Origin of the sequence: Micromonospora sp. WMMA1947 (assembly GCF_027497355.1) — a bacterium.
Classification (GTDB): Bacteria; Actinomycetota; Actinomycetes; order Mycobacteriales; family Micromonosporaceae; genus Micromonospora.
The window spans coordinates 1140583-1198253 of record NZ_CP114909.1; the positions used below are offsets into that span (position 1 = coordinate 1140583).

50 protein-coding genes and 1 pseudogene (1 of these 51 running past the window's edge) are annotated in these 57671 nt (G+C 73.0%); 21 read left to right on the forward strand and 30 right to left on the reverse strand.

The window, feature by feature from the left end; genetic code table 11:
• A protein-coding gene (locus O7604_RS05415) for an NAD(P)H-quinone dehydrogenase (protein ID WP_269702251.1) crosses the window boundary here: on the reverse strand, positions 1-524 show its start. The gene continues 880 nt to the left of window position 1, outside the view; the window shows 524 of its 1404 coding nt (coding positions 1-524); its start codon is at positions 522-524; its stop codon lies beyond the left edge, outside the window.
• A gap of 174 nt (positions 525-698) precedes the next feature.
• On the opposite strand from O7604_RS05415, the gene O7604_RS05420 reads away from it, so the two are divergent.
• Positions 699-1154, forward strand: coding sequence for a gamma-glutamylcyclotransferase (locus O7604_RS05420; RefSeq protein WP_194798618.1), 456 nt, complete (start codon positions 699-701; stop codon positions 1152-1154).
• 75 nt (positions 1155-1229) lie between these two features.
• Here the strand turns inward: O7604_RS05420 and O7604_RS05425 are convergent, their stop codons facing one another.
• The 4 genes from O7604_RS05425 to O7604_RS05440 are packed head-to-tail and all read right to left on the reverse strand — an operon-like array spanning position 1230 to position 4577.
• Entirely contained in the window at positions 1230-2192 is a 963-nt protein-coding gene (locus O7604_RS05425; protein WP_281579034.1) for a GNAT family N-acetyltransferase, read from the reverse strand.
• Between the two features lie 42 nt (positions 2193-2234).
• Entirely contained in the window at positions 2235-2975 is a 741-nt protein-coding gene (locus O7604_RS05430; protein WP_194798620.1) for a hypothetical protein, read from the reverse strand.
• Positions 2976-3018: 43 nt separating this feature from the next.
• Positions 3019-3945 carry a hypothetical protein gene (locus tag O7604_RS05435; RefSeq protein WP_269702254.1) on the reverse strand — a complete coding sequence of 309 codons (927 nt, stop codon included), beginning with the start codon at positions 3943-3945 and terminating at the stop codon, positions 3019-3021.
• 2 nt (positions 3946-3947) lie between these two features.
• Positions 3948-4577 carry an MBL fold metallo-hydrolase gene (locus tag O7604_RS05440; protein WP_281579035.1) on the reverse strand — a complete coding sequence of 210 codons (630 nt, stop codon included), beginning with the start codon at positions 4575-4577 and terminating at the stop codon, positions 3948-3950.
• A 124-nt stretch (positions 4578-4701) separates the two neighbouring features.
• On the opposite strand from O7604_RS05440, the gene O7604_RS05445 reads away from it, so the two are divergent.
• Positions 4702-5682 (forward strand): DUF4349 domain-containing protein, encoded by a 981-nt coding sequence (locus O7604_RS05445; RefSeq protein WP_281579036.1) that lies wholly within the window; start codon positions 4702-4704, stop codon positions 5680-5682.
• On the opposite strand, the gene O7604_RS05450 is transcribed toward O7604_RS05445, so the two are convergent.
• The gene (locus O7604_RS05450; protein WP_269702258.1) at positions 5639-6898 is read right to left on the reverse strand and encodes an amidohydrolase; all 1260 of its coding nucleotides are present in this window, start codon (positions 6896-6898) and stop codon (positions 5639-5641) included. The genes O7604_RS05445 and O7604_RS05450 overlap by 44 nt on opposite strands.
• Positions 6899-7369: 471 nt before the next feature.
• Complete coding sequence (locus tag O7604_RS05455) at positions 7370-8953, reverse strand: methylmalonyl-CoA mutase family protein (RefSeq protein WP_269702259.1); 1584 nt, start codon at positions 8951-8953, stop codon at positions 7370-7372.
• A 203-nt stretch (positions 8954-9156) separates the two neighbouring features.
• On the opposite strand from O7604_RS05455, the gene O7604_RS05460 reads away from it, so the two are divergent.
• Together O7604_RS05460 and O7604_RS05465 are read left to right on the forward strand one after the other, a co-directional pair.
• Entirely contained in the window at positions 9157-11172 is a 2016-nt protein-coding gene (locus O7604_RS05460; RefSeq protein WP_269702260.1) for a serine/threonine-protein kinase, read from the forward strand.
• Positions 11173-11221: 49 nt separating this feature from the next.
• Positions 11222-12886 (forward strand): phospho-sugar mutase, encoded by a 1665-nt coding sequence (locus O7604_RS05465; protein ID WP_269702261.1) that lies wholly within the window; start codon positions 11222-11224, stop codon positions 12884-12886.
• 88 nt (positions 12887-12974) lie between these two features.
• On the opposite strand, the gene O7604_RS05470 is transcribed toward O7604_RS05465, so the two are convergent.
• Together O7604_RS05470 and upp are read right to left on the reverse strand one after the other, a co-directional pair.
• Positions 12975-13649: a GPP34 family phosphoprotein gene (locus tag O7604_RS05470; RefSeq protein ID WP_269702262.1), complete on the reverse strand. Its 675-nt coding sequence runs from the start codon at positions 13647-13649 to the stop codon at positions 12975-12977.
• Positions 13650-13747: 98 nt separating this feature from the next.
• Positions 13748-14380 carry a uracil phosphoribosyltransferase gene (gene upp / locus O7604_RS05475; RefSeq protein ID WP_120571672.1) on the reverse strand — a complete coding sequence of 211 codons (633 nt, stop codon included), beginning with the start codon at positions 14378-14380 and terminating at the stop codon, positions 13748-13750.
• 136 nt (positions 14381-14516) lie between these two features.
• Here upp and deoC point away from each other — a divergent pair, with 136 nt between their 5' ends.
• The 10 genes and pseudogenes from deoC to O7604_RS05525 all read left to right on the forward strand — a co-directional run bounded on the left by deoC (position 14517) and on the right by O7604_RS05525 (position 25674).
• Positions 14517-15476, forward strand: a complete 960-nt coding sequence (deoC, locus tag O7604_RS05480; protein WP_269702263.1) for a deoxyribose-phosphate aldolase — start codon at positions 14517-14519, stop codon at positions 15474-15476.
• 5 nt (positions 15477-15481) lie between these two features.
• A complete protein-coding gene (locus O7604_RS05485) occupies positions 15482-16912 on the forward strand; it encodes an aldehyde dehydrogenase family protein (protein ID WP_269702264.1) in 1431 nt (476 codons plus the stop codon).
• Positions 16905-17729, forward strand: a complete 825-nt coding sequence (locus O7604_RS05490; protein WP_269702266.1) for an aldehyde dehydrogenase family protein — start codon at positions 16905-16907, stop codon at positions 17727-17729. Before O7604_RS05485 ends, O7604_RS05490 begins: the two co-directional genes overlap by 8 nt.
• A gap of 55 nt (positions 17730-17784) precedes the next feature.
• Positions 17785-18231 (forward strand): BlaI/MecI/CopY family transcriptional regulator, encoded by a 447-nt coding sequence (locus tag O7604_RS05495; RefSeq protein WP_269702267.1) that lies wholly within the window; start codon positions 17785-17787, stop codon positions 18229-18231.
• Between the two features lie 10 nt (positions 18232-18241).
• On the forward strand, positions 18242-19147 hold the full coding sequence (locus O7604_RS05500) for a M56 family metallopeptidase (protein WP_269702269.1): 906 nt from the start codon (positions 18242-18244) through the stop codon (positions 19145-19147).
• Between the two features lie 103 nt (positions 19148-19250).
• Complete coding sequence (locus tag O7604_RS05505) at positions 19251-20498, forward strand: cytochrome ubiquinol oxidase subunit I (RefSeq protein ID WP_332367329.1); 1248 nt, start codon at positions 19251-19253, stop codon at positions 20496-20498.
• Positions 20499-20509: 11 nt separating this feature from the next.
• Entirely contained in the window at positions 20510-21517 is a 1008-nt protein-coding gene (locus O7604_RS05510; RefSeq protein ID WP_269702273.1) for a cytochrome d ubiquinol oxidase subunit II, read from the forward strand.
• Positions 21514-23193, forward strand: coding sequence for a thiol reductant ABC exporter subunit CydD (gene cydD / locus O7604_RS05515; protein ID WP_281579037.1), 1680 nt, complete (start codon positions 21514-21516; stop codon positions 23191-23193). The genes O7604_RS05510 and cydD overlap by 4 nt, the downstream gene beginning before the upstream one ends.
• A gap of 20 nt (positions 23194-23213) precedes the next feature.
• Positions 23214-24929, forward strand: a pseudogene (gene cydC, locus O7604_RS05520) (thiol reductant ABC exporter subunit CydC); the annotation flags it as partial.
• 61 nt (positions 24930-24990) lie between these two features.
• The gene (locus tag O7604_RS05525; protein WP_281579038.1) at positions 24991-25674 is read left to right on the forward strand and encodes a permease prefix domain 1-containing protein; all 684 of its coding nucleotides are present in this window, start codon (positions 24991-24993) and stop codon (positions 25672-25674) included.
• Between the two features lie 14 nt (positions 25675-25688).
• Here the strand turns inward: O7604_RS05525 and O7604_RS05530 are convergent, their stop codons facing one another.
• Positions 25689-26030 carry a helix-turn-helix transcriptional regulator gene (locus O7604_RS05530; RefSeq protein WP_013473973.1) on the reverse strand — a complete coding sequence of 114 codons (342 nt, stop codon included), beginning with the start codon at positions 26028-26030 and terminating at the stop codon, positions 25689-25691.
• A gap of 145 nt (positions 26031-26175) precedes the next feature.
• On the opposite strand from O7604_RS05530, the gene O7604_RS05535 reads away from it, so the two are divergent.
• From O7604_RS05535 to O7604_RS05545, 3 genes are all read left to right on the forward strand, one after another.
• The gene (locus O7604_RS05535) at positions 26176-27120 is read left to right on the forward strand and encodes a DNA primase (RefSeq protein WP_281579039.1); all 945 of its coding nucleotides are present in this window, start codon (positions 26176-26178) and stop codon (positions 27118-27120) included.
• Between the two features lie 40 nt (positions 27121-27160).
• Positions 27161-29578, forward strand: a complete 2418-nt coding sequence (locus O7604_RS05540) for a transposase (protein WP_269702280.1) — start codon at positions 27161-27163, stop codon at positions 29576-29578.
• Positions 29579-29700: 122 nt separating this feature from the next.
• The gene (locus O7604_RS05545) at positions 29701-30921 is read left to right on the forward strand and encodes an ABC transporter substrate-binding protein (RefSeq protein ID WP_269702282.1); all 1221 of its coding nucleotides are present in this window, start codon (positions 29701-29703) and stop codon (positions 30919-30921) included.
• A 124-nt stretch (positions 30922-31045) separates the two neighbouring features.
• On the opposite strand, the gene O7604_RS05550 is transcribed toward O7604_RS05545, so the two are convergent.
• The 4 genes from O7604_RS05550 to O7604_RS05565 form a co-directional block, all read right to left on the reverse strand.
• Positions 31046-31639 (reverse strand): ATP/GTP-binding protein, encoded by a 594-nt coding sequence (locus O7604_RS05550; RefSeq protein ID WP_269702284.1) that lies wholly within the window; start codon positions 31637-31639, stop codon positions 31046-31048.
• Position 31640: 1 nt separating this feature from the next.
• Complete coding sequence (locus tag O7604_RS05555; RefSeq protein ID WP_091416218.1) at positions 31641-32018, reverse strand: DUF742 domain-containing protein; 378 nt, start codon at positions 32016-32018, stop codon at positions 31641-31643.
• A gap of 100 nt (positions 32019-32118) precedes the next feature.
• A complete protein-coding gene (locus O7604_RS05560) occupies positions 32119-32523 on the reverse strand; it encodes a roadblock/LC7 domain-containing protein (protein WP_013283992.1) in 405 nt (134 codons plus the stop codon).
• Entirely contained in the window at positions 32520-36173 is a 3654-nt protein-coding gene (locus O7604_RS05565; protein WP_281579040.1) for a nitrate- and nitrite sensing domain-containing protein, read from the reverse strand. The genes O7604_RS05560 and O7604_RS05565 overlap by 4 nt, the downstream gene beginning before the upstream one ends.
• A 502-nt stretch (positions 36174-36675) precedes the next feature.
• Here O7604_RS05565 and O7604_RS05570 point away from each other — a divergent pair.
• Entirely contained in the window at positions 36676-36972 is a 297-nt protein-coding gene (locus O7604_RS05570) for a hypothetical protein (RefSeq protein ID WP_269702288.1), read from the forward strand.
• On the opposite strand, the gene O7604_RS05575 is transcribed toward O7604_RS05570, so the two are convergent.
• Genes O7604_RS05575 through O7604_RS05590 form a run of 4 tightly spaced genes read right to left on the reverse strand, consistent with a single transcriptional unit; the run spans position 36973 to position 39703 of the window.
• Complete coding sequence (locus tag O7604_RS05575) at positions 36973-38049, reverse strand: adenosine deaminase (RefSeq protein ID WP_252453230.1); 1077 nt, start codon at positions 38047-38049, stop codon at positions 36973-36975.
• Between the two features lie 51 nt (positions 38050-38100).
• Complete coding sequence (locus tag O7604_RS05580) at positions 38101-38523, reverse strand: PPOX class F420-dependent oxidoreductase (RefSeq protein ID WP_281579041.1); 423 nt, start codon at positions 38521-38523, stop codon at positions 38101-38103.
• Positions 38520-39095, reverse strand: coding sequence for an NAD(P)H-dependent oxidoreductase (locus tag O7604_RS05585; RefSeq protein WP_269702294.1), 576 nt, complete (start codon positions 39093-39095; stop codon positions 38520-38522). Before O7604_RS05585 ends, O7604_RS05580 begins: the two co-directional genes overlap by 4 nt.
• Positions 39083-39703: a hypothetical protein gene (locus tag O7604_RS05590; RefSeq protein WP_281579042.1), complete on the reverse strand. Its 621-nt coding sequence runs from the start codon at positions 39701-39703 to the stop codon at positions 39083-39085. Before O7604_RS05590 ends, O7604_RS05585 begins: the two co-directional genes overlap by 13 nt.
• A 57-nt stretch (positions 39704-39760) precedes the next feature.
• Between O7604_RS05590 and O7604_RS05595 the strand changes: the two genes are divergently transcribed.
• On the forward strand, positions 39761-40234 hold the full coding sequence (locus O7604_RS05595) for a MarR family transcriptional regulator (protein WP_269702299.1): 474 nt from the start codon (positions 39761-39763) through the stop codon (positions 40232-40234).
• A gap of 3 nt (positions 40235-40237) precedes the next feature.
• The gene (locus tag O7604_RS05600; protein ID WP_281579043.1) at positions 40238-41089 is read left to right on the forward strand and encodes a putative RNA methyltransferase; all 852 of its coding nucleotides are present in this window, start codon (positions 40238-40240) and stop codon (positions 41087-41089) included.
• Between the two features lie 6 nt (positions 41090-41095).
• Here O7604_RS05600 and O7604_RS05605 read toward each other — a convergent pair whose 3' ends face one another.
• The 12 genes from O7604_RS05605 to O7604_RS05660 form a co-directional block, all read right to left on the reverse strand.
• Positions 41096-41776 carry a DUF4272 domain-containing protein gene (locus O7604_RS05605; protein WP_269706920.1) on the reverse strand — a complete coding sequence of 227 codons (681 nt, stop codon included), beginning with the start codon at positions 41774-41776 and terminating at the stop codon, positions 41096-41098.
• Positions 41777-41877: 101 nt separating this feature from the next.
• On the reverse strand, positions 41878-43158 hold the full coding sequence (locus O7604_RS05610; RefSeq protein WP_281579044.1) for a thymidine phosphorylase: 1281 nt from the start codon (positions 43156-43158) through the stop codon (positions 41878-41880).
• A 153-nt stretch (positions 43159-43311) separates the two neighbouring features.
• Positions 43312-44013: a cytidine deaminase gene (locus O7604_RS05615; protein ID WP_013283981.1), complete on the reverse strand. Its 702-nt coding sequence runs from the start codon at positions 44011-44013 to the stop codon at positions 43312-43314.
• Between the two features lie 104 nt (positions 44014-44117).
• Positions 44118-45398 (reverse strand): ABC transporter permease, encoded by a 1281-nt coding sequence (locus O7604_RS05620; RefSeq protein WP_269702302.1) that lies wholly within the window; start codon positions 45396-45398, stop codon positions 44118-44120.
• 2 nt (positions 45399-45400) lie between these two features.
• Positions 45401-46765 carry an ABC transporter permease gene (locus tag O7604_RS05625; protein WP_269702304.1) on the reverse strand — a complete coding sequence of 455 codons (1365 nt, stop codon included), beginning with the start codon at positions 46763-46765 and terminating at the stop codon, positions 45401-45403.
• A complete protein-coding gene (locus O7604_RS05630) occupies positions 46762-48330 on the reverse strand; it encodes an ABC transporter ATP-binding protein (protein WP_281579921.1) in 1569 nt (522 codons plus the stop codon). Before O7604_RS05630 ends, O7604_RS05625 begins: the two co-directional genes overlap by 4 nt.
• Before the next feature lie 207 nt (positions 48331-48537).
• The gene (locus tag O7604_RS05635; protein WP_269706923.1) at positions 48538-49608 is read right to left on the reverse strand and encodes a BMP family ABC transporter substrate-binding protein; all 1071 of its coding nucleotides are present in this window, start codon (positions 49606-49608) and stop codon (positions 48538-48540) included.
• A gap of 277 nt (positions 49609-49885) precedes the next feature.
• Positions 49886-50227, reverse strand: a complete 342-nt coding sequence (locus O7604_RS05640; protein ID WP_269702305.1) for a hypothetical protein — start codon at positions 50225-50227, stop codon at positions 49886-49888.
• A gap of 167 nt (positions 50228-50394) precedes the next feature.
• Entirely contained in the window at positions 50395-52206 is a 1812-nt protein-coding gene (locus O7604_RS05645) for a glycoside hydrolase family 13 protein (RefSeq protein ID WP_269702306.1), read from the reverse strand.
• Between the two features lie 142 nt (positions 52207-52348).
• Positions 52349-53254, reverse strand: coding sequence for a sugar ABC transporter permease (locus tag O7604_RS05650; protein WP_269702308.1), 906 nt, complete (start codon positions 53252-53254; stop codon positions 52349-52351).
• Positions 53251-54894: an ABC transporter permease subunit gene (locus O7604_RS05655; RefSeq protein ID WP_281579045.1), complete on the reverse strand. Its 1644-nt coding sequence runs from the start codon at positions 54892-54894 to the stop codon at positions 53251-53253. Before O7604_RS05655 ends, O7604_RS05650 begins: the two co-directional genes overlap by 4 nt.
• A complete protein-coding gene (locus O7604_RS05660) occupies positions 54894-56144 on the reverse strand; it encodes a maltose ABC transporter substrate-binding protein (RefSeq protein WP_281579046.1) in 1251 nt (416 codons plus the stop codon). The genes O7604_RS05655 and O7604_RS05660 overlap by 1 nt, the downstream gene beginning before the upstream one ends.
• 199 nt (positions 56145-56343) lie before the next feature.
• Between O7604_RS05660 and O7604_RS05665 the strand changes: the two genes are divergently transcribed.
• On the forward strand, positions 56344-57420 hold the full coding sequence (locus tag O7604_RS05665) for a LacI family DNA-binding transcriptional regulator (protein ID WP_281579047.1): 1077 nt from the start codon (positions 56344-56346) through the stop codon (positions 57418-57420).
• Positions 57421-57671 lie beyond the last annotated feature (251 nt).

A 57671-nucleotide genomic window follows, 5' to 3' on the forward strand; every position in this document is an offset into this window, starting at 1 on the left:
AGGTCGTACACCTGGCGCCAGGTCAGGATGCGCTCGCCGTCCGGTACGGCGGTGGGCAACTGGCGGGGGGTCGCGCCGGTCGCGACGAGCACCGTCGAGGCGGCGATGGAGTATTCGGCGCCGCCGCCGGCCGGGGTGACGATCACCCGGTGCGTGTGGCCGAGCGTGTCCTCACCGAGCCGGGCGGTGCCGGCGACGAACTCGACACCGGCCTTTACGAGCTTGGTGTGGATGTCGGCGGACTGGGCCAGCGCGAGCCGCTTGACCCGCTCGTGCACCGCGCGGGCGTCGACGGTGACCGCCTCCAGGCCGTCGGAGTGCACGCCGAACTCCTCGGTGTCCCGGTAACCGGTGACCACCTCGGAGCTGGCGATGAACGTCTTGGAGGGCACGCAGTCGGAGAGCACGCAGGCGCCACCGGCCCCCTCCGCCTCGACGACGGTGACCTCGGCGTCCAACTGCGCGGCGACCAGAGCCGCCTCGTACCCGGCCGGTCCGCCGCCGATGATCACGATCTGGCTCACCGAGCCATCCCTTCGTTCGCGACTGCGGGGCTCCGCTCCGCTGCACTCCTCGCGCTCACGGAGCCATCCCTTCGTCGAAGCTCACAGTGCTCACAGTGACTTTCTTCTCCCCGTCCCGTCCGACACGCACTGTCGTATTCTCCCCCACCCGCCCGCCGGGCTATCGTCGTCGCCGTGGGTCTCTACGCTGCTTACGGCTCGAACCTGGATCCCGCCCGCATGCGCGCCTACTGCCCGCATTCGCCGATGGTGGGCACCGGCTGGCTCGAGGGCTGGCGGCTCACCTTCGCCGGCGAGGACGTCATCGGCTGGGAGGGCTCGGTCAGCACCGTGGTCGAGTCCCCGGGTGACCGGGTGTTCGTGGCGCTCTACGACATCCACCCGTACGACGCGGCGCAGCTCGACGAGATCGAGGGCGTGACCGCCGGGACGTACCGCAAGCTGACCGTCCGCGTCTCGACGCTCGACGGTGACGTGACCGCGTGGGTCTACGTGTTCGACGGGTACGAGGGCGGGCTGCCCACCGCGTGGTACCTCTCGGAGCTCGCGAACGCCGCGGAGAAGGCGGGCGCGCCGGACGACTACGTCACCGAGCTGCGGTCCCGCCCCACCGGCACCGCGTCCGCGTAGCGCGTCTCCCACACCGAACAGTGTGCTCCGGACAGCGTTCCGGCCGCTCGGCGACCCCGGTAGGCGGGTGCCGGGTCACACCCGCGAGGCGGGCACGCTCCGCTCGTACATGTCGGTCCAGCGCTCCTCCACCAGCCCGACGGAGCGGTAGAGCGTGACCGGCGCGGTCGGGTTGGCCAGGTCGACGCCGAGCCCGGCGCCGGTCCGGCCCTTCGCCGCGTAGATCGCGAAGGCCCGGCGCAGCAGCGCCGCACCCACCCCGCGGCGCCGGTACGCGGGCAGCACCGACAGCGTCCGCACCCACCCCAGGTCCTGGTCGAGCGCCTGGTCGGAGGACTGGAGCGCACCGGCCGGCTCGCCGTCGACCTCGGCCAGCAGCCACTCGTCCCAGACCTTGCCGTACGACGGCAGCAGGTCCCGCCACCGCTCGAAGTCGAGCGGGTCGTGATCGGGGGTGTCCCGGAACGCGGTGTCGTAGATCCGGTGGAACAGCCGCAGGTCGTTCTCGTCGTCGGCGCGCAGCGGCCGCACCGTCACCCCGGGCGGGGGCGCCGGCTCGGCGGGCAGGTCGGCGAACGTGCGGCTCATCCGGATGTAGCGCTTGATCCGGGTGAACCCGGCCTCGGCCAGCTCACCGGCCCAGCGGGTCTCCGGCGCGTACACCCCGGTGCGCGCGGTCAGCGCGGGCAGGCCGCGCTCGGCGGCCCGCTCGGCGACCCGTTCCAGCAGCCGCGCCAGCAGCGGCGCACGCAGGTCGGCGCCGCGGTCGGGGTCGACGAGGACGTCCACCCACTCCCGGCCGACGCCGCTCGGGTTGGCCAGGATCGACCACGCCACCGCCGTCCCGTCCGGGTCGGTGACCAGCCACGAGTCCCGGGCCGGGTCGACGAACGGCGCGGTCAGCGCGGACCGCACGTCCTCGTCGTCGAAGTCGGGGTAGCCCACGGCGAACGTGTCGGAGGCGTGCACCACCGCCAGGATCGCGGGTATGTCGTCGAGGGTCGGGCGGCGGGCCGACCAGCCGGCGGGGAGCGTCACGGGCCAGATCGTGGCAGCCGGACCGGCCGGATCGCCTCCCATTTATCCGCCGCGGGCGCGCTGTCGCGCGGCGCCGAGCAGACCCAGCAGCTCGGCGCCCTCGGCCGCGCTCAACGCGCGGAACGCCGCCGACGCCAGCCGGTCGGTCACCGCCTCGGCCCACAGCCGGCGCCGTACCAGCGGCCCGACCGGCGGGTACGGGGGCACCCAGCCGCACGCCGCGGCGCCCGCCTCGCCCTCCGGACCGGCCAGCACCGCCTCCAGCGGCGTCAGCCCGGCGGCGCGCACCGCCAGCAGGTACGCCCCGGCGAAGTGCTCGCGCAGCAGCAGCATGCCGACAGCCGCCCGCGCACCGGGCGAGGGATCGGGTACCGGCATGGCCCGCCAGGCGGCGAACAGCGGCATGCCGCTGCCGTCCGCCGCGTCGACAGCGCGGCCCAGCAGCGCGGCGAGCCGGGACGACTCGGCGCCGTCGCCCAGCCGGGCGGTGCCCCACCGGCAGCACTCGGCCAGGTTGGCGGCGGCCACCTCCAGCGGCGGGACGGTCCGAGCGGCGGCGTCCCAGCCGTCCGTGACCGCCTCGGGTGCGATGAAGCCGAGCGCGGCGGCGACCGTCTCGGCGCGGACGTCACCGAGCGCACCGGCCCGCCCGGTGATGTAGAAGGCCCACCCGGAGATGCCCAGCAGCCGCGCCCGGCGCAGCGTCGACGGGCAGCGGGCGAACGCCTCCCCGAGTTCGAGCACCAGCGGTTTGCAGGCGGCGGCGAGTTGTTCCGGGGTCATCGGCCGCCCGTCGCCGTGACTCCACCGTAGCCATTCATCACGCTCAGTCTGCCGGGTGGTCACCGGTGTCGGCATCCCCCTCTTCGGCGTCGAGCGCCTCCAACACGGCCTCGACCTCACCGGCCCGGCGCCGGGCGGCGGTGACCGCCCGTTCCGCGCCCCGGCGGGCCAGCCGGGCCCGGCTCAGTTCCTGCTCGGCCACGGCCCGGCGGCGCTCCAACTCGGCCAGTTCGGTCTCGATCCGGTCCAGCGTCGCGGCGCCGTCCCGCTCGGCCGCGTCGGCCGTCGCCAGCTCCTTCTCCGCCCGGTCCAGGTCCGCGCGGGCCCGGGTCAGCTCCCGGGTCGCGGTCCGCCGTCGCCCGGCCCGTTCGGCCCGCGCCGCCCGCTCGTCGCGGGCCCGGCGCGCGTCGGCCCGCTCGGCCGCCCGATCCGGTACGACGGGCGGCTCCTCGCCCCCTGTCACGAGCCGCAGCTGGGGGCGGGGCACCTCGCCGAACCCGGCGTAGTGGCTGGCCCGCAGCAGGCGTCCGGCGCGCACCTGTTCGGCCACCTCGGTGTCGGACAGCGCGGCGTTGAGTGTGGCCTCCACCTCGCCCAGCGGCAGCTTCCCGGCCGGGGGCGCGGCGGGTTCGGCGGCGGCGAGCCGGCGTACCTCAGCCACCAGCGCGCCCACGACGGCGCGCCGCTGCGCGGAGAGTTCCCGCAGCGTGCCGCCGCGCAGGTCGCGTTGCGCGGCACGCAGCGACTCGGCGAGCTGAGTGAGGTCGGCGACCAGCTCGGGCCGGCGGATCGCCAGCAGGTTGACCAGCCAGGCCGCCACCGTGGGCCGGCGCAGCCTGCCGATCTCCCGGGCGGTACGCGGGTCGCCGGACTGCCGCGCCTGCGCGACGGCGGCGTCCCGGGCCGCGACGAACCGGTCCGGCGGCGTGGCGTAGAGCTGCCGGATCACCTCCGCGGGCACCTCGGCCATGCTCAGGCGTCGATCCGGGTGCCCGGCTCCAGACGGCGGTAGTCGGTGTTGGACATCGCCGTGTACTGCCGGTCCAGCACGCCGAAGCCGTTGTCGTTGAGCAGCCCGTCGTGCAGCGCGTACGCCCGGCGCGGCGCGACCGCCCGGATGAAGTCGAGCACCTCGGAGAACTTCGACCAGGGCGCGTGAATCGGGGCGAACAGAGTGTCCACCTGCACGTCGTCGGGCACGAACAACGCGTCGCCCGGGTGGTAGACCACGTCGGCGAACAGGTAGCCGATGTTCTGGATCACCGGGATGTCCGGGTGGATGACCGCGTGCTGCCCGCCGTACGCCCGCACCGGCACCCCGGCGACGGTGAACGACTGTCCGGGCTCGACCGTCACCAGCGCCTCGGCGGCGTCGCCGAGCACGCCGGCCAGCGAGGCGGGGCCGTGCACGGGCACCGGCCGCCGTTCCAGCGCCCGGGTCAGCGTGGCGACGTCCACATGGTCCGGATGTTCGTGGGTGATCAGCACCGCGTCCGCCCCGTCCAGCGCCGCCGGATCGCTGAAGACACCGGGGTCGACGACGAGCACCGCACCGTCGTGCTCCAGCCGGAGGCAGGAGTGCGCGTACTTGGTCACCTGCATCGTGACTCCTCGAATACCGAATCGTGATGTCCTGAGCGCAGTCTGCCGGAACCGGCGCGACCACGCGTCACGTCCGAGGTATCGGTCCCGGCTGGCGGGGCCGCCGACGATCGGAGTACGGGGCATGGGTGGACGACGACTCCGGGGCGTGGCCCTGGTGGCTGTGGGTCTGATAGTTGCACTGGGTGTGGGCGCGTGCAGCGCGGGCGGTGACAGTGGCAGCGACTCGGCCGCGCCGGCCGCCGACGGAGGCGCGGGGCGCGAGCAGGCCGCCGAGGGCGGCGCGGACAGCGACCAGGCGGCCCCGGGCGGCACCGGCGGCGCGGACCTGCGGGTCGACCAGCGGTCCATCATCTACACCGGCACCATGCAGGTCCGGGTGGACGATGTGGAGGCCGCCGCGCGGGAGGCGACCACCGCGGTGACGGCGGCCGGCGGATTCGTCGGCGCCGACCGGCGATCGAGCCGGGCCGCCGAGGCGCGGGCGGCGCTGACGCTGCGCGTGCCGGCGGACCGGTTCTCCGCGGTGATCGACCGGCTCGCCGGTCTCGGCCGTCAGGAGCGCCGGGAGATCCGCACCGAGGACGTCACCGAGCAGGTGGTCGACCTGGACGCCCGGATCGCCACCCAGCGGGCGCGGGTGGAGAGTTCGCGCAAGCTGCTCGCCCGCGCCACGTCGGTGGACGAGCTGGTGCGGCTGGAGAACGAGGTGGGCACCCGCCAGGCCGACCTGGCCGCGCTGGAGGCCCGCAAGCGCCGGCTCGCGGACCTGACCGCGCTCTCCACCATCACCGTGACGTTCCTCGGTCAGGACGCCAGCACCGCCGAGGAGGAGGCCGACCTCGGCTTCCTGGCCGGGCTGGGCGGCGGCTGGACGGCATTCCTGGCCTCGGCACGGGTCCTGCTCACCGTGCTCGGCGCGGTGCTGCCCTTCGCGGTCGTGATCGGCGTACCGCTGTGGTTGCTGCTCCTGTGGCGGCGCCGGGTGCGGGCCCGGCGGACGCCGCCGCCCGGCCCGGGCGCGATGCCGCCGGGCCCGGCCGGGCCGGCCGACGGTCCGGTCAGCGCGCCGCCGCCAGTGCCCGCAGCGCGGTCTGGACCATGAGGCGTACGCCGACCTCGATGGCGCGCTCGTCCACGTCGAACGAGGCCCGGTGCAGGTCCACGTTGGGCCCGCTGCGGCCGACGCCGAGACGGGCGAGCGCGCCCGGCACGTGCTCCAGGTACCAGGAGAAGTCCTCGCCGCCCATGCTCTGCGGCGTCTCGGCGATGCCGTCGGGGCCGAGCGCCGCGGCGGTGGCCGCGGTGAGCACGCCGATCGCGCCGGCGTCGTTCGTCACCGGGGGCCGGCCGCGCAGGTATTCCAGGTCGACTGTGGCGCCGGTGGGGGCGAGCACGTCCCGCACCACCTGAGCCACGATCTCGGGGGCCTGGTCCCAGGTGTCGCGGTCCATCACCCGCAGCGTGCCGGCCGCGCACGCCTCGGACGGGATGACGTTGTAACGGGTGCCGGCCGAGGCGTGGCCGAACACCAGCAGCAGCCCGCTGTTGGCCGGCACCCGGCGGCTGATCAGCGTGGGCACCTCGGTCACCAGCCGGCCGAGCGCGTCCACCAGGTCGACGGTCAGGTGGGGGCGGGCGGTGTGCCCGCCCGGCCCGGTGAGCCGGACCGTGACGTTGTCGGCGGCGGCGGTGATCGGGCCGACCCGCAGGCCGACCTTGCCCACCGGCAGGTTCGGGTCGCAGTGCAGCGCGAAGATCTGCACCACGTCCTCCAGGCCGCCGGCCTCGATGACCTCGAGCGAGCCGCAGGGCAGGATCTCCTCGGCCGGCTGGAAGATCAGCCGGACCCGGCCGTCGAGCCGGCCGGTGTCGGCGAGCTGGGCCAGCAGCATGCCGACGCCGAGCATCACCGACGTGTGCACGTCGTGGCCGCAGGCGTGGCAGACGCCCTCGACTGTCGAGCGGTACGACACGTCCTTCGGGTCGCTCAGCGGCAGCGCGTCGATGTCGGCGCGGAGCGCGATCACCGGCCCGTCCGGGCGCCCGTTGATGTCGCAGATGACGCCGTTGCCCTTCGGCAGCAGACGCGGCTTCAGCCCGGCCAGGGACAGCTCGCGGTGCACCAGGGCGGCCGTCTCGAACTCCTCGCCGGACAACTCCGGGTGGGAGTGGATGTGACGGCGCGTTTCGATGAGGCCGGGTACGCGCAGCGCGAGCAGATGGTCGAGCTCGAAGGGCAGGGGCTGGTAATCGGTCGGCGTCTCGGACCGGGACGACGCCAGCAGGCCGCCGGAAGGCAGCGTCAACGCACTCGTCACGTCGAATTCTCGATCACTAGAAGTGGATGGATCTTCGGGTCGGACAGCAGACAGCCTAGACCTCCGGCGGTGACGCTGCGCAACATCTTTCGCGTAGCGGTCGGACCGCGCAGCGTCACGAATGCCCTGGTGGGAGGGCTCGAATATCTGCGGGACAGCAGGTAGATCGCGGTCGAACGCCGTCATCCGCCTCCCACCTCCTACAACGCGTAACCGTTTCATCGGTCACAAATAACGACCCGTCGTTCCGAATTGTCGCATTAGTCGCGGCAATTAACTGCCGCTCCGACAATTGCACGACAACTGTCGGCTGCCGGAAGACTCCCGACGGTGACACGAGCGTCCGACCGCCGACCGCACAGGCTGTCCGTCCCGTTCACCCGATCCGGTTACCCGGAACGGCGAATCGCACACGCGAAAGCGGCCCGCGCCGCGCACTCAGGGTGCGCGGCGGGGCCGCCTCCGGACGACTCAGAACCGGTCGCTGGGCCGGTAGATCCCCCACACCTCGCGCAGCGTCCCGCAGACCTCGCCGACGGTGGCGCGGGCGCGCAGCGCCTCCTTCATCGGGTAGAGCACGTTGGCGTCCCCCTCGGCGGCGGCACGCAGCTCGGCCAGGGCCCGCTCGACCGCTCCCGAGTCCCGCTCGGCGCGCAGCCGGGCCAGCCGCTCCCCCTGCGCCGCCTCGATCGCCGGGTCGACCCGCAGCGGCTCGTACGGCTCCTCCTCGTCGATCCGGAACCGGTTGAGCCCGACCACCACCCGCTCGCCCGAGTCGATCTCCTGGGCGATCCGGTACGCGGACTGCTCGATCTCCCGCTTCTGGAAACCGGCCTCGATCGCGTCCACCGCCGAGCCGTGGTCGAAGACCCGGTCCATCAGCTCGGTGGCCGCCGCCTCCACCTCGGCGGTCATCGCCTCCACCACGTACGACCCGGCGAACGGGTCGACGGTGGCGGTCAGGTCCGTCTCGTACGCCAGCACCTGCTGGGTGCGCAGCGCCAGCCGGGCCGCCTTCTCGGTGGGCAGCGCGATGGCCTCGTCGAAGCTGTTCGTGTGCAGCGACTGGGTGCCGCCGAGCACGGCGCCGAGGCCCTGCACCGCCACCCGGACCAGGTTCACCTCCGGCTGCTGCGCGGTGAGCTGCACGCCGGCGGTCTGGGTGTGGAACCGCAGCATCATCGACTTCGGGTTCTTCGCGCCGAACTCGTCGCGCATCAGCCGGGCCCAGATGCGCCGGGCCGCGCGGAACTTCGCGACCTCCTCGAGCAGCGTGGTGCGGGCCACGAAGAAGAACGACAGGCGGGGCGCGAAGTCGTCGACGGCCAGCCCGGCGGCGAGCGCCGCGCGGACGTACTCCACGCCGTTGGCGAGGGTGAACGCGACCTCCTGCGCGGGCGACGCGCCGGCCTCGGCCATGTGGTAGCCGGAGATGGAGATGGTGTTCCACTTCGGCACCTCGGCCCGGCAGTAGGCGAAGGTGTCGGCGACCAGCCGCAGCGAGGGCTTCGGCGGGAAGATGTACGTCCCCCGGGCGATGTACTCCTTGAGGATGTCGTTCTGGATCGTGCCGTTGAGCGCCGCCCCCGGCACGCCGTTCTCCTCGGCCACGAGCTGGTAGAGCAGCAACAGCACCGAGCCGGGCGCGTTGATGGTCATCGACGTGGAGACCTTGTCCAGCGGGATGCCGCCGAACAGCGTGCGCATGTCCTCGATGGAGTCGATGGCCACGCCGACCTTGCCCACCTCGCCGTGCGCGATCGGGTCGTCCGAGTCGTACCCCATCTGGGTGGGCAGGTCGAAGGCGACCGACAGGCCCATGGTGCCGGCGCGCAGCAGCTGGTGGTAGCGCGCGTTGCTCTCGGTCGCGGTGCCGAACCCGGCGTACTGTCGCATGGTCCAGGGCCGGGACGTGTACATCGTCGGGTAGACCCCGCGGGTGTACGGGAACTCGCCCGGCTCACCCAGCCGGGCGTCCAGGTCCGCCGGAAGGTCTGCCGCCGTGTAGACGCCCTGGATCGGGAAACCCGACTCGCTTGACCGCGCATCGCTCATTACCGGATGGTAGGACGCGCAGACCGCCTGGTGGGTGAGGGATACCGCACACCTCCCGGTGGCGGCGCACCGGAGGTGAACAACCGACCACATACCGTCGAGTAGGTAAACGCCCGCCGCGTCGGGTTTCGCATCGGGCGTCGGAACCAGCAAGATAGAGGGGTTGTGTCCCAGCCCCCTCGATATCCCCCGGTGGCTTTTCTGTGACTCAGATTCCGACGTGGAGCGGCGGACCGGCCAGTCCCCCCACTGGACGCGCGGCGCCCGGCACCACCATCGGTGGTCGCTACTCGCTGCGCTCCCCGGTGGGCAACGGAGGCATGGGCACGGTCTGGCGGGCCACAGACACGTTGCTGCGCCGTGATGTGGCGGTCAAGGAGGTCGTCCTCCCGCCGGGGCTCGCCCCGAGCGACCGCGACGCGCTCTACGAACGGACGCTGCGGGAGGCCCGCGCCGCCGCCGCGATCCAGCACCCGGCAGTGGTGCAGGTCTACGACGTGGTCACCGAGGGTGGCCGTCCGTGGATCGTGATGGAGCTGCTGGACGCCCGCAGCCTGGCCGACATGGTGATCGAGGACGGGCCGGTCGCGCCGCGCGCCGTCGCCAAGATCGGCATCGCGCTGCTCGGCGCGCTGGAGGTGGCGCACGCGATCGGCGTGCTGCACCGCGACGTCAAGCCGGCGAACGTGCTGATCTGCACCGACGGCCGCTGCGTGCTCACCGACTTCGGCGTGGCCCGGATGCCCACCGACGTGCAGCTCACCACGCCCGGGATGGTGCTCGGCTCGCCGCACTTCATCTCCCCCGAGCGGGCCATGGGCCAGGAGTTCGGGCCGCCGAGCGACCTGTTCTCGCTCGGCGTGACGCTCTACACGGCGGTCGAGGGCCGGCCCCCGTTCGACAAGGGCGACCCGATCGAGACCATGCACGCAGTGGTCGAGGACCCGCCCGCCACGCCGCAGCGCAGCGGCCCGCTCACCGGCGTGCTGATGGGGCTGCTGGAGAAGGACCCGGCCCGCCGGATGGACGTGCACCGTGCCCGGGCCAACCTGCGTGAGCTGCTCGCCGGGCCGCTGACCAGCACCGCCACCGCCGTCAACTCGGTCACCGACCCGTACGCGGTGGTGCCGGTGCCGCGCCCGACCACGCCGCCGGCGATCGCCGCGGAGCCGAAGCCGAGCGGGCAGATCGGCGGCCGGGCGATGATCGGCCCGGACGAGTCGCTCACCGACCGCCTCGCGGCCCTGCGCCGCGGCGAGCGGCCCCAGGCCGAGAAGGCCGCGGCGGGTGCCGCCGCGCTCGACGAGACCAGCGCCGACGCGCTGGCCGGCCCGCTGCACACCCCGACCGGCGCGATGTCCGGGCCGGGCACGCCGGAGGCCACCCAGCGCATCTCGCCGGACGCCACGGTCCGGCTCGGGGCGGGCGCCGGTGCGGACGCGACCCAGGCGGTACCCGCCACCTACGGCCGCACCGTCGACGCCACCCAGCCGGTGTACGGCGGCGGCAACCAGTGGTCGGTGCCCGGCACCGGCCAGGCGTGGACCACCCCGGCGACCGCGCCGGCCGCCGGTGGTGCCGGCACGCTCGGCACCGCCAAGGGCCTGCTCGGCCGGGTGAAGGCGTGGCCGCGCAAGGTCCAGCTCGCCGCCGCCGGTGGCCTCGCCGTGGTGCTGCTGGTGAGCGTGATCGCGCTGACCAGCGGCGGCGACGACGCGCCGCCGCCGATCGTGGGCACGCTGCCCACCACCTCGGCGGCGGCCGCGCCGGAGATGCAGGAGCGGACCGTCAAGGGCGTCACCATCCAGGTCCCGAAGGGCTGGCAGCAGCAGACCGGCGGCCTCTACGTCGACTACGTCGACCCGGAGGACGAGGGCCGCAAGGTGCGGGTCATCGCCGAGAAGTGGGGCGGCACCTCGATCAGCTGGGCCGAGTTCGCCTCGCGGAACCTGAAGAGCAAGACCGCGAACAGCAAGACCTGCCCGGCCCCCTACACCGAGTTGTCCGTCTCCGAGCAGCCACTCGCCGGCCAGACCGCGGGCCAGCTCGAATACACCTGCGGCGAGGGCGAGACCATGCGGCACGGCATCTGGCGGGGCCTGGTCAAGGACGGCAAGGTCTACTCGTTCTACCTCTCCACGACCGACGCGCGATTCGCCGAGAGCAAGCCGATCTTCGACGCGATGGTCGACTCGTTCCAGCTCACGGCGGCCAACTGAGTCGAGGCCAACGGTCGGTGGTGATCCGCCGCCGTGCTTTCATGAGGCAATGGCGGCGGAAACCACTGACCTTGACGACCTTCGCGTACGAGCCGAGCGCTGGCTCGCCGACGACCCCGACCCGGCCGGCCGCGCCGAGCTGCGCGCCGTCCTCGACGGGCTGCCCGGCACGGCGGCCGACCTGGCCGACCGGTTCGCCGGTCCGCTGACCTTCGGCACCGCCGGGCTGCGCGGCCCGCTGCGCGCCGGGCCCAACGGCATGAACCTCGCCGTGGTCACCCAGGCCGCCGCCGGGCTCGTCGGCTGGCTCGCCGCCCAGGGCGGCGAGGGCCCCCTGGTGATCGGGTACGACGCCCGGCACGGCTCGCTGGCCTTCGCCGAGCGCACCGCACAGGTGGCCACCGGTGCGGGCCGGCCGGCGCTGCTGCTGCCCCGGCCGCTGCCCACGCCCGTGCTGGCGTTCGCGGTCCGGCAGCTCGGCGCGGTCGCCGGCGTGATGGTCACCGCCAGCCACAACCCGCCGCAGGACAACGGCTACAAGGTCTACCTGGGCGCGCAACTCGGCGGTGACCTGGGCGCCGGAGCGCAGATCGTGCCGCCCGCCGACGCCGGTATCGAGGCGGCCATCCGGGCGGTCGGCCCGCTCGCGGCGGTCCCGCTCGGCCCGGCCGGGCAGGTGCTCGGCGACGACCTGGTGGCCGCGTACGTCGAGCGGGCCGCCGCCGTGGTGGACCCGGCCGGACCCCGCGACCTGAAGGTGGCGTACACGCCGCTGCACGGGGTGGGCGCCGCCGTGCTGACCGCCGCGTTCGCGCGCGCCGGATTCGGCGTGCCCGGCGTGGTGCCCGAGCAGGCCGAACCGGACCCGGCGTTCCCGACCGTCAGCTTCCCCAACCCGGAGGAGCCGGGCGCGGTGGACCTGCTCGTCGCGCTCGCCGACCGCACCGCAGCGGACCTCGCCATCGCCAACGACCCGGATGCGGACCGCTGCGCGGTGGCCGTCCGCGACGCCGGGTCCTGGCGGATGCTGCGTGGCGACGAGGTGGGCGCCCTGCTCGCGGACCACCTGATGCGGCGCGGTGTGACCGGCCTGTACGCCACCACGATCGTGTCGTCGGCGCTGCTGCGGGCCATGGCGGCGGCCCGGGGTCTGCCCTACGACGAGACGCTCACCGGGTTCAAGTGGATCGTCCGGGCCGGCGGCGGCCGGGAGCCGCTCGTGTACGGCTACGAGGAGGCGCTCGGCTACTGCGTCGCGCCGGGTCACGTACGCGACAAGGACGGCATCACCGCCGCGCTGACGGTCGCCGAGCTGGCCGCCGGTCTCAAGGCCGAGGGCCGTACCCTCCTCGACCGGCTGGACGAACTCGCCGCCGAGTTCGGCGTGCACCACACCGAGCAGCTCTCGGTCCGGGTCGAGGACCTGCGGGTGATCGCGGACTCGATGGCCCGGATCCGGGCGGCCACCCCGACCACGCTGCTCGGACAGCCGGTGACCGAGGCGTCCGACCTGCTCCCCGACGCGGACGTGGTGATCCTGCGTACCGACGCCGCCCGGGTGGTGATCCGGCCGTCCGGCACCGAGCCGAAGCTCAAGGCGTACCTGGAGGTGGTGGAGCCGGTGGCCGGCGGCGACGTGCCGGCGGCCCGGCAGCGCGCGCGGGCCGCGGTGACGGAGCTGCGCAACGAGATCGCCGCCGCCCTCGGCCTCTAGTCCCGGATGTAAGGAAGGGCCCCTTGTTAACGCCTGGCGTTAACAAGGGGCCCTTCCTCTACCGGAGGCGTTAAAAGGGGGCCCTTCCTTACCGCTTGCCCAGGGCGGCGTCGACGGCCTGGCCCAGCGCGGCGATGACCAGGCTGATCGACGGGCGCACCACGCTGTCGTCCAGGCTCACCGTGCCGGAGAACCCGGCGCCCGCCGCGATCTCCTCCAGGCGCCGGCCGGCGTCCTCGGCAGCCGGGCCGGTCAGCCCGAGCGCCGGTTCCATCCGCAGCACCGCGACGAGCGTGGCGAGCGCGGCGGTCCGCTCGTCCGGGAGCTGCCCGCTGGTCAGCGCCTCGGCCAGCCGCTGCCGGATGTCCGCCTCGACAGTCGGGTCCGCCATGGGGTAGCGGTGCACGTGGATGAAGCCCAGCTCGGTCTCCTCCACGTCCCGGACCACGCCCCGGCCGCAGAGGTCGGTGAGGATCCGGTCGCGCAGCCCGTGCCGCAGCCGCTGCACCCACGACGACGGCGTGTGCGGTGTCTCTGCGGCGATCTTGGCGAGTACGGCGTCCGCGATCGGCTCGCCGGTCGGGGCCGGGTCGACCACCGCCAGGTTCCCGTCCGCGTACGCGATCCGTCCGGCCAGGGCCAGCTCGACCAGCACCGCGGCGGCCATGCCCAGGTCGAGGCTGATCCGCGGCATGGTGGCCTTGCCGGTTTCGTCGTCATACGCGAGGAGCAGCAACTCCTCGGCGAGCGCAACACCAGTCATGGCCCGGAACGCTAGCGCCTCCCCGCACCCCCGCGCATCGACTCGCCGGGTGGGTCCGGTTCACGGTGCGGAGGGCGGCCCTCCGCACCGGACCGGTCTCAGAAGCGGGGCATGCCGCCGAACTGGCGGTCACCGGCGTCACCCAGGCCGGGAACGATGAACTTCGAGTCGTTCAGTCCCTCGTCGATCGAGGCGGTGACCAGGCGCAGCGGCAGGCCGGAGCGCTCCAGCCGCTCGATGCCGACCGGCGCGGCCAGCACGCAGAGCACTGTGATGTCGGTGCAGCCGCGGTCGGCGAGCAGCCGGCAGCAGTGCTCCAGCGAGCCGCCGGTGGCGAGCATCGGGTCGAGCACCAGCACCGGCAGGCCGGCGAGGTCGCGCGGCAGGGACTCCATGTACGCGCGGGGCTCGTACGTCTCCTCGTCGCGGGCCAGGCCGACGAAGCCCATCGACGACTCGGGCAGCAGGCCGAGCGCGGCGTCGGCCATGCCGAGACCGGCCCGCAGCACCGGCACCAGCAGCGGCGGGTTCGCCAGCCGGCTGCCTTCGGTGGCGGTGACCGGGGTCTGGATCGAGTACTTCTCGACCGGGAAGGAGCGCGCGGCCTCGTACACCAGCATGGTGGTGAGTTCGCGCAGCGCCGCCCGGAACGACGAGGAGTCGGTCCGGGCGTCCCGCATGGCGGTCAGCCGCGTCTGGGCGAGCGGATGGTCAATGACTGTTACGTCCACGATCGCTCAACCTACCGTTTGCCGGCCCGGCACAGGGCGGGTGCGGTACGACCAGCGACACCGCTCACGTATGACGCTCACGACCGCTCGTTCGTGAGCAAGATCACTCGACTCGCGGGTGCGTACTATTCGGGGCATGACGGCGACAACGACGTCGGCCCGGTCGGACCTCACCGAGCTGGGACGATCCGAGACCGCTCTGCGGACCTTCCTGCACGGCCTGCCCGGCGTGGACCAGGTCGGCGCGGAGCAGCGGGCGGCACAACTCGGCACCCGCTCCATCAAGACCACCGCGAAGGCCGAGGCGATCGACCTGGCGATCCGGATGGTCGACCTGACCACCCTCGAAGGGGCGGACACCCCGGGCAAGGTGCGGGCGCTGGCCGCCAAGGCGCTGCGTCCCGACCCGGCCGACCCGAGCTGCCCGCACGTCGGCGCCGTCTGCGTCTACCCGTCGATGGTTCCGTACGTGGCCGAGGTGCTGCGCGGCAGCGGCGTGCACCTGGCCAGCGTGGCCACAGCGTTCCCGTCCGGTCAGGCCCCGCTGGAGATCAAGCTCGCCGACGTGCGGGCGGCGGTCGAGGCGGGCGCGGACGAGATCGACATGGTGATCAACCGGGGCGCGTTCCTGGCCGGGCGCTACCAGGAGGTCTACGACGAGATCGTGGCCACCAAGGACGCCTGCGGGGACGCCCACCTCAAGGTCATCCTGGAGACCGGTGAGCTGGCCACGTACGACAACGTGCGCCGGGCGTCATGGCTCGCCATGCTCGCGGGCGGCGACTTCATCAAGACCTCCACCGGCAAGGTCCCGGTCGCGGCGACCCTGCCGGTGACGCTGGTGATGCTGGAGGCGGTCCGCGACTTCCGCGCCGCCACCGGGCGTCAGGTCGGCGTCAAGCCGGCCGGTGGCATCAAGACCACCAAGGACGCGATCAAGTACCTGGTCATGGTCAACGAGACCGTCGGCGCCGACTGGCTGAGCCCGGACTGGTTCCGGTTCGGCGCGTCGAGCCTGCTCAACGACCTGCTCATGCAGCGCACCAAGCTGACGACCGGTGTCTACGCCGGCCCCGACTACTTCACCCTGGACTGAACGCGATGTTCGAATACGCACCCGCCCCCGAGTCCCGCTCGGTGGTGGACATCAAGCCCTCGTACGGGCTCTTCGTCGACGGCGCGTTCGTCGACCCGGCCTCCGGCGGCAGCTTCAAGTCGGTGAACCCGGCCTCCGAGGAGGTGCTCGCCGAGATCGCCGAGGCCGGCGCCGAGGACGTGGACCGCGCGGTCCGAGCCGCCCGCAGCGCGTACGAGAAGGTCTGGGGTCCGATGCCGGGCCGGGACCGGGCCAAGTACCTGTTCCGGATCGCCCGGATCATCCAGGAGCGCTCGCGTGAGCTGGCGGTGCTGGAGTCGCTGGACAACGGCAAGCCGATCAAGGAGTCCCGCGACGTCGACCTGCCGCTGGTCGCCGCGCACTTCTTCTACTACGCGGGCTGGGCGGACAAGCTCCCCCACGCGGGTTTCGGGCCGGACCCGAAGCCGCTCGGCGTGGCGGCGCAGGTCATCCCGTGGAACTTCCCGCTGCTCATGCTGGCGTGGAAGATCGCCCCGGCGCTGGCCGCCGGCAACACGGTGGTGCTCAAGCCGGCCGAGACCACCCCGCTGACCGCGCTGCTGTTCGCCGAGATCTGCCAGCAGGCCGACCTGCCCGCCGGTGTGGTGAACATCGTCACCGGCGCCGGCGACACCGGCCGGGCGCTGGTCGAGCACCCGGGCGTGGACAAGGTCGCGTTCACCGGCTCCACCGAGGTGGGCCGGGCCATCGCCCGCTCGGTCGCGGGCACCCGCAAGAAGCTCACGCTGGAGCTGGGCGGCAAGGCCGCGAACATCGTCTTCGACGACGCCCCGATCGACCAGGCCGTCGAGGGCATCGTCAACGGCATCTTCTTCAACCAGGGGCACGTCTGCTGCGCCGGTTCCCGGCTGCTGGTCCAGGAGTCGGTGGCCGACCGGGTGCTGGAGTCGCTGAAGCGCCGGATGGCCCAGCTGCGGGTCGGCGACCCGCTGGACAAGAACACCGACATCGGCGCGATCAACTCGGCCGAGCAGCTGGCCCGCATCCGGGAGCTGTCCGACGCCGGGTCCGCCGAGGGCGCGGAGCGCTGGTCGCCGCCGTGCGAGCTGCCCGAGCGCGGCTTCTGGTTCGCGCCGACCATATTCACCGGCGTCACCCAGGCCCACCGGATCGCCCGCGAGGAGATCTTCGGCCCGGTGCTGTCCGTGCTGACGTTCCGCACCCCGGCGGAGGCCGTCGAGAAGGCCAACAACACGCCGTACGGGCTGTCGGCCGGGATCTGGACCGACAAGGGTTCCCGGATCCTGTGGCTGGCCGACCGGCTGCGCGCGGGCGTGGTGTGGGCCAACACGTTCAACAAGTTCGACCCGACGTCGCCGTTCGGCGGCTACAAGGAGTCGGGCTACGGTCGCGAGGGCGGCCGGCACGGGCTGGAGGGGTACCTCAATGTCTGAGCGGGTCGCGGTACGCAAGACGTACAAGCTCTTCATCGGCGGGAAGTTTCCGCGCAGCGAGTCGGGACGGTCGTATCTCGTGCAATCGGCGAACGTGTCTCTTGCCTCCCGGAAGGACGCGCGGGACGCGGTCGTGGCCGCCCGCGCCGCGGTGAAGGGCTGGGCCGGGGCGACCGCGTACAACAGGGGTCAGATCCTCTACCGGGTCGCCGAGATGCTGGAGGGCCGGCGCGACCAGTTCGTCGCCCTGGGCGTCCCGGCCGACGAGGTGGACGCGGCGATCGACCGCTGGGTCTGGTACGCGGGCTGGTCCGACAAGGTCGCCCAGGTGTACGGCGGCGCGAACCCGGTGGCCGGCCCGTACTTCAACCTGTCCGCGCCGGAGCCCACGGGCGTGGTCGCGGTCGTGGCCCCCGAGGAGCCCGCGCTGCTCGGCCTGGTGAGCGTGATCGCCCCGGCGATCGTCACCGGCAACACGGTGGTGGTGGCCGCGTCCCCGGCGGCGCCGCTGGCGGCGGTGACGCTGGCCGAGGTGCTCGCCACCTCCGACCTGCCCGGCGGGGTGGTGAACATCCTCACCGGCCGGCTGACCGAGACCGTGCCGACGCTCGCCGCGCACATGGACGTCAACGCGATCGACCTGACCGGCGTCGCCGACGCCGAGCTGGCGGCCGACCTGGAGGTCAAGGCGGCGGAGAACCTCAAGCGGGTGCTGCGGCCGGCCCCGGCCGACCACGACTGGTACGCCGATCCCGGCATCACCCGGATGACCACGCTGCTGGAGACCAAAACGGTCTGGCACCCGAAGGGCGTCTGACCCGGGCGGTCCCCGGGGGTCGAAGGGGATCTACTACCGGGGGTAGGATTGACGGGTGACTCGGCTGGGGGACCTTGAGCGTGCGGTGATGGACGTGCTGTGGGACGCGGCGCCCGCCTCGTCGGGCGGCGTGACGGTGCGCGAGGTCGCCGACGCCCTGGACGGCCGGGAACTCGCGTACACGACGGTGATGACCGTGCTCGACCGGCTCGCCGGCAAGGGCATGGTGCAGCGCGAGCGGGAGGGCCGCGCCTGGCGTTACCGCCCGGCCGCCACCCGCGAGGCGCACATCGCCCAGCTCATGCTCGAAGCCCTCGATCTCGGCGGCAGCCGGGACGCCGCGCTCGTGCGCTTCGCCCGCTCGGTGACCGGCACGGAGGCGGACGTGCTCCGCGCCGCGCTCGGCGCCGAGGCGGGGGCGACAGTCGAGGACGGGCCGACCGGCCGGGTCGAGGACCCGCGGGCCGGGCGGCCGGCGCTCGACGAGGCGACGGACCGGTAGGGCGGCTGCCGTGGCGTACGCCCTGCACTTCGCCGCGATCATCCTGGCCTGCTGGCTGACCGCGCAGGTCCTCGCCGCCGCGCGCTGGACCTGGCGGGCGCCCCGCGTGGCGATCATCTGCTGGCAGGCGGTCGGGCTGGCGCTCGGCCTGTCCGCCATGGGGCTGCCGATGGCGCTGGGGCTCGACGCGTACGACCGGGCGACCGGGTACGCGCTGCTGGCCCTGGCCGACGACCTGGCCCACGGCGCGCTGCCCGCCGGGGTGGGCGCGGTGCACCTCAGCCTGGTCGGCGTCGGTCTCGGCATCGGCGCGGTGCTGCTCACCACGACGGTACGCAGCCTGCACGGCGCGGTCCGCGCCCAGCGCCGGCACCGGGAGCTGCTGCACCTGGTGGCCCGGCGGGACCCGACGGTGCCCGGCGCGCTGGTGCTCGACCACCCGAGCGCCGCGGCGTACTGCCTGCCCGGGGTGCGTCCCCGGGTGGTGGTGAGCGCGGGCACGCTCGACCTGCTCGACCCGGCCGAACTGGCGGCGGTGCTCACCCACGAGCGGGCGCACGCCCAGGAGCGGCACGATCTGGTGCTGCTGCCGTTCACCGCGCTGTGCCGGGCGCTGCCCTGGTTCCGGTGGGTGCGGGACGCGCACGCGCGGGTGGCGCTGCTGGTCGAGATGCGCGCCGACGACAAGGCCCGCGAGTTGCACGCGGACGCGCCGCTGGCCGGTGCGCTGCGCCGGTTCGCCGCCGCCGAGCACCGGGTGCAGCCGGCCGGCACGCTCGGACTCGGCGACCGCGATCTCGACGTACGCGTGCAGCGGCTGCTCGTCGCGGGCCGCCCGCCGCGGGTGCGGAGCGCGATGGCGCTGGCGGTCGCCGGCACGCTCGTCTCGCTGCCGTTCGCCCTGTTCCTGAGCTGATCCGCCGCCCCCTAAGGGACTTCTCCGGGTTCGCGCACCAGTATAGGTAGCGAGGCTACGTGTAGGTTGGCTACGACAAGCGAGCCAACCCATGGGGGACACAGTGGACCCGCTGCTCCTCGCCCGCCTCCAGTTCGCCACCACCACCTCGATCCACTTCTTGTTCGTGGCGGTCACGCTCGGCCTGGTCACGCTCCTGGTCGGCCTGCAGACGGCCGGCTACCTGACCGGCAAGCCGGTGTACGAGCGGCTGACCCGGTTCTGGGGCCAGCTCTACGTGATCAATTACGTGCTCGGCATCGCCACCGGCATCGTGATGGAGTTCCAGTTCGGCCTGAACTGGAGCGGGCTGTCGCGCTACGTCGGGAACGTGTTCGGCGCGCCGCTGGCCATCGAGACGCTGGTGGCGTTCTTCCTGGAGTCCACGTTCCTCGGCATGTGGATCTTCGGATGGCACCGGCTGCGGCGCGGCGTGCACCTGGCGCTGCTCTGGGGCGTGGCGATCACCGCGTACGCCTCGGCGTTCTGGATCATGGTGGCGAACGCCTGGCTGCAGAACCCGGTCGGGTACGAGGTCCGCGACGGCGTCGCCCACCTCACCGACTTCGGCGCGCTGCTCACCAATCCCACGTTCGGCATGGCGTTCGGCCACGTGATCTCGGCGAGCCTGGTCACCGGCGGCCTGCTGATGGCCGCGGTGAGCGCCTGGCACCTGCTGCGGCGTACGCCCGACTACGCGCTGTTCCGCACCTCGCTGCGGCTCGGCCTGGTCACCGCGGCGCTCTCGGTCACCCTGCTCCAGGGCTTCGGCTTCGCCCAGTTCGGGCCGGTCGCGCAGGTCCAGCCGACCAAGTTCGGCGGCGGGCCGGACCGGGACGCGCTCGTCGCCGACTGGACCGCACGGTTCGGCCCCGGCGACTGGGATCCGCCGGTGCTCTCCAACGTCGGTCTCGGCTTCATGATCCTGATCGGCTTCGCGCTGGGCACCCTCTGGCTCCTGCTGCCGCTGCTCTGGCGCGACTGGATCATTCGGCTGAAGGTCCCCCTCTGGCTGATCCTGCTCGGCCTGCCGCTGCCCTTCGTGGCGATGCTGCTCGGCTGGATCGCCCGCGAGGTCGGCCGCCAGCCCTGGGCCGCGTACGGGCTGCTGCCCACCGCGCAGGCCGTCTCGCCGGTCTCGCCCGGGCTGATGCTCGCCTCGCTGATCGGGTTCAGCCTCCTGCTCGGCGCGCTCGCGGTGACCAACTGGACGCTCATGGCCCGGCACGCCGCACGCGGCGCGCACGACCCCGCCCTCGGCCGCCCGCCCGCGCCCGACACCGACGCCCCCCACCAGCCCGTGCTCGTCTGAGGGAGCCCGCCGTGGAACTCGCCTGGTACGCCCTGCTCGGCCTCTTCTTCGCCACCTACCTCGTGCTCGGTGGCTACGACTACGGCGTCGGCCTGCTGCTGGCCCGGCGCGGCCCGAGACCGGGAAGCCGCGCCACGCTCACCGCGCTCGGGCCGTTCTTCCTCGGCAACGAGGTCTGGCTGGTCGCCGCCGTCGGCATCCTGTTCGGCGCGTTCCCCCGGCTGGAGGGCGAACTGCTCTCCGGCTTCTACCCGGCGGTGCTCGCCGCGCTGGCCGGTGTGGTCCTGGTGACCGCCGGGGTGCAGTTGCGCAGCCGCCCGGCCTCCGCCACCGCTCGCGCCGGTTGGGACCGGGTGGTGGTGGCCGGCGGCATGCTCGCCGCGCTGGGCTGGGGCGCGGTGCTCGGCGGGCTGCTCCAGGGCGTGCCCTTGAGCGCGGACGGGCACGTGGTCGGTGTCGGCCATCTCGCCACCCCGTTCGTCGCCGCCGCCGCGCTGGCCCTGCTCGCGCTGGTCGCGGTGCACGGTGCGACGTTCCTCACGCTCCGGCTGCCGGCCGCCGACGCCCCGGCACTCGCCCGGCTGGCGAGCGGCCTGGTGCCCGCCGCACTGGTCGCGGTCGGCTCGGCCACCGTCCTGGGCCTGCTCTCCGATCGGGTACGCGCCGCCGTGGCGCGACCGGCTGTGGCCGTACTCCTGCCGTTGGCGCTCGTGGCGGCGCTGCTGGCGGCCCGCGCGGCGCTGCGGCGGGGCCGGGCCGGGGTGGCCTTCGTGGCGACCGCGACCGCGCTGGCGCTGCCCGCGCCGCTGATCGGGGCCGCGCTCTGGCCCCGGATCCTGGTCTCCACCGCCGACCCGGCGGCGTCGCTGACGGTGGCCGAGGCGGCCGCGAGCCGTCCGACGCTGGCCCTGTTGGGATGGCTCGCGCTACCGCTCCTGCCGGCCCTACTAGGCTTTCAGGCAATGTGCTGGTGGGTGTTCCGGGGACGGATCGACGGCAGGGCACCGGTGTACTGGTGAACCGCCGCCCGTTCGACCCGCGTCTGCTGCGTCGGGTCCCCGCGGCCCGGCGCGACCTCGCCGTGCTCGCGGTGCTGGGCGGGCTCACCGCGCTGCTGGTGATCGCGCAGGCCACCGCGCTGGCGACGCTGCTCGCCACGGCGTTCGACGGCCGGCTGCACCGGCCGGCACTGGCCGGGTTCGTGGCGGCGGTGGCCGGGCGGGCGCTGGTGAGCTGGGCGCAGGGCACCGTGGCGGCGCGGGCCGCCGCGACGGTCAAGGCGGCGTTGCGCGCCGACCTGCTCGGCGCGGTCGGCCGGCACGGCCCCACCTGGGTCGCCGGGCAGCGGGCCGGGCAGCTCGCCACGCTGGCCGGGCGCGGCCTGGACGCGCTCGACCCCTACTTCACCGGCTACCTGCCGCAGCTCGTGCTCAGCGTCACGGTGCCGGTGGCGGTGCTCGCCCGGATCGTGTTCGCCGACTGGAGCTCGGCGCTGATCATCGCGCTGACCATCCCGCTCATCCCGATCTTCGGCGCGCTGCTCGGCTGGCAGGCGCAGGCCGCCACCGAGCGGCAGTGGCGACGGCTGTCGCTGCTCGGCGGGCACTTCCTCGACATGGTGGCCGGGCTGCCCACGCTGCGCGCGTTCGGTCGGTCCCGGGGGCAGGTCGACGTGGTACGCCGGATGGCCGACGGCCACCGCCAGGCCACCATGAAGACGCTGCGGATCGCGTTCCTGTCCGCGCTGGTGCTGGAACTGGTCGCCACGCTCTCCGTCGCGCTGGTCGCGGTGCCGATCGGCATCCGGCTGCTCGGCGGCGGCATCACGCTCTCCACCGCGCTGCTGGTGCTGCTGCTCACCCCGGAGGCGTACCTGCCGCTGCGGGCCGCGGGCAGCCGGTTCCACGCCAGCATGGAAGGCCTAACCGCGCTGGACGAGGCGCTCACGCTGTCGGCGGCCGACGCGCCCGCCACCACCGAGCCGCGCCATCCGGCGCCGGGCGGCCGCAGCGAGATCCGCTTCGAGGGCGTCACAGTCGCGTACGACCGGACCACGGCGCTGCGCGACGTCACGCTGACCGTCCGGCCCGGCGACCGGGTGGCGATCATCGGGCCCAGCGGCGCGGGCAAGAGCACACTGCTCAACCTGCTGCTCGGCTTCGTCGCCCCGACATCCGGCCGGATCACCGTCGACGGGGTGGACCTGGCCGGGGTCGACCCCGACGCCTGGCGGCGCGAACTGGCCTGGGTTCCGCAGCGGGCGCACCTGTTCGCCGGGTCGCTCGCCGACAACATCTGCCTCGGCGCACCGGACACCCCGGATGCCACGCTCGCCGCCGCGGTCACCGGCGCCGCGCTGGACGAGGTGGTGGGCGCCCTGCCCGACGGGCTGGACACCCGCCTCGGCGAGCGCGGCAACGGCCTGTCCAGCGGGCAGCGGCAACGCGTCGCGCTGGCTCGCGCGTTCCTGCGGGACGCGCCGATCGTGCTGCTCGACGAGCCGACCGCGCGGCTGGACAGCGCCAGCGAGGCAGTGGTGCTGGATGCGACGCGGCGGCTGGTCGCCGGGCGTACCGCGCTGCTCGTCGCGCACCGGCCCGCGCTGCTCGCCGACGCCGACCGGATCCTGCGCGTCGAGGACGGCCGCGTCACCGAACTGCACCCGACCGCCGCCGGCCCGGCGGTGCCCCGATGATCCCCGGCGCGGAACGCGCGGTACTGCGCCTGGCCCGGCCCTACCTGAACCGGCTGCTCGGCGCCGGGCTGCTCGCCGCCGCTACCGAGTTCGCCGGCCTGGCGCTGATGGCCACCGCCACCTGGCTGCTGATGAGCGCCGCCGGCCGGCCGCCGCTGGACCGGCTGACGGTGGCCATCGTCGCCGTCCGGGCGCTGGCCGTCAGCCGGGGCGTGTTCCGGTACACCGAACGGCTCGCCGGGCACGACGCCGTCCTGCGCATGATCACCGACGTACGGGCCCGCGTCTTCGCCACGCTCGCCGCCCGGCGCGAGACCGGCCGCCGTACCGGGGACGCGCTGAGCCGGCTGGTCTCCGACGTGGAGGCGGCCCAGGACCTGCTCCTGCGCGTCCTGGTGCCGGGAGCGGCGTCGGCACTGGTCAGCGTGCTCGCCGTCGGCGTCGCCGCGCTGATCTCGCCGCCGGCCGCCGGCGTGCTCGCGATCGGCCTGCTCGTGGCAGGCGTGGCGCTGCCCACGCTCGCCTCCCGGATCACCCGCCGCGCCGCCGACGAGGTGGCCCCGCTGCGCGGCGCGCTCGCCGTGGACGCTGTCGACCTCACCCACGGCGCCGCCGACCTGGCCGCGTTCGGGGCCACCGGCGCCGCGCTCGCCGCCGCCGACGAGCGGGCCGGACGGCTGGCCCGGCTGGAACGCCGGCTCGCCGCGACCGGCTTCGCGGTGGACGCGCTCGGCGTCCTCGTGGCCGGCCTCACCGCCGCCGCCGTCGTGGCCGTCGCGCTGCGCGCCGACGTCGGCGGCGTGCTCGTCGGCGTCCTCGCGGTCGGCTCGCTCGCCGCCGTGGAGGTGGCCCTCGCGCTGGTCGCGGCGGCCCGTCAGCGCACCCAGTTGCGGGCCGGGCTGGCCCGGGTCGCGGACCTGCTCACCGAGCCCGCCACGGCGACGCCGCGGACCGCGCCGGAGCCCGCGCTCGACGGCCACGACGTGCGGTTCACCGACGTGACGGTCCGCTACCGGGCCGGCGCCGCCCCCGCCCTGACCGGGTTCGACCTCGACCTGCCGGCCGGCCGCCGGGTGGCGGTGGTCGGGCCGAGCGGCGCCGGCAAGAGCACCCTCGCCGCCGTGCTCACCGGCGCGGTACGCCCCGACACCGGCCAGGTCACCGTCGGCGGCGTGCCGGTGTCCGAGATCCCGGCCGAGCATCTGCCCCGGGTGGTCGGCGGCCTGCTCGCCGAGGCATACGTCTTCCACGCCACAGTCAAGGAGAACCTGCTCCTCGGCCGGCCGGACGCCACCGAGGCGGCTCTGGTCGCCGCGACCCGGGCGGCCGGCCTGCTCGACTGGGTACGCGAGCAGCCCGACGGCTGGGACACGGTGGTCGGCGAGCAGGGCGGGCAGCTCTCCGGCGGGCAACGGCAGCGGCTCGCGCTGGCCCGGGCGCTGCTGGCCGCCCCGCCGGTGCTGGTGCTCGACGAGCCGACCGAAGGGCTCGACCCGGCGGCCGCCGACGCGGTGCTGGACTCCACGCTCGCCGCCACCCCGGCCGGGCACTCGGTGCTGCTGATCAGCCACCGGCTCAGCGGCCTGGCCGGACTGGACGAGATCGTGGTGCTCGAGGACGGCCGGATCGCGCAGCGCGGCCGGCACGACGAGCTGGTGGCACGACCCGGCTGGTACCGGGAGCAGTGGCTGCGCCAGGAGGCGGCCGAGCGCGGCTACCTGGCGATCACGCCCTGACACCCGGCCGATCGGGGTTTTCCCTGACGCGGCCGTCGCCCTCCGGTGGCAGGCTGGGCGCATGCGGGTGCATGAGGAGGCAGTGGTCGACCAGCGGCTGCACGAGTTGTCCACGCGGCTGCACGGGCCGAACCGGCTCAAGACCGACCTGCTGACCGAGGCGCGGCACGCGCTGGAGGACGCCGTCGAGGCGTACCGGGAAGGGGGCCTGCCGCGCGCGGAGGCGGAGCGGCGGGCGGTCGCCGAGTTCGGCAGTGACCGGCAGCTCGTGCCGGAATTCCAGGCCGAGCTGGCCACCGGGGCGCTGCGCGGGCTGGCGCTGCGCACGCTCCTGATCTCGGTGCCGCTGATCGCCGCCGGTGACCTGACCTGGCAGGGGTCGAGCTGGAGCGGCGGTCCCCCGCCGCCGCAGAGCTACCTGCTGCTCTCCGCCGGGCTGGACGTCATCTGGGCCGTGATCGCCACGCTGGCGCTGGCCGCGCTGCTGGTCGGCCCGCTCGCCGCCCGGTGGGGGTCGCGCCGGCTCGCCCGCTCGGCCCGGCTGATCGGTTTCGGTCTGACCGGCAGCCTGCTGCTCGGCGCGGTCGCCGGCGGCGCGCTGTTCGGCTGGTCGATCGGGCTGTGGGACGCCGCCCTCACCTGGCCTCCGATGATCATCGGCATGGTGGTGGTCTCCGCGGCCTGGTTCGCGCTGGCCCGGGCGGCCCGCTGCTGGGTGCTCGCCGAGCGGCGGCTGGCCGCCTGAGCGGCCGGGCACCGTCAGGCCGGGGCGGTGGGCGGTTCGTCCGCCCCGAGGAACCTGCCGACCGTGGCGCTGAACTCGCGCCAGCCGGCCCGCTCCCCCGCCAGCGCCCGGCCACCGGCGTCGGTCAGCTCGTAGGTCCGGCGCTCCCGGCCGTTCACCGTGCTCCACGTGCTCGCCACCAGCCCGGCCCGCTCCAGCCGGCGCAGCGCCGGATAGATGGTGCCGGTGGGCAGATCCAGCGTGCCGCCGCTGCGGGCACGCAACGCCTCGATGATCGCGTAGCCGTGCAGCGCGCCCCGTTCCAGCACGGCGAGCAGGAGCGCGTCCAGGTGTCCGTGCAGCGCCTGCGCCTTCATAGGTAGCAACGCTACTTGTCGTGCCGCCGCGACGCCATGGGGTGCGACTCCCGGTCGGAACGGTCGCCCACTAGGGTATGTGCGCAGAGTCACTCGGCAGCGCGACGCCGCCGGGTGGGCAACCCGAACGCACACGGAGGTCAGCGTGGCCCGCCAGTCGCCCCAACGGCCCGACGCCGACGAGCCCGAGCTCGACGACACCGACGCCGCCGCCGCGGCCGACGAGGTCGAGGAGGACCGCCCGCCGGCCGACCGCGCGCTCTGGGAAGAGGTGCGGATCGACCCGGTGGAGATCGCCCTGCCCGCCGGCACCGGCTTCACGCTGCGGGCCTACCGGTCGGCGCGCGAGCTGACCCCGACCGACGTCGCCGAGCGCGACCAGGACGACCCGTTCCTGGCCCGCCGCCAGGTCGTCGAGACCGAGGAGGACGAGGAGGTGGTGATCCTCGACGAGGAGTTCGCCGCCCTCTCCGCCGAGGAGGACGACGAGGACGAGGAGAAGGACGCCAAGTCCCGCCGCAAGGACAAGGCCGACGCCTCGGACGACGACAAGGCCGAGGACGACGAAGCCGAGGACGACGAGGACGAGGACGAGGCGGGCGACGAGGAGGTACCTGTCTTCCTCACCCACAAGGGCCGGCTCCTGCTGTTCAAGACCCCTGAGTCATTGGTCACTTTCATCCGTTCCGGTGCGCCCAACGACCTGTCCCAGCTGGACAGTTGGAACGAACTGTCCGAACGGCTGGAACCGGCCGACATCGCCCCGCTGGACGAGGACACGTACGAGCTCGACCTGGTGGTGGAGAACCTGCGTGGCGGCCACGACGCGTGGGATCACCAGCTGCTCATCGAAGCCGGTGAGATCGCCCGTGACCTGGCGTACGCCCTGCGGCTACCCGCCGTGCTGGACATGCTCTCGGCCGGCTCCAGCCTGGACGACCTGGACGAGGCGCTGCGGGCTTCCGTCAACGGGGGTGTCGGTGGTTTCCTGGGCCGTCGCCGCCTGAAGAAAATCGGGGCACAAACCGCAAGTCTCGGTTGGCGCACCATTGTCGGCAAGATCTCTGCGGTTGTGGACTGGCGCGACTGACCCGGAGCGGGGAGCATCAGTCTCTGGCAGTGCAAGACCTGTGTCCCGGGAGGAGGACGACGCCGTGGCGCTCGTGCGCGTGTACTGCGGTCTGGCCTCGGCAGATCCGGCCGACCGAACGGCTTCGGCCGGAACGACGCTGACGTCCGCTGTGGTCGACGACGCAGGCCGTCTGCTGCACGTCTGCGAGATCGGTGACGATCCCGCCGGTTACGCCCGGCTGGTCGCGCTGCTGGTGGAACGGTCCGGCGGTCCGAGCGGCGCGGCCATCGCCGCCGACAGCGACGACCACATCGTCACCTCTCTGCTGAGCGCCGCCGGCCGGCCGCTGGCGATCGCTGACGACGACTCGGTCGACGACTTCGCCGAGCGCTTCGCCGACGACGACTCCCTGGAGGAGATGCAGTCCCCGCCCGCCGAGCGCCGGGCGGTCGGGCTGGCCCGTGCGCTCCAGGCCGGCGCGCTCTCCGCGGTGACCCTCCCGGCGCCGCGTGAACTCGCCGGATACACGCAGGTCCTGGCCGCGCACGCGGCGCTGGCGAGCGGCCGGCACTCCGCCGCGGTGACGCTGCGCGAGGTGCTCCGCGAGCTCTACCCGGCCGCGCTGCGCGCGTACCCGGACCCCGCCGACCGGGTCGCCCTGGCGGTGCTCGACGCGCTGCCCGAGCCGGGCATGCTCACCGGTCCCGCGGGCCGTGGCGGCCGGGACGGCGCACTGGCCGCCGACGCCGTGGTCGCGCAGCTGTCCGGCGAGGGGGTGGCCGACGCCGACGCCGTCTCCGACGCGGTGACCGCGCTCCGGGTCGCCATCTCCGAGACGCCCCGGCGGGCCACCGTCAACCGCACGCTCACCGCAGCCGTCGCCGAGACCGTCCGGCAGGCCGTCGCCTCGGTGCGGACCTGTGACGCCGGCTGTGACGCGCTCGTCGGCGCGCTCGCCGAGCGCACCTCTCCCGCCCCCGCGACCGGCCGCCGGGCCGCCGCGCGGCGGGGCGAGCAGGTCGACGAGCTGGCCTCGACGCCCGCGGCCGACCTGCGTCCGGTGCGGTCGATCCCGCCGGAGCCGTACCGCGGCCGTCCCGAACCGGCCGGCGCACCCGAACCAGCCGGCGCACCCGAGCCGGCCGGCCGTCGCGGCCTTCCCGAGCCGGTCCCCGGTGGACGACGCAGCCGTCCGGAGCCGGTGTCCGGTCCGGCCGCCACGACGACGCCCCGGCCGCTCGGCCCGCCTCCTGTCGCGCCCGCGCCCGTCACGCCGCCGCCGGTCGCCCCGGCCCCGGTCACGCCCGCCGCTCCGGCGGCAGCACTGGGCCGCCCGGGATCGGTTCCCCCGGCCCGGCCCGAACCGACCGGCGCACCGCTGCCGTCGCGGGTGGACGGCCCCACCAACCGGCCGATCTCCGCGCCGCCACCGCCGCCACCCGGGATCACGCCGATCGCCCCGTCCCCGCGCGGCGCCGTGCCGCCGGCCGAGGCCGGCGAGCCGTTCCGCCCGACGCTCACCACCGCGGCGATCAACAAGGCGCGGGCCGAGCGGCAGCGCACCGTCATCCCGCCCCGCCCGAAGACCAACCAGAACCCGCACCAGGAAGCGCCCACCGGTGGATTCAGCGCCACCGACCTGAGCATCCCGGTGCCGGCCCCGCGCCCGCCCGCGCCGGAGGCGCCGCCGGGCTCCCGCGCGAACTGGCCGCTGGTGAACAACGAGGACGACAGCGCGCGGGAGCGGGAGGGCACCACCTACTCGTACGGGCGGGGCGTGGACGCGCCGAGCGACCCCGGCCGCGTCACCCCGCCGTGGCTCGCCGACGACCTGCCGCAGGAGCCGCCGATGCTGCGGCTCGTGGAGCCGCCGCCGCTCGCCGACCGGGCACTGCGCGACGAGATGAGCCGACCGGCCGACCCCGGCCTGGAGACGCCCCCGCTGCGCCTGGTCGACCAGGGCGACCCGGGTCGCGTCCCGCTTCCCGCCGCACCCGAGCGGCGGCCCGCCCCGAAGGAGCACCGTCCGCCGCCCGTCTCCGACGAGGGTGACGGCGACCTGCTGATCTTCGCGCAGGCGAAGTCCGCCTGGTTCGTCGGGCACGGCGACGAGGCCGACCTGGAGTGGTCGAGCACCGCCGACACCGGCTGGCAGGCGGCCGAGCAGGCGGCCCGCCCGTCCGTGGGCGCGGAGACCAAGGCCGGCCTGCCGAAGCGCGTGCCGCAGGCCAACCTGGTGCCGGGCTCCCCGCTGCGCGAGGAGCGGCCACTGCGGATCGTCCGGAACGCGGCGAGCCTCGCCGAGAACACCACCGGCTACTTCCGCGGCTGGCGGCGCGGCCAGGAGATCGGCGGCTTCGCCGTGGGTGGCCGCCCGGGCCGCGAGGCGGCCGGCGGCTGGGACTTCACCCGCGACACCGGCGACCGCGACGACGACCGGGAGTACGAGTACCGCTCGGCGGGCTACCGCTCCTGACCGGGGCTCGACGGGGTGTTTCATCCCACACCGGGGCGATTTGACGCTGGGCTGGACCGGCCGGGAACATACCCGGCGGACCAGCGGCGGCGCCTGTTCGCCGGGGTGGGAAGGCGATTCCATTGGCGACACCGGCGTTCGACTCCACTGTGCTCACCCGGCGGGGCGTCCTCGCTGCCGCTGCCGGTAGCCTGCTGCTCGCCGGGTGCGCGCCGCAGGGCCAGCGGCCCGACGACGGCCCGTCCAGCAGCGCGCCGAGCGACCAGGACCTGACCGTCGGCGCGAGCCTCGAGCTGACCGGTGCCGGGGCGCTGCTCGGCGTCGCCCAGCGACGTGCCCTGGAACTCACCGCCGACTCGCTCAACCGCACCGGCGTACCGGTCGGGAACCTGGTCCGGTCCGTCCGGCTCCAGATCCTGGACAACGGCAGCAATCCCGAGGTCGCCGCCCGCCATGCCGCCGATCTCACCCGGGCCGGCGCGCAGGCCCTCATCGGCGGTGTGCTCAGCGAGACCTCGGTGGCCCTCGCCGCTGCCGCCCAGCGGGTCAAGACGCCCTTCCTGTCCCTCGGCTACGGTGACCGCATCGTGGCGCCGCTGGACGAGCGCACGTTCACCTACAAGCTCACCCCCGACGCCGTGGACATGGCGCGTCGCCTCGTGGAGCTGTTCGAGTCGAAGCGGATCCGCCGGGTGTCCGTGCTGGCGGCCACCGGGCTGCACGGCGACTCGGGCGTACGGGCGATGCGGGAGGCGCTCACCGAGAGCAGCGTCGACCTGGCCCGCACGGTACGCCTGCCGGCGACCGGCCGGCGCTTCCGTGCCGCCGCCGAGCGGGTCGCGGGCGGCGAGCGGGACGGCGTGGTGGTCTGGGGTACCGCACCCGACTCCGGTGCCGCGGCGCGGGAGTTGCGCGCGGCGGGCCACCGCGGCCCGATCTTCTTCGACGCGGGCGCGGTCGCCGACGACACCGTGCAGGGGGCGAACGCCGACGCCGTGGAAGGCGCGTACGCGGTTCATCCGGCCTGTCTGGACGTCTCCGGGGCCACCGCCACCACGACGGCGCAGCTGGCCCGCCGTGACTTCGTCAACCGCTACACGCAGCGGCACGGCGTCAGCCCGGACTTCGCCCCGTACGCCTCGGACGCGCTCCAGCACCTCGCCACGTCGGCGCGGATGGCGACGAGCCTGGACCGGGGCCGGCTGCGGGCCCTCCTGCAGGCGCAGACAGTCGAGGGCATCGCCGGCGGGTACGCGTTCCGCGCCGACCGGCACGGCGGCATGGAGCCCGACTCGCTCGCCGTCTACCAGGTGTTCCGGGGCACCTGGACCCGGTACGCCTGACCTCGAGCGCCGTCCGGTGACCGTCCCACGTGGAGGGTCACCGGACGATCGCGCAACGTGTCCGACCCCGGACGGCAGGAAGCGCCCGGTGGCCCTGAGGCCGCCGGGCGCTTCCGCGCGTCGGTCAGGCGGGCGCGACGGCCCGCGAGCGCCGCATGGTGAGCACGTACTCGACAAGCGAGATCAGCACGTGCTTCGTGGACTCCCGGTTACGGGCGTCGCACGGCACCACCGGCACGTCGCGGGAGATCGCCAGCGCGTCCCGGACGTCCTGCGGATCGTGGTACTGCATGCCGTCGAAGCAGTTGATGGCCACCAGGTACGGCAGCCGCCGGTGCTCGAAGAAGTCGATGGCGGCGAAGCAGTCGGCGAGCCGCCGCGTGTCGACCAGCACCACAGCGCCGATCGCACCCCGGACCAACTCGTCCCACATGAACCAGAACCGCGTCTGACCCGGCGTACCGAACAGGTACAGGATCAGATCCCGGTCGATCGAGATACGACCGAAGTCCATCGCCACCGTGGTCGTCGTCTTGCCCGGCACCTGCCGGGTGTCGTCGACGCCGACACCGGCGGAGGTCATGATCGCCTCGGTGGTCAGCGGCGTGATCTCCGAGACCGAACCGACCAGCGTCGTCTTGCCGACGCCGAACCCACCGGCGATAACGATCTTCGCCGACGTCACGCGGCCGCTCTGGGCCGGCGGCCGGTGCGACATGTCAGAGCCTGCGAAGTCCACTCAGCACCCTCTCCAGCAGTTCAGTGCCCACCGCGTCGTCGGAGTCGTCCAAAATGGTCGGCTCGTGGACCGCGACCAGGCCGTCCGTCGCCATGTCGGCGATGAGCACCCGGGCCACGCCGAGCGGAAGCTGCATCCGCGCCGCGATTTCGGCGAGCGACTGCACACGTCCGTCACACAACGCGGCGATGTACTGGTGTTCACGACCTTGGCCACCATTGCCAGTGGCAACCGCTCGGCCGCGCACCGTCGTCTCGACGAGTGCCTCCAGGGCGATGTCGAGCCGGGGACGGGTACGACCGCGGGTAACGGCGTACGGCCGGACCAACGCTCCGGTCGGCTCGTCACGATCCGCCATTTCGCCGCTCACCTCCCTCGCACCCGGCACCGGCTCGCCCCGGTGACATTCGTCGCTGTCGTTGTTGTTCCCGCACCTGACCCACCGGCCAGCGCGTCATTCAGCCCATCATCCCCACAGCCGTGCGCGGCTGCGGCGTCAGGGCATCGCCCACCCGGTCCACGAGCAGGGCCATCTCGTACCCGACCTGGCCCACGTCGCAGCTCCGCGCCGCCAGCACGGCGAACGACGAACCGTCGGAGATGGACATCAGGAACAGGAAGCCGTTGTCCATCTCGACGACTGTCTGCAACACCGCCCCGCCCTCGAAGCAGCGGGCCGCGCCCTGGGTGAGGCTGACCAGACCGGACGCGATCGCGGCGAGCTGGTCGGCGCGGTCCCGCGGAAGGTCACGGGACGAGGCGAGAAGCAGGCCGTCGGCCGAGACCGCGACCGCGTGCGCCACACCGGGCACCCGGTCGGCGAAGTTGGCGAGCAGCCATCCGAGATCCTGCGTAGTAGTCATCCTTGTTGCTCCTTCTGCCCGCTCCCGGCCACCGGGCCTGAGCCAGACTGCGAGGACTGCTGCCCGCCCGGAGTGCCCTCCGGGCCGGTCGTGTTGCTGTCGGTGTTACGCCCGCGCTGCACGCCCCGATGGTAGGCCGAGAGCAGGCCCCGGACCCCCTCCGGCGTCCGGCGCTGCACCGAGGCAGAAGGCTTGTCGATGCTGCCCGGCACGAGCTGCGCCATCGGCTTCCGCTTCGGCAGGCCCTTCTGGGTGGTCTCCGCAACCGGGACCTCGGTGGCCGCCGAGGCGGCACGCCAGCCGTCGTCGGCCGCCGTCTGCCACGGGGAGGAGGGCTGCGGCGGCGCGGCCGGCTGCCGGGTGGGCAGCCCGCCGGTGTACGCGGGACGCGTGTTCCCGTTCGCCGCGCCGTTGTCACGCGGTGCTCCGCCGGCCGTCGGAGTGTGTGCCATCGGCGTGTTACCTGTCGTTGCGGGTGTCGGCTGCGGCACGGGCCGGCCGGCGGTGTCCACCTTGGCGAACTGCTGGGTGGCGTCGCCACCGTTCGCCGTCGGGGCCGGGGCCGCCGACTCCTCGTTGGGCCCGGGCCGGCGGGTGCGGAACCACGCCGACTCCAGCTCCCGGAAGATCGGCAGCTCCATCGTCTCGTCCGCGTACCGCTGGCGGTTGCCCGGCTGCTGCGGCACGGCCGGTCGTGACGCCGGAGCCGCCGGGGTGGCGGGCCGGGCCTCGGACGGCCGGTCCGCGGGCGGGGCGGCGGCGGGACGGCCGGTCGCCTGCTGCGGGGTGGCCGGCATCTCCGTGCGCGGCACCCGGGGCAGCTCGGTGGTCATGTCCATGCCGCTGGTGGGCCGTTCCGGCGCCACCGGCGCCGGGGTCGGCGCGACCGGGGGCCAGACCGGCGGGGCGCTGACACCCGGTGCGGGCACCGGACGCGCGGGCAGCTGGTTCGCCGGCGGCGCGGAGGCCGGGTGACCGGCGGTGGGCTGACCGGAGACCGGTGCGGCCGACGCGGGGTGCCCGGAGACCGGAGCGGCCGAGACCGGACGGTACGGCAGCGGGTCGCCGGAGACCGGCGCCGCGGAGACCGGGCGGCCCGAGAACGGGTCGCCGGAGACCGGGGCGGCCGAGACCGGGCGGTACGGCAGCGGGTTGCCGGAGACCGGCGCGCCGGAGACCGGGGGCAGCGGCGGCGCCGACACCGGCGGGACCGGCGGCGCGGAGACCGGCGGCGGGCTGTAGGGCCGCGCCTCCGGGCTGCTCGGCAGCTGGCGCGGGATGGCCGGCTGCTGACCGCTGGTGCCCGGGTCGCCCTCGCCCGGGTTGCGCCGCTGCGGCAGCGAGTCCATCGACTGGCCGTTGGAGGGCCGGCCGCCGAAACCGCCGTCCCCACCGGACGGGTTGGCACCGGTCAGGTCGGACCAGGCCGGCATGGCACGGCCGCCACCGGCGTTCGCCGGGGTGCCCGAGCCGTTGCGCGGCGCCGGGTCGAAGGCGCGTCCGCCGAGCGTGACCTGGTTGCCCGAGGAGCCCGGGTGCGGCGCCGGCGGCAGGCTCGGCGGGTTGTTGTTGCCGAAGGCGGCGAGGGCGCCGAACGCGGGCGCCGGACCACCCTGCTGCGGGCCGGCGGCCGGCAGCGCCGGTGCGCCCGGACCACGACCGGCCAGGGCACGCGGCACCAGGACCGAGGTCGGCAGCGTCACGTCGGCGACGGTGCCCCGGTCGGCTCCGGGTCGCAGCTCGACCCGGACGCCGTGCCGGGCGGCCAGCCGCGCGACCACGACCAGGCCCATCATCCGGGAGACCGCGACATCCACCTGCGGCGGCGTGGCCAGCCGCTCGTTGAGGTCACGGAGCTGCTCCGGGCTGATGCCGATGCCCCGGTCCTCCACGTACAGGGAGGCGCGGTCACCGACCCGCCGGGCCTCCACCATGACCTGCGAGTCCGGCGGGGAGAAGGCGGTGGCGTTGTCGAACAGCTCGGCGACGAGGTGCACCAGGTCGTTCACCGCGTGGGCGGCGACCTCGATGTCCCTGTCGATCACGCCGAACTCGATCCGGGTGTAGTGCTCGACCTCGGACTGGGCGGCGCGGAGCACGTCGATCAGGGCGGCGGGCTCGCGCTGCACACGGGTGGAGTCCGCGCCGGCGAGGACCAGCAGGTTCTCGTCGTTGCGGCGCATCCGGGTGGCCAGGTGGTCGAGCTGGAACAGCTCGGCCAGGCGGTCCGGGTCCTCCTCGCCGCGCTCCAGCCGGTCGAGGTGGCCGATCAGCCGGTCGACCAGGATCTGCGAGCGGCGGGCCAGGTTGACGAACATGGTCGCGACCGACGCCCGCAGGGCAGCCTGCTCGGCGGCGGTGCGGACGGCCTCCAGGTGGACCGCGTTGAACGCCTCGGTCACCTGGCCGAACTCGTCCTTGCTGCGCACCGGCAGCGGTTCGGCGATCTGGTTCGCCAGCTGGACCGGGGAGAGCTGGCCGGTCACCTGCGGGTCACGCAGCCGGGCGACCGCCTGCGGCAGCCCGTACTGGGCCACCGCCAGGGCGCCCTGGCGCAGGTCGCGCAGCGAGCGGGCCATCGAGCGGGCCACCAGGTACGCGAACAGGATGGCCAGCAGCAGCATGGTGAGCAGCAGGCCGGTCTCCAGGAACACCTGGCGCTGGGTGTCCGAACGCAGCGCGTCGGCCTGCCGGACCACGTTGCCGTCGAGCCGGGACTCCACGGTACGGATCAGCTTGGCGTTGGCGACCATGGTCTGGTCCCACTGGTCCGCCCCGAACGGGGCGTTCTCCATGGAGCCGTTGTTGTTGCCCGAGACGAAACTGGTGAAGCGGTCGGCCTTGCGCAGGTCGGGCCCGGAGACGGTCTGCTCGTAGAACAGCTTGTCGGGCTCGGTGGCGACCGCCTGGAACGTCGCCAGCGACTGCGACTGGCCGGTGCCGCTGGCGATGAACTGCTCGCGCAGCGCGGCGGTGTACTGGTTCTGGGTGAGCGCCTGGTGGACGACCACCCGGCGCTGGGTCAGGTATTCCTTCTGCCGGGCCACGGCGGCCGAAGCGCGCATCCGGTCGCTCAGGTCGTTGTTGCCGGCGAGCTGGGTGGCCGAGTCGCGGATCGCGAGCAGGTCCTCGATCAGCTGCCGGTACGCCTGGTCGGCGTCATTGATCTTGAGCTTGCCGTTCAGCACCTGGCTCCGGGTCGCCGGAAGGTCCTTCAGCTGGGTGTCGATCGTGTCCAGCAGCCCGACGAAGTTGCGGGGCAGGTCGTCGATCTCGCCACGCTGCCGCAGGTAGGGCGACTTCGCCTGGTCCACCCGCTGGTTGGCCCGGTTGTAGCCCTCCTGGTACTGCGCCCGGGTCTGGAACTCCTTCGCGCCGAGGAAGAGCACGGCGCCGACCCGCTCGTCCTGCACGGTGTCGACCAGGTCACCCGAGTAGCCGATCAGGTTGGCCAGATCCCCCGCCCGGTTGGCATTGTTGAGCGTCTCCAGGTGGTCGACCAGACCACTGGTGCCCACCACGACCGTGGCGATGGTCGGCACGATCATGATCAGACCGAGCTTGGACCAGATCGGCATGTCGCGCAGCCGACTCATCGGCCGGCGCAGCCGCGACAGGAAGGAGCCCGCCGTCGTTGGCCGTTTGCTCACGTCACCGCCCTCGCATTACCGCGCCCCGCGCCACCCTGAGGGCAACGCCGAGCGACCGACCCGGCGGGTCGGACCTCCGAGATTCCATCACGCCGCTCCGCAAAGAGAAAGACCAGGTTGTCCCTCACCAGAGGTGTGATGAGATGTTGATGCAATTTGATAGCAATCCGTCTGGCCGGAGTCACTGAAGGTAATGGAACACCCGCACCGCGTCGTCCTGCTCGCCGGCCCCTCCGGGTCGGGAAAGTCATACATAGCCCAGCGAACCGGACTTCCGGTGCTCTGCCTGGACGACTTCTACAAGGACGGCGATGACCCTACGTGTCCGCGTCGAAACGGACAGGTGGATTGGGAGTCCCCCTTGTCCTGGGATGCGGACATGGCGGTGCAAACAATCGCCCGACTGGCCCGGGAGGGCAAGGCCGAAGTGCCGGTTTATGCGATCGGCGCGGACCGTCGGGTAGCCACCCGGCCATTCGATGTCGACGGATCGCCAATCTTCGTGGCCGAGGGGATCTTCGCGGCCGAGATCGTGGCCGAGTGCCGGCGACTCGGGCTGCTCGCCGGGGCGTACGCGCTGCGCCGCCCGCGCGGCGCGACGTTCCTGCGCCGCCTCGCCCGGGATCTCACCGAGCAGCGCAAGGCGCCCCGGGTGCTGCTCCGGCGCGGAGTCGCGCTGCTGCGCGCCGAGCCGGCCGTGCTGCGCCGGCAGACCGGGCTGGGCGCCGAGGCGGCCCGGGCCGGGCAGGTGCTGCGCGGGGTGGCCGCACTGCTCTCCGGCCACCCCCGCCGGTCGTGATCAGCCGATCATCTCGGCGTACGCCGGCTTGATCACCTCGTCGATGATCCGCAGCCGCTCGTCGAACGGGATGAACGCGCTCTTCATCGCGTTGATGGTGAACCACTGGAGTTCCTTCCAGCCGTAGCCGAAGGCCTCCACCAGCAGCGCCATCTCCCGCGACATCGAGGTGCCGCTCATCAGCCGGTTGTCGGTGTTCACAGTCACCCGGAACCGCAGGTCGCGCAGCAGCCCGATCGGGTGGTCGGCGATCGAGGCCGCAGCTCCGGTCTGCACGTTCGACGACGGGCACAGTTCCAGCGGGATGCGCTTGTCCCGTACGTACGCGGCCAGCCGGCCCAGCACCGGCGGGTTGCCCGGGGTGATGTCGTCGACGATGCGGACGCCGTGGCCGAGCCGGTCGGCGCCGCACCACTGGATCGCCTGCCAGATGGACGGCAGGCCGAACGCCTCACCGGCGTGGATGGTGAAGTGGAAGTTCTCCCGCTGGAGGTACTCGAACGCGTCCAGGTGCCGGGTGGGCGGGAAACCCGCCTCCGCGCCGGCGATGTCGAAGCCGACCACCCCGGTGTCGCGGTGCCGCACGGCCAGCTCGGCGATCTCCTGCGAGCGGGCCGCGTGCCGCATCGCGGTGAGCAGCGTGCCGATCCGGATCGGGGTGCCGGCCTCGGCGGCCAGCGCGCTGCCCTCCCGGAACCCGGTGACCACCGCGTCGACCACCTCGTCCAGGGTCAGGTTCTGCTCCAGGTGCTGCTCCGGCGCGAACCGCACCTCGGCGTAGACCACGCCGTCGGCGGCCAAGTCCAGAGCGCACTCGCGAGCGACCCGGCGCAACGCGGCAGGGGTCTGCATGACCGCCACCGTGTGCGCGAACGTCTCCAGGTAGCGCTCCAGCGAGCCGGAGTTCGCCGCCTCGGTGAACCAGACACCGAGCGCCGCCGGGTCGGTGGTGGGCAGTTCGTGACCGACCTCGGCGGCCAGCTCGACGATCGTCGCGGGCCGCAGGCCGCCGTCGAGGTGATCGTGCAGCAGCGCCTTCGGGACCTTGACGATGTCCTCGTACGAGATTGCGACCATGCTCAGACCCTAGTCACCCCCGGTACGGGCGTGGCGGTGGACCGGGCCGGTTCAGGGACGCCAGCCGTACACCCGCTCCACCCCGAGCCGGAGCACCACCCGTCCGTCGGCCACCATCGCGGCCCGGTACTCGGCCCAGTCCGGGTGCTCGCCCCGGATCCGGCGGTAGACCTCGACCAGTTCCTCGACCGTGGCGTCGTCGGTGGCGGCGGCCGGCGGGGTGAGCGTCACGGTGCCCTCGGCGACCGCGTACGCCCCGCCGTCGGCGGTGGTCACGTGGAAGCTGGCCCGGGGGTCGCGGCGCAGGTTGCGCACCTTCGCCCGGTCACCTGTGGTGGAGCAGCGGATCAGGCCCGGCTCGGCCAGGTAGTCGAGGTTGGACAGCTGGGGGCGGCCGTCCCGGCGCAGCGTGGCGAGCACCCCGCGCCCGCGCTCGCCGAACAGCTCCCACAGCCGTGCGCTCACCGCGCTCACCGCGCCACTCCGGTCCGCAGCGGCGCGAGCGCGGTGGCCAGCCGGGCGAGCCGGTCGAGCATCAGCGCGGCGGCCTCCTCGCGGCCCGGGTCGGGTCGCAGCTCGCCCTCCTCGTCCAGCGCCTGCCGCAGGAAGACGACCACCTGGTCGTTGACCGGGGTCATGTTCAGCGTGGTCACCACCTGCTTGATCATCTGCACCGCGCGCAGGCCCCCGGAGGTCATGCCGTAGCTGACGAAGCCCACCGGTTTGTGCTGCCACTCGTGGTAGAGGTAGTCGATCGCGTTCTTCAGGGGCGCGCTGAAGCCGTAGTTGTACTCCGGCATCACCAGGACGAAGGCGTCCGCGGCGTCGATCTCGGCGCTCCAGGCGCGGGTGTGCTCGTGCAGGTAGACCCGCTCGGACGGATGGTGCGGCTCGTCGTGGAAGGGCAGTCCGACGTCGGCCAGGTCGAGGAGGCGTACCTCGTCGAAGCCGGCGTGGCGGACGGCGGCGGCGGTGAACCAGTCACCGATGCGGCGGCCGACCCGGCCGGGGCGGGTGCTGGCGACGATGACGGTCAGGCGGGGCATGGTGAGGTCACTCCTGTCGGGACGGGGGCCGGGGCGGTGAGCCGGGGAACGAACCAGGCGACGATCGGCCCGATGCCGATCGCGTAGAGCAGGGTGCCGGGGCCGACGGCGCCGCCGAGCAGCCAGCCGACCGCCAGCACCGTCACCTCGATCCCGGTGCGGGCCGGGCCGAGCGGCAGGCCGCGGGCGGCCAGACCGGTCATCAGCCCGTCCCGCGGGCCGGGGCCGAGGCGGGCACCGAGGTAGAGCGCGGTGGCGAGTCCGTTGAGCAGGACGCCCGCGACCAGCAGGCCGATCCGGCCGGCGAGCGGGTCCACCGGCGGCAGCACTGCCAGCGTCGCGTCGAGGGCCAGGCCGACGAGTGCGACGTTCGCGACGGTGCCGATGCCCGGGCGCTGCCGCAGCGGGATCCACAGCAGCAGCACCAGCAGCGCCACGCCGTTGACCAGCAGACCCATCGGCAGGCCGGTGCGGTCGGCGAGGCCCTGGTGCAGCACGTCCCAGGACGCGAGCCCGAGGTCGGCGCGGACCATCAGCGCGACGCTGACGCCGAACAGGGCCAGGCCGGCGACCAGCCGCACCAGCCGCGACGGCAGTTTGGTTGACATGTCATCAACCTAGGGCGCAACTTGGTGACATGTCAACAACACCGGTACGATCACCGCATGGACGAACCGCGCTGGCTGGACGAGCAGGAGGACCGCGCCTGGCGCGGCTACCGCCGCATGCGCCGCCTGCTCGACCTGGAACTGGCCCGGGAGCTGATGCAGGACGCCGGTCTCTCCGAGCCGGACTACGACGTCCTGAGCGACCTGTCCGAGACCCCGGAACAGCGGCTACGCCTCAGCGAACTGGCCGACCGGATGCTCTGGTCCCGCAGCCGCCTGTCCCACCACATCTCCCGGATGCAGCAACGCGGCCTGGTCACCCGAGAGGAGTGCGCCACCGACGGCCGCGGCTCGGTCGTCGTCCTCACCCCGGCCGGGCGCCGGGCCGTCGAGGCCGCCGCGCCCGGGCACGTCGCGGCCGTCCGCCGGCACCTGATCGACCGGCTCACCCCGGCCGAGGTGGCCGCGCTCGGCACGCTCAGCCAGCGGGTGATCGACCACCTCACCGGCCGCCCGGCAGCGGAGGGCTGAGCCGTGGACGATCGCATCCTCGCCCGGCTGCGCTGCCCGGTCTGCGCCGAGCCGCTCACCGGGACCACCGCCGGCACCGCACGCGCACTGCGCTGCCCGCGCGGGCACAGCTTCGACATCGCCCGGCAGGGGTACGTCAACCTGCTCACCGGCCGCGCCCCGCACACCGGGGACAGCGCCGAGATGGTCGCCGCCCGCGCCGGCTTCCTCGCCGCCGGCCACTACGACACCGTCGCCGCCGCGCTTTCCACCACAGCGGTACGCGTCGCGGGCGTCGACCCGTACCCCCTGGTGGTCGATGCCGGCGCCGGGACCGGGCACTACCTCGCGGCGGTGCTGGCGGCGTTGCCGGACGCCGCCGGCCTGGCCCTGGACGTCTCCAAGCCGGCGCTGCGCCGCGCGGCCCGGGCGCACCCGCGCGCCGCCGCCGCGCTGGCCGACACCTGGCAGCGGCTGCCGCTGGCCGACCGGTCCACCGCCGTGCTGCTGAACGTGTTCGCGCCGCGCAACGGCCCGGAGTTCCACCGGGTGCTCGACCCCGGCGGCGCGCTGCTGGTGGTCACCCCGGCCGCCGACCACCTGACCGAACTCGTCGACGCGCTGGACCTGCTGCGGGTGGACCCGGACAAGGCCGACCGGGTCGCCGGCAGCCTCGGCGCCCACTTCGCCGAGGAGTCCGCGACAGCGCACCGGGCCCGGCTCGCGTTGACCCGCGCCGAGGTCACCACGCTCGTCGGGATGGGGCCGAGCGCCTGGCACGCCGACCCGAAACGGCTCGCCGCGCGCATCGCCGCGCTGCCCGAGCCGGTCCCGGTCACGCTCTCGGTCCGGCTCGGGGTGCACCGCCCGCGCTGACTCCGCTCAGGTGGAGAGGTCGACCTCTTCCCAGCCCGGCGGCTCGTCGTGGTACGGCCCCCGCAGCACCACCGCCCACTCCAGCGCCCACCGGCGCTGCCCGATCGCGTTGGCGTCCACCAGCCCCGGCAGCGCGCGCCCGGCCTTCTCGGTCTCCAGGTACGCCCAGTCCAGGCAGTAGTGCAGGTCGAGCAGCGCCGCGGCGTCACCGGGGTGCTGCGGCGCGGCCAGGATCCGGGCCCGCCACTGACCGAACGTCTCCCCCGCGACCAGGTTCGGCATCCGCTCGACCAGCCGCTCGTCCACCGGAACCGTCGGGTCCAGTTCCTTCGCCAGCCCGAGCACCCAGGCCAGCGAGAACAGCGCGTCGTGGTGCAGCACGAACGACCTGTGGTCGCCCCGGCCGCCCATCACGAACTGCCACTCCGGCGGCGTCACCGAGTCGACCAGGTGCGACTCCAGCAGCCAGCTCATCGCCGCCTGCGCGGGCATCCCGAAGCAGCGGGCCAGGATCACGTGCAGCACCGCGATCCGCGACTCGATCTCCGGGGTCGGACGCAGCTCGATCTCGTCGCCCGGCTCCCAGACCAGGGGGAACTGCGGCGGTGGCAGCGGAAGACCCAGCCGGGACAACTCGTCCAGGCTCGCCTCCCGGACGGCCCGGGGATCGGGAGCGGGTACGCGCACGGTCAAGCCCCTGTCTGCTCACCTCGGCTCGTCGCCGGCCGATCCCCCCTGGCCTGGGAGGATAGCGGCTCCGGCCGGGCCGGCACCATGGCCGGTCCCGGTCAGCCGATCCGCTCGACGACCAGTGGCGTCGCGTCCGGCGCGTCCGGCGCGATCCGCACCGCGCGGCGCGCCTCGGCCAGCGCGGCGGGCATCCGCTCGGCGTGCTCGGCCCGCAGCTCGAACAGCGGGTCGCCGACACGTACCCGGTCACCGCGGCGCTTGTGCAGCACCACGCCGGACGGGATGCTCACCGGGTCCTCCTTGCGGGCCCGGCCCGCGCCGAGCCGCCAGGCGGCCACCCCGATCGCGTACGCGTCGACCTCGGCGACCCAGCCGTCCTCGGTCGCGGTGACCAGCTCGACCTCGTTCGCCGTGGGCATCGGGGCGTCCGGGTCACCGCCCTGCGCCCGGATCATCGTGCGCCAGGCGTCCATCGCCCGCCCGTCGCGCAGCGCGGCGGCCGGGTCGGCGTCCGGCAGGCCGGCCGCGTCGAGCATCTCCCGGGCCAGCGCCAGCGTCAGCTCCACCACGTCGGCCGGGCCGCCACCGGCGAGCACCTCCACCGACTCGGTCACCTCGACCGCGTTGCCCACTGCGAGGCCGAGCGGGGTGGACATGTCGGTGAGCAGGGCGACGGTCCGTACGCCGTGCGCGCCGCCCAGCTCGACCATGGTGCGGGCCAGCTCGCGGGCGTCGTCGACGTTCTTCATGAACGCGCCGGAGCCGACCTTCACGTCGAGCACCAGCGCGCCGGTCCCCTCGGCGATCTTCTTGCTCATGATCGAGCTGGCGATCAGCGGGATCGCCTCGACCGTGCCGGTGACGTCGCGCAGCGCGTACAGCTTGCGGTCGGCCGGGGCGAGCGCGTCGCCGGCCGCGCAGATCACCGCGCCCACGTCGCGGAGCTGGGCGATGAACTCGTCGTTGGTGAGCGCCGCCCGCCAGCCCGGGATCGACTCCAGCTTGTCCAGCGTGCCGCCGGTGTGGCCGAGGCCCCGGCCGGACAGCTGCGGCACCGCCGCGCCGCACGCGGCCACGAGCGGGGTCAGCGGCAGGGTGATCTTGTCACCGACGCCGCCGGTGGAGTGCTTGTCCACCGTCGGCCGGGACACCGGCGACAGGTCGAGCCGCTCGCCGCTGGCGATCATGGCGGCGGTCCACCGGGCGATCTCCGGCGCGGTCATGCCGCGCAGCAGGATCGCCATGGCCAGCGCCGACATCTGCTCGTCGGCGACCAGACCCTTGGTGTACGCGTCGACCACCCAGTCGATCTGCCCGTCGCTCAGCACACCCCCGTCCCGCTTCGCCCGGATGACGTCAACCGCCGTAAAAGCACTCACTTCTCAAGATCCAATCAATTTGATCGCGCGTGGCCGCACCGACCCGCGAACGGTGACCAGGTCCGGCCGGGGCCGACCGTGCCCGGCGGAGGGATCAAGCCTGACCGCCCGGAGCCGGGCACGGTCGGCCCCGGCCCCAACCGCAACCCCAGCTCAACCCCAGCGAACCGGAATCTCCGTAGGCGGCTCACCCTCACCAGCCCAGAAGATCGTCCCCGAGGCGTCCACCACAACCACGCGCGGCGTCCGCGCCAGCCCCCACGCGATCGCCTCGGCCGGGTCGTCCCAGGTCGAGCCCTCCTCCAGCACGCCGGTCTCGGCGTCCTCGGTCTCACCGGACGACCGCTCCCAGTACGTCGTCCAGACCTGCTGCCCGGCCGACAGGTCGGGGTGCACGAACACGGTGCCCCGGCCCCGCCAGGCGGCCAGCCGGTCCGGCACCACAGGCACCGGATGCTCGCCGGTCACCGCCTCGATGTCGGCCACGTCGAACGCGTGCGGCAGCAGCTCGGCCATCCGCAGCGGCCCGCCCTTCGCCTCGACCAGGCACTCCGGCCCGCCCTGTTCCCAGAGCAGCTGCCGGCACCTGCCGCACGGCATCAGCGGCTCACCGGTGGCGTCGACGCAGGACAGCGCCACGATCCGGCCACCGCCGGTCGCGTGCAGCTGCGAGACCACGCCGCACTCGGCGCAGAGCGTGACGCCGTAGCCGGCGTTCTCCACGTTGCAGCCGACCACGACGCGACCGTCGTCGACGAGCGCGGCGGCACCCACCGGGAACTTCGAGTACGGCACGTAGGCGTGCCGCATGACCTCGGTGGCGGCGGTACGCAGCCGCTCCCAGTCGATCTCCATCACGACTCCCATTCTGCCCAATTCAACGCCGATCGGTCGCGGACGCGGCCGGAGACGACGGTGCCCGGCGGGTCGCCCCGCCGGGCACTGTGTCGCGTGGGCGGTCAGCCCTTGATGTACGGCTTGCCGTCGGCGGCCGGCGCCCGGACCTTGCCGACCAGCCCGGCCACGGCCAGGATCGTCGCCAGGTACGGCAGCATCGCCAGGAACTGGCTCGGGATGCTGCTGCCGATCGCACCCAGGTAGGTGGCGAGCTGGTCGGCGAAGCCGAAGAACAGCGCCGCGAGCAGCGCACCGGTCGGGCTCCACCGGCCGAAGATCAGCGCGGCCAGGGCGATGAAGCCCTTACCGCCGATCATGTTCTTGGTGAACGAGTAGAGCGCCAGCGTGTACGAGGCGCCGCCGACGCCGGCCACCAGACCGGCCAGGATCACGTTGCGGTAGCGCAGCCGCAGCACCTTCACGCCCAGCGTGTCCGCCGCGGTCGGGTGCTCGCCCACCGAGCGGGTCCGCAGGCCCCACCGGGTACGGAACAGCGCCAGGTGGATGACCAGCACCAGCAGCAGACCGAGGTAGAGGAAGATGTTGCCTCGGAACAGCGCCGGACCGAGCAGCGGGATGTCGGACAGCAGCGGGATCTCCCAGTTGCTGAACCGGGGCGCGCTGTTGTACTTCGCCGCGTCGGTCTGCATCAGCCGCTCGTAGAGGAAGCCGGTGATGCCGACCGCGAGCAGGTTGAGCACGATGCCCATGACCACCTGGTCGACCAGGTAGCGGATGGAGAACACGGCCAGCAGGAACGAGATGAACGCGCCGCCGATGGCGGCGGCCACCAGGCCCACCCAGACGCTGCCGGACATGCTGCCGAACAGCGCACCGGAGAACGCGCCCATCAGGAGCTGGCCCTCGATCGCCACGTTCACCACGCCGGAACGCTCGCAGAGCACACCGGCGAGCGCACCGAAGATCAGCGGAAGGGCCAGGATGAACGTGCCGCGGACGACGTTCACCAGCGGCATGAAGTTGCGCCCCTCGGGCGCGGCGGAGACCTGCCAGCACAGGAAGCTCAGCACGAAGGCGACCAGCCCGGCGCCGAGCAGCAGCATGAACCAGCGCTTGGGCACACCGGCCAGCAGCGCGCCCCCGGCCGCGGCGGTGATCAGCCCGAACAGGATCGCGCCGACCGTACCGTTGATCTCCAGGGCGGCCCCGCCCTCGGTCTCGCTGAGCGTGAACCGCGCGTGCTGGTCGGTCGCGAGCGCGCCGAACAGCACCGCCGCGAGCACACCGAGCGCCAGCAGGACCGCGCCGATCTTCCGGTTACGGGTCCAGAAACCCTCGTCGACCGCGGTAACGGCGACCTCGGGGACAGCGGTGGTGGACATGCTCACCAGCCCTTCGCGAGGCTCGTCTGCAACCGGGCGGCGCGGGCCGCCCGGAGCTGGAAGATCGTCTTCACCAGGGCAGGCGCGGCGATGAAGATGACGATGAGCGCCTGGAGCACGGTGACCAGTTCCAGCGAGATGCCGGAGTAGGACTGCATCCGGTTGCCGCCGGCCTGGAGCGCGCCGAACAGCAGTGCGGCCAGGAGGACGCCCCACGGCTTCACGCGGCCGAGCAGCGCGACCAGGATGCCGTCGAAGCCGATCTGGGCGATCACCAGCGGGGTCAGCGCGGTGGCGGTGGTGCCGAGCACCATGGTCGAGCCGCCGAGACCGGCAAGCATGCCGGCGAACACCATCACCAGGACGTACGTCTTGGTGACGCTGATGCCGGCGGTCCGGGCCGCGTCCGGGTTCGCGCCCACGGCCCGCAGCTCGAAGCCGAGCGTGGAGCGGTTGAGCAGCCAGGCGATGAACCAGGTGGCCGCCACCGCGAGCAGGATGCCGGCGTGCACCCGCAGGTCGTCGCCGAGCAGGCGGGGCAGCTGCGCGGTGGACTCGACCGGCTTGCTGATCGCGTCCGACCGGTTGGGGTTCTGCACCCCGTTCTGAACGATGATCCAGGACAGGAAGTAGACCGCCACGTAGTTGAGCATGATCGTGTTGATCACCTCGTGCGCGCCCGCCCGTGCCTTCAGGATGCCGGGGATGAAGCCCCAGAGCGCGCCGCCGAGCGCACCGGCGATCAGCGCCACCAGCAGGTGCACGACGGGCGGCAGCGGCAGCGCGAAGCCGGCCACGGCGGCCAGGATGACGGCGATCGTCGCCTGGCCCTGGGCGCCGATGTTGAACAGGCCGCCGCGGAAGGCCAGCGCCACCGACAGACCGGTGAAGACGAGCGGCGCGGCGTAGGTGAGCGTCTCCGAGATCGGGCTCAGGGCGGCGGTGAAGCCGACCGCTTCCGGGTCGAAGATCGCGCCCTTGAACAGGTTCGCGTACGCCTCGCTGACCACCGTCCAGCTGGCGTTCAGCGCGTCCGAGGGGCGAGCCGTGATGTAGCTGTAGGTGGCGAGCACCTCCGGGTCGGACACGATGATCAGCACCGCGCCGACCACCATGGCCAGCAGCACCGCGAGCACCGTCACGGTGAACGTGTTGGCCGCCCAGAGGTTGTCCAGGAACATCCGGCCCATGCCGGGACGGGACTCCCCGGCCGGCTCCGGCCTCTTCGCGGTCGCGGTGGCGGGCACCGTCTGCTCGGTGTCACCGGCCGGCTGCGTCGGCGTCGCCCGGGCCTCGCTCAGCGACTCCTGCGCCTCGGTCGCCGGTTCCTTGTCCGGCGAGCCCGAGACGGGGTTCGGGTTGGTCATGCCTCGTCCTCGTTGCCAGGGCCGTCCTCGGTCACGGTGGCGGCGTCCGGGGTGGCGGCGTCCGGGGTGATACCGGCCATCAGCAGGCCGATCTCCTCGCGCGGGGTGTCCGGGCCGACGATGCCGATGATCCGGCCGCGGTACATGACCGCGATCCGGTCGGCCAGGCCGATCACCTCGTCCAGTTCGCTGGAGACCACCATGACCGCGGTGCCGATGTCCCGCTCGCGGATGACCCGGCTGTGGATGAACTCGATCGAGCCGACGTCCACGCCCCGGGTGGGCTGGGCGGCGATGAAGAGCTTCAGCGGCCGGGACAGCTCCCGGGCCACGATCACCTTCTGCTGGTTGCCGCCGGAGAGCGTGCCGACCGCCGCGTCGGCCGAGGAGGTGCGGACGTCGAACTGCTCGATCCGCTCCCGCGCCGACTTGGCGATGGCGTCGGGCTTCAGCGACAGGCCCTTGCCGAACGGCGGCCGGTCGTAGATGTCCAGCACCAGGTTCTCCGCCACGGAGAACTCCTTGACCAGGCCGTCCACGCTGCGGTCCTCCGGCACGTAGCCGACGCCGGCGCGGAGCACCTTTTTGGTCGACCAGCCGTGCGTCGGCTCGCCGTCGAGGCTGATCGTGCCGGCGAGCACCGGGCGCAGGCCCATGATCGCCTCGATCAGCTCGGTCTGGCCGTTGCCCTGCACGCCCGCCACGCCGAGCACCTCGCCGGCGTGCACGGTGAGGTCGACGCCGTCGACCGCGCGTACCTGCCGGTCGTCGTCCACGACCAGGCCGGAGACCTCCAGGACCGGCTTGCCGGGGGTGGCCGGTTTCTTGTCCACTGTCAGCCGGACGCTGCGGCCCACCATCAGCGCGGCCAGTTCGTCCCGGCTGGCGCTCGGCTCGGCGGTGCCGACGGTCTTCCCGCGCCGGATCACCGTGATCCGGTCGGCGATCGCCTTCACCTCGCCCAGCTTGTGGGTGATGAACACGATCGACTTGCCGGCGGCCTTGAGCGACCGCATGACGGTGAGCAGTTCCTCGGTCTCCTGCGGCGTGAGCACGGCCGTGGGCTCGTCGAGGATCAGCAGGTCGACGTCGCGGGTGAGGGCCTTGACGATCTCCACCCGCTGCTGGATGCCGACCGGCAGGTCCTCGATCACCGCGTCCGGGTCGACCCGCAGGTTGTACCGCTCGGACACCTCGGCGACCTCACGCCGGGCCCGCCGCCGGTCGAGGATGCCGGCGAACGGCCCCCTGACCTGCTCGGCGCCGAGCATCACGTTCTCGGCCACGGTGAAGACCGGCACCAGCATGAAGTGCTGGTGCACCATCCCGATCCCGGCGGCGATCGCGTCCGACGGACCCTTCAGCTTCAGCGGCTTGCCGTCGACCAGGATCTCGCCCTCGTCCGGCTGGTAGAGGCCGTAGAGCACGTTCATCAGGGTCGACTTGCCGGCGCCGTTCTCGCCGAGCAGGGCGTGGATCTCTCCAGGCTCCACCGTCAGGTCGATGTGGTCGTTGGCGACCAGATCACCGAACCGTTTGGTGATGCCGCGCAGTTCGAGTCTCAGCGCAACCTCCTGGAGTGCGAGCGATGGTGCAGCGTAGCGATCTGCCGCGCCGCCACCGCGCCGGGTGGGGGTGTGAGGGGATTCAAGGTGATCGGCCGCCCCGGCGCTGGGGTGCGGACCCCGTTGCGCCGGGACGGCCGGATCGTCATGCCTGGTGCCCGCCGGCCCCCGCTGCCGATGATCGCACTGTGGGGACCGGCCGGACGGTCACTTGGTCGGCTGGGCCTTCGAGGTGACGGTGATGGTGCCGGCGGCGATGTCCGCCTTGATCTTGTCGACCTCGGCCTTCAGGTCCGCCGGGACCTTGCTGTCGAAGTCGTGGTACGGCGCGATCGAGACGCCGTTGTTGGCGAGCGTGCCCACGAAGCCCGGGGTGGACGCCAGCTTCTCGCCACCGGCGGCCTTCAGCGTGGCCTCCTTGACGGCGTCCGGGATGTTCTTGACCACGGTGGTCAGGATCGCCGCGCAGTCCGGGGTGCTCTCGCAGCCGTCGATGTCGACCCAGACGACCGAGTACTTGCCGCCCGAGGCCTTGGCCGCGGAGGTGGTGCCCAGACCGGCGCCACCGGCGACCGGCATCACGATGTCGGCGCCCTGCGCGACGAGCGCGTCGGAGACCTTCTTGCCCTCGTCCTGCTTCTCGAACGAGTTGGCGAAGGAGCCCTTCTGGGCGGCCTTGTCCCAGCCCAGCACCTGGACGTTCTTGCTCTTGGCCTTGTTGTAGTACGCCACGCCGTCGGCGAAGCCGTCCATGAAGATGGTGACCGGCGGGATCGGCAGGCCGCCGTAGGTGCCGACCTTGCCGGACTTACTCATCCCGGCGGCCAGGTAGCCGGCCTGGAACCCGGCCTGCGCGGTGTCGAACTGCATCGGGTAGACGTTCGACACACCCGGGTTGGCGTCGACGATCGCGAACTGCTGGTTCGGGTTCTTCTCAGCCGCGGCCTTGGTGGCGTCCGACATCAGGCCACCGACGGCCAGGATGAAGTCGCACTTCTGGTTGACGAACCCGGTCAGGTTGACCTCGTAGTCCGCCTCGGCCTTCGACTGGACGTACTTGATGTCGATCTTGTCGTTCTCCTTCTGCGCCTCCTGCAGGCCCTTCCAGGCCGAGGCGTTGAAGGACTTGTCGTCGACGCCGCCGACGTCGGTCACCATGCAGGCGCTGAACTTCTTGCCGCCGTCGCCGCCGGCGTTGTTGTCGTCGTCCGGAGCCTCACCACAAGCGGCAGCGCCCAGCACGAGTCCACCCGCCGCAATGACGGAGGCAATCCGCATCCCACGCACAGAGCGCAAGACGTCTCCTTCCCCTTGCACCCCGCGTCGTGCGCGGTGTGCAGCCCTTTCGCCGGCCTGCGGTGTGCCGCCGGCGTCCCACGTTACGGACGGGAGCGTACGCCCGCGCCCACCCACCGGCCGACAATCGTGCACGACTGTTGAGCGTCCGTTACCCCGGCGTAACCCTTGGGTGGGGCACGTCACTTCTCCGGCCGGTAGGCGTGCGCGGTGGTGTCGCGAACGTCCGTTTTCCCGAGCTTCCCCGACTCGCGGCGAACTAACGCCAGAACACCGCGACGGCCGCGTTGACCAGCGTCAACCCGACGATCGCGAGGAAGTGGCCACGGTTGACGGTCTCCCGCTTACGGGAGAAGAAGACCATGACGAAGATGAGCAGCGCGAGCACCAACTTGGTAACAAGTTTCGCCGGGGCGGGCTCGTCCCCGTCGCGCAGCGGAGCGGACAGCCCGATGCCGGTGAGCACCTGGATGATCGCGCCCCAGAGCATGGCCGCGTTGATGCGCAGCTTGCCGGTGACGTACTGGGCGATCCCGCCGCCGAGCAGCAGCGCGAAACCGATCAGATGGACGTAGAGAAGAATCAGTCGAAGAGCTTCCACGCGCCCCATCCTCTCCCATCAACGACGCAACGTAGTAGTCACCCCGCCGACCTGCCGTCATACCGTGACCACCCTCCCCCGCGATCTTGCAGTTTCCGCCCCGGCATCCGGGACGAAAGCCGCGCGACACGGGCCGGAACCGCAAGATCGCGGGGTGGGGACAGGGGTCAGCGGAGGCGCCAGACCTGGAACGTGGGGCCCTCGGCCGGGAGGGTCACCGTGCCCTCGGCGTCGGGGTGGAGGGCGGGGGCGTTGCCGTAGACGTTGTCTGCGGCGCCCACGCCGGTCAGGCGGACCGGGGTGCCTGCGGCGCGTCTCGCCAGCACCAGCACCGTCGACGTGGCCGACTCGCGCAGGAAGACGAGCGTGTCCGCGTCGGCGTGCACCCACCGCAGGCCGCCGTGCCGCAGCGCCGGCTCGTCGCGGCGCAGCGTCAGCAACGACCGGTACGCCTCGAACGTGCGCCGGTCCCAGCTCTGGGGCCGGTGCCACGGCATCGGGGTACGCGAGCCCTCCCCGTTCGTACCGGTCAGGCCCAGCTCGTCCCCGGCGAACACCACGGGCGTACCGGGCATGGTGGCGAGCAGTCCGGCCGCGACCTCCTGCCGGGCCGCGTCGCCGACCACGGTGCGGATCCGGGCCGAGTCGTGCGAGCCGAGCAGCTGCCACGAGTGCGTGTACGACCGCCAGGACACCAGCGACCGGTACGTGTTCATGGTGGCGAGCACCGCGCCCGCGTCGCGCCGCCGTACCCCGCCCGGGGTGCCGAGGAAGTTCGGCACCGGGTCGTCGCCGTGGCGCAGCCAGGACCAGACCGGGTCGGTGAAGCCGACGTAGTTCATCGTCCCGTGCCAGCCGTCGCGGTCCAGGTCACCGGTGTGGTCGTGGCCGTGCTCAGCGAGCAGCAGCCCGTCCGGCCGGGTATCGGCGACCACCTCGCGCAGCAGCCGCGCCACCTCGTGGGTGTACGCGTCCGCACCCCGCCGCCCGGTCATGTTCGCCACGTCGACCCGCCAGCCGTCCAGCCCGTACGGCGGGCGCAGCCAGCGGCGCAGCAGCGAGTCCTCGGCGGTGGCGAACCGGCGGCGCAGTTCCTTGCTGCCCCAGTTCAGCTTCGGCAGCGACTTCACCCCGTTCCACGACTCGTAGTCCGAGCCGGGCAGGTCGAAGTAGTACAGGTCGCGCTCCGGCGCGTGCACGTCGGAGACGGCGGCGGTGAACCAGTCGTGGGCGTCGCCGGTGTGGTTGCTGGTGATGTCGCCCAGCAGCCGCCAGCCCCGGGCGTGCACCGCGTCGGCGAGCCGGGCCAGCGCCGCGTCGCCGCCGAGCAGCGGGTCGACGGTGTCGAAGCTCGACGCGTCGTACCTGTGGTTGGAGCGGGCCGGGAAGACCGGCGTGAGGTAGACGGTGTTGACGCCGAGCCGGTCCAGGTGGTCCAGGTGTTCGGTGACGCCGTCGAGGTCGCCGCCGTAGAACTGGCGGGGCGTCTCCGGGCCGCGACCGATGACCGGGGTGTCCCAGTCGCATCCGATGGCCCAGTCCGGCACGGTCCGGCCGTCGGCGGCGGCCGAGCGGGCGAACCGGTCCGGGAAGATCTGATAGATCACCGCGTCGCGGGCCCAGGCCGGCGGCGGGGCGTAGCTGACCAGCTTGAAGTCGCCGTTGTCCGGCACGTCGTGCCCGGCCAGGCCGGCGGCGTTGAGCCAGCGGGTGCCGCGTTCGCCGTCGAGCAGGAAGCGGTAGTTGCTGACCGGGTTGCGGACCTCGACGTCGGCCCGCCACCACACGTCGCCGTTCTCGGTGCGGTCGACCCGCGCCTCGGCGAAGCGCGGCTCGCCGTCGCCGGTGGTGCGGACGTGCACCTGGGAGACGCCGGAGCCGGCCGGCACCCGCACGAAGACGGGGACGGTCTGGCCGAGCGCGGGCTCCTGCTCCGGGACGTAGGTGGCGGAGCCGTCGTGGTGCGGCTGAAGGGACATGGCGCTGCCTTTCGCGTCGTACCGACAGGGAGAGGGGGCGGGCACCCGCCGCGGCCGGTTCACCCGACCGCGGCGGTCCGCCCGAGAACCGCTCCGGTGTACGCCGACACGACGCCCTTGCCGCAGCGTGAGCCGAGGAGGCTCAGCCCTTTACCGCTCCGGAGGTGAGTCCGGAGACGATGTAGCGCTGGAGCAGTTGGAACACCAGCACCGTCGGGATCGCGGTGAGCAGCGTGCCCGCCGCGAACATCCCGAAGTTGTTGTTGCGCTCGCCGGCCACCAGGCCGTACATGCCGACCGCGAGCGTCTTCGCCTCGGGTTCGGTGAGGAACACGTTGGCGATGATGAACTCGTTGATCGACCCGATGAACGCGAGCAGGCCGGTCACCGCCAGGATCGGCGCCACCAGCGGCAGCATGATCCGGAAGAAGACCTGCACGTGCGACGCGCCGTCCATGGTCGCCGACTCGTCCAGCTCCTTCGGCAGCGTGTCGAAGAAGCCCTTCATCAGCCAGGTGTTCGCGCCCAGCGCGCCACCCATGTAGAGCAGGAACAGGCCCCACGGGGTGTTGAACCCGATCGACGGGTAGAGGTCGGTGAGCGTGGTGAAGATCAGGAAGATCGCCACGATCGCCAGGAACTGCGGGAACATCTGGATCAGCAGCAGCGCGAGCAGGCCGACCCGCCGCCCGGCGAAACGCATCCGCGAGAACGCGTACGCCGCGAGCGACGACAGGAAGATCGACGCGAAGCTGGCCACGCCCGCCAGCAGCAGCGAGTTGAGGAACCAGTGGGCGAACGGGGTCTGATCGAACAGGTTCGTGAAGTTCTCCAGCGACGCCCCGGTCGGCAGCAGCTCGGTGGAGGAGAGCGTGCCGAGCGGGTTGAACGCCGCCGAGATCACGAACAGGATCGGGAAGAGGCTGAACGCCACCGCCAGCACTCCGACCACGTGCCGCCAGCCGACCTGCGCGAACCAGCGTCCACGCGACCGGCGGGCCGGCCCGCGGGTGGCAGTGGGTGCGGGCGTCTCCGCGATGGTGGTCACGAGTACACCTCCTCCTGCTTGCGGGTCCGCCGGAAGCTGATCGCCGAGACCGTCGCCACGATCGCGAAGATGAAGATCGAGACGGTGGCGGCCAGGCCGAACTCGGCGCCCTGTGCGCCGAACGCGAGCCGGTACGTGTAGGTGATCAGCAGGTCGGTGGCACCGTTACGCGGGTTGTCCGGCGCGAACGGTCCGCCCTCTGTGGTGAACAGGATCGCGTTGACGTTGTTGAAGTTGAACGCGAACGACGCGATCAGCAGCGGCGAGAGCGCGACCAGCAGCAGCGGCAGGGTGACCGCCCGGAACGACTGCCAGGGCGACGCGCCGTCGACCGAGGTCGCCTCGGTCAGCTCCCGTGGGATGGCCTGCAACGCGCCGGTGGCCACCAGGAACATGTACGGATAGCCGAGCCACAACTGCACCAGCAGCACCGCGATCCGGGCCGACCAGTTGCCGCCGAACCAGTCGACGTTCAGCCCGAACAGGTTGTTGAGCAGGCCGAAGTCGGTGTTGAACATGTCCCGCCAGATCAGCAGCATCGCGAACGACGGCATGGCGTACGGCAGGATCAGCAGCACCCGGTAGAAGTTCGTCCCGCGCATCCGGGGTGAGTGCAGCGCGAGCGCGATGGCCATGCCGAGCAGGAACGTCAGGCCGGTGGAGCCGATCGCGAACGCGAAGTTCCAGGCGAGCGTGCCGAAGAACGGGCCGGAGATGTTCGGGTCGGTGAGTACGGTGCTGAAGTTCTTCAGCCCGACGTTGACCTTCCAGCCCTGGGCGAGGCGCTCGCCGTCGGCGGCGACGAAGGAGCCGGACTTCTCGTCGGCGGTCCACGTCTTGCCGGTCTCGCTGTCCTTGACGCAGTCGCACCCGGCGTCGTACGCCCGGACGGCCTTGCCCTCGTACGCCCGGGTCAGGCCGTTGGAGCGGATGGCGCCGTCGTCGGTGGGCACGATCAGCGCGGTGATCGCGTCGCTGCGACCGCTGGCCTGCCCGATGTTCAGCAGGGTGTAGCCGTCCGCGGCGGTGATCTTGCCGCTGAGGCTGCTCACGTCCACGTCGGCGGCGTCGAGCTTGCGCAGCCCGTCCGCGTCGCCGGCGAAGACCTCCTTGGTCTTCGGGTCGCTGAGCAGGAAGATCAGCGAGCCGGTTGCCGGGTCGCCCTTCGTGGCGATGGTGAGGTTGTACTCGGTCGAGCCGGGCACCTGCTTCACCGACGAGGTCTGCACGGCGACGATCGCCTCGTCCTTGCTGCCGCGGTGGCCGTCGCCGAAGTTCGTGAACGCGGTGCTCGCGGTGTAGAGCACCGGGAAGACCTGGAACGCGATCAGGAACAGCGTGCCGGGGACGAGGTACTTGGCCGGGATGTGCCGGCGGCTCAGGTAGAGGTAGAACAGGGCGGCGGTGGTGACCGCCAGGACGCCCAGCGCGAGCCAGTGTTCGGCCTCGATGAGCGGGAAGGCCGCCCAGATCGCGATCCCGGCCACCAGGCCGAGCAGGACCACCTTGACGACGAGGCCGGTCGCGGTGATCGGCGCGTGTTGCCGCGCGGTACGGGACGTGCGCGGGAGCCCACGGCGTACGGGCTCCCGGCCCGGGGCCTGCGGTGCAGACCCCGGGCCGGACAGCGGCGTGCTCATTACTTGATCTGACCCTGGATGGTCTTGCCGGCGGCCGTGATCGTCTTGGCCGGGTCGGCGCCGCCGATGATGGCGGCCTCCGCCTTGCCGAACGGGTCCCAGATCGCGGCCATGGCCGGGATCGCCGGGAGCACCTGGCCGTTCTTGCCGGCCTCGGAGAACTTGGCCAGGTCCGGGTCCTCGCCCTTGACCTGGTCGAAGGCGGCGGTCAGCGCCGGCGGGCGCGGCTCGGCCTTGTACAGCGCGACGGCCAGCTCGGGCTTGGTCACGTAGTTGGTGACGAACTCCTGGGCCAGGGCCTTGTTCTTGCCCTTGGAGGCCACGTAGAACGCCTGGACGCCCACGAACGGCTGGGCCTCCTTGCCGCCGGCGAAGCCGGGGACCGGGGAGATGTCGTACGCGATGTTGGCCTTCTTCGCGTCGGCCACGGCCCACGGGCCGGAGACCAGGAACGCGCACTTCTTGCCGGTGAAGGTGGCGATGGAGTTCTCGCCGGTGATGGAGCGCTTCAGCGCACCCTCGCCCTTCTCACCCAGCTTGGCGATCTTCTGGAAGGCAGCGATCGACTCCGGCTTGCCCACGCCCAGGTCCTTCGGGTCGTAGTCGCCGTTCGCCGCGGTGCCGAACAGGTAGCCGCCGCCCGAGGTGTAGAGCGGGTAGATGTGGTACGCGTCGCCGTTCTGGCCGGACTGCAGGCACAGGATCTCGCTGGCCTTCTTCTCCGCCTTGAGCTTCTTGCCGGTGGCGACGAGGTCCTCGATCGTCTTCGGCGCCTCGGGGGCCAGCTCGGTGTTGCGGATCAGCGCGACGTTCTCGGTGGCGTAGGGCACGCCGTAGAGCTGGCCGTTGAACGTGACGGCCTTGATCGCGGTCTCGTTGAAGCCGGACTTCTGCTCGGCCGCGAGCTGCACCGGGTCGATGGCGCCGTTCTGGACCAGGTTGCCGATCCAGTCGTGCGCGCCGACCACGACGTCCGGGCCGCTGCCCTGCTGCGAGGCGGTGACGAAGTTGGTCTGCAGGTCCTTGGAGACGGCCTGGACCTCGACGGTCACGCCGTTCTCCTTGCCGAACTCCTCGGCGAACGGCTTGAGGGCGGCCGTGCGCTTGTCGTCGGCCCAGATGACCAGCTTGCCGCCGGTCGCCTTGGACTCGCCGGCGGCCGGCTTGTCGTCGCTGCCGCTGTCACCACAGCCGGAGGCGGCGAGCGCCAGGCCGAGGACGGCGACCACACCCGCGGTACGGATGCGCATCGGTACTCCTGTCGTCATGGCGGCCCGCCGGGGGAAGGGCGGCCCGCCAGTGGAAACCTCTGAAAGTTCTTGCTGACCGGCGCCGAGATGCTGCGCCGCTGCTCTCGCATGTTGCGGGGACGTTAGCAAGAGGTTGCAGAGAATGGAAGGGCTTGCAGAAGTGTACGCAAGACTTTGCCGTTGGGCTAAAGTGCCGCACATGCGCGCTCGACTGTCCGACATCGCCCAACAGGCTGAAGTCAGCGAGGCCACGGTGTCGCGGGTGCTCAACGACCGCCCCGGCGTGGCCCCCGAGACCCGGCAGGCGGTTCTCACCGCCCTCGATGTACTCGGCTACGAACGTCCCGCCCGGCTGCGCAAGCGCAGCGCCGGACTGGTCGGCTTGGTCGTGCCGGAGCTGGACAACCCGATCTTCCCGGCGTTCGCCCAGATCATCGAGTCCGCGCTCGCCCCCACCGGCTACACACCGGTGCTCTGCACGCAGACCCCGGGCGGCGTCCGCGAGGACGAGTACGTGGAGATGCTGCTGGACCGGCAGGTCTCCGGCATCGTCTTCGTCTCCGGCCTGCACGCCGACACCGCGGCGGACCACGACCGCTACCGCACGCTGCTAGCCCGGCCGCTGCCGATCGTCATGATCAACGGGTACGCCCCGGGCATCCCCGCGCCGTTCGTCTCCTGCGACGACAGGGAGTCCGCCGAACTCGCGGTCGCCCACCTCGTCGCGCTCGGACACCGCCGGATCGGCCTGATCACCGGCCCGGACCGGTTCGTGCCGGTGCAGCGCAAGGTCGCCGGCTACAAGGCCGCGATGGGGCGGCTCACCGACATCACCTCCGACGAGCTGGCCGAGCTGACCGAGCTGTCGCTGTTCGGCGTCGAGGGCGGCGAGGCCGCCGCCGGCCGGCTGATCGAGCGCGGCGTGACCGGGCTCGTCTGCGGCTCGGACCTGATGGCGCTCGGCGCGATCCGGGCCGCCCGCCAGCGCGGGCTGTCGGTGCCCGGCGACATCTCCGTGGTCGGGTACGACGACTCCCCGCTGATGGCGTTCACCGACCCGCCGCTGACCACAGTGCGCCAGCCGGTCGCCGCCATGGCGGTGGCAGCGGTGCGGGCCCTGGTCGACGAGATCAACGGGCACCCCTCACCGAACTCCGAGTACCTGTTCCGGCCCGAGCTGGTCGTGCGTGGCTCCACCGCGGTGACCCGCCCCGCCGACCCCCCGAAGCGCCAGCGCCCCGCCACCCCCACCCCGCCCCTCCCCATCCCCGCCTGACCCCCGCGCCCCTCCCCTTCCCCCTCTCCTCCGCACCCTCCCCGCACCCCTCCCCGCCTCCCGGTTGATCAAGGAGTTCGCGTCCAAGTCGACCTCCCTCCCGGACACAAACCCCTTGATCACCGCCCCGGTCCAGCTCGACCCTCGACGCGTCGATCATGAAGTTGACGGCGACAAATCGGACGCCAATCACCGCCAACCTCATGATCACGCCACCCCGGCCGCGCCTACTGCGCGCGCACCCCTCCCCG

What these genes read in the sequence shown, in the direction of transcription:
- O7604_RS05590 (WP_281579042.1), bottom strand. Translation starts at nt 39,703, where the DNA reads ATGTCAACCAAACTGCCGTCGCGGCTGGTGCGGCTGGTCGCCGGCCTG.
- O7604_RS05560 (WP_013283992.1), bottom strand. Translation starts at nt 32,523, where the DNA reads ATGACTACTACGCAGGATCTCGGATGGCTGCTCGCCAACTTCGCCGAC.
- O7604_RS05485 (WP_269702264.1), top strand. Translation starts at nt 15,482, where the DNA reads ATGTTCGAATACGCACCCGCCCCCGAGTCCCGCTCGGTGGTGGACATC.
- O7604_RS05635 (WP_269706923.1), bottom strand. Translation starts at nt 49,608, where the DNA reads ATGCGGATTGCCTCCGTCATTGCGGCGGGTGGACTCGTGCTGGGCGCT.
- O7604_RS05530 (WP_013473973.1), bottom strand. Translation starts at nt 26,030, where the DNA reads ATGAAGGCGCAGGCGCTGCACGGACACCTGGACGCGCTCCTGCTCGCC.
- O7604_RS05615 (WP_013283981.1), bottom strand. Translation starts at nt 44,013, where the DNA reads ATGGAGATCGACTGGGAGCGGCTGCGTACCGCCGCCACCGAGGTCATG.
- O7604_RS05645 (WP_269702306.1), bottom strand. Translation starts at nt 52,206, where the DNA reads ATGTCCCTTCAGCCGCACCACGACGGCTCCGCCACCTACGTCCCGGAG.
- deoC (WP_269702263.1), top strand. Translation starts at nt 14,517, where the DNA reads ATGACGGCGACAACGACGTCGGCCCGGTCGGACCTCACCGAGCTGGGA.
- O7604_RS05620 (WP_269702302.1), bottom strand. Translation starts at nt 45,398, where the DNA reads ATGTCCACCACCGCTGTCCCCGAGGTCGCCGTTACCGCGGTCGACGAG.
- O7604_RS05585 (WP_269702294.1), bottom strand. Translation starts at nt 39,095, where the DNA reads ATGCCCCGCCTGACCGTCATCGTCGCCAGCACCCGCCCCGGCCGGGTC.
- O7604_RS05445 (WP_281579036.1), top strand. Translation starts at nt 4,702, where the DNA reads ATGGGTGGACGACGACTCCGGGGCGTGGCCCTGGTGGCTGTGGGTCTG.
- O7604_RS05665 (WP_281579047.1), top strand. Translation starts at nt 56,344, where the DNA reads ATGCGCGCTCGACTGTCCGACATCGCCCAACAGGCTGAAGTCAGCGAG.
- O7604_RS05655 (WP_281579045.1), bottom strand. Translation starts at nt 54,894, where the DNA reads ATGAGCACGCCGCTGTCCGGCCCGGGGTCTGCACCGCAGGCCCCGGGC.
- O7604_RS05525 (WP_281579038.1), top strand. Translation starts at nt 24,991, where the DNA reads ATGCGGGTGCATGAGGAGGCAGTGGTCGACCAGCGGCTGCACGAGTTG.
- O7604_RS05435 (WP_269702254.1), bottom strand. Translation starts at nt 3,945, where the DNA reads ATGGCCGAGGTGCCCGCGGAGGTGATCCGGCAGCTCTACGCCACGCCG.
- O7604_RS05625 (WP_269702304.1), bottom strand. Translation starts at nt 46,765, where the DNA reads ATGACCAACCCGAACCCCGTCTCGGGCTCGCCGGACAAGGAACCGGCG.
- O7604_RS05490 (WP_269702266.1), top strand. Translation starts at nt 16,905, where the DNA reads ATGTCTGAGCGGGTCGCGGTACGCAAGACGTACAAGCTCTTCATCGGC.
- O7604_RS05595 (WP_269702299.1), top strand. Translation starts at nt 39,761, where the DNA reads ATGGACGAACCGCGCTGGCTGGACGAGCAGGAGGACCGCGCCTGGCGC.
- O7604_RS05440 (WP_281579035.1), bottom strand. Translation starts at nt 4,577, where the DNA reads ATGCAGGTGACCAAGTACGCGCACTCCTGCCTCCGGCTGGAGCACGAC.
- O7604_RS05470 (WP_269702262.1), bottom strand. Translation starts at nt 13,649, where the DNA reads ATGACTGGTGTTGCGCTCGCCGAGGAGTTGCTGCTCCTCGCGTATGAC.
- O7604_RS05455 (WP_269702259.1), bottom strand. Translation starts at nt 8,953, where the DNA reads ATGAGCGATGCGCGGTCAAGCGAGTCGGGTTTCCCGATCCAGGGCGTC.
- O7604_RS05555 (WP_091416218.1), bottom strand. Translation starts at nt 32,018, where the DNA reads ATGGCGGATCGTGACGAGCCGACCGGAGCGTTGGTCCGGCCGTACGCC.
- O7604_RS05575 (WP_252453230.1), bottom strand. Translation starts at nt 38,049, where the DNA reads ATGGTCGCAATCTCGTACGAGGACATCGTCAAGGTCCCGAAGGCGCTG.
- O7604_RS05465 (WP_269702261.1), top strand. Translation starts at nt 11,222, where the DNA reads ATGGCGGCGGAAACCACTGACCTTGACGACCTTCGCGTACGAGCCGAG.
- O7604_RS05550 (WP_269702284.1), bottom strand. Translation starts at nt 31,639, where the DNA reads ATGTCGCACCGGCCGCCGGCCCAGAGCGGCCGCGTGACGTCGGCGAAG.
- O7604_RS05430 (WP_194798620.1), bottom strand. Translation starts at nt 2,975, where the DNA reads ATGACCCCGGAACAACTCGCCGCCGCCTGCAAACCGCTGGTGCTCGAA.
- O7604_RS05660 (WP_281579046.1), bottom strand. Translation starts at nt 56,144, where the DNA reads ATGCGCATCCGTACCGCGGGTGTGGTCGCCGTCCTCGGCCTGGCGCTC.